Source organism: Viridibacterium curvum, from assembly GCF_039544165.1.
GTDB lineage: Bacteria > Pseudomonadota > Gammaproteobacteria > Burkholderiales > Rhodocyclaceae > Viridibacterium > Viridibacterium curvum.
This window is the reverse complement of the sequence record NZ_BAABLD010000017.1, coordinates 222953-279458: the sequence shown is the minus strand read 5'-3', so window position 1 is coordinate 279458 and position 56506 is coordinate 222953. Positions and strand designations below refer to the sequence as shown.

The following is a 56506-nucleotide window of genomic DNA, read 5'->3' as shown; positions in this document are numbered from 1 at the left end:
GGCTCGGTCAATTCTGCAATCACCCTGATTCATGCCAAGTGGCTGGCGGTCGGCTCGCCCACCGGTGCCACGGCAGTGGCTTATGAGGGGGGCACCCTGACAGCCAACGTCAATACCGAGATGGTCAATGGCTATCCTGCGGCCGATGCCTACCTCATCAGCGGCAAGAACCTGGCTGGTCTCGACGCGAACTTCACGACGACAGCGTCGGGCACGGCGGGTGCAAAGACGATGACCATCGCGGACGCTACCAAATCGGCGTGCAGTTTCACCGTCGTCGATTCGACGGCGTCGGGGACTCCTCCGGTCATTACCAGCACTGCTCTGACCACGACCAACTGCTGAGTTTTACCCGGAGAGCACGGGCGGCAAGCCCGTGCTTTTTGCCATGCAGTGCCTGCCGACGTGTCGTCACCCTTCTGCACAGAACCCCGTCCAGAGCCGCTCTGAACGGGGTTTCACGCTTCCTGAGCTGGTGACGGTGATGGTGGTGCTCAGCATTCTCGCCGCTGTGGCCATGCCGAAGTTCTTCACGCGCAGCGAATTCGACGTCTTCGGTTTCAAACAGGAAATCCAGCAGTCGCTGCGTTTCGCACAGAAGTCTGCCGTAGCCAAGCGGCGCATGGTGTGCGTGGCCGTTGCCAGCAATACGCTCACGCTGCAGTACGCCACGGCTTATGGTGCCGGCAGCTGCAACCAGAGTCTCATCGATCCTTCCAGCGGCAGCGCCTGGTCACAGGCAGCACCGAGTGGTGTCAGCATCACCGCGCTGAGCTTCACTTACGACGCGCTCGGCAAGCCCAGCTTCTCCAGTGCGCAGACGCTGGCCGTGACGGCCGGCAGCCTCACGCAGAACGTCGTTATCGAGGCGGAGACGGGTTATGTGCGTTGAGTGGCGCCACGAAACTCGATGCCGTCATTCCCGCGCTGGCGCGCTGCGCTTCGGGGAAAGTCTCGGTGAGGCTGAAGGCGGACCTTGCACGCTGAAGCCAGATGTCGTGGGTGCGGTTTCAACCGCACAAACCCGCGCCGCAAACCGCCAACACGGTGACGCGGAGACACCTGGCGGTTTGCGATGTGCGCTTGTGCGGTTGAAACCGCACCTATGGGCCTCCGGCCGTTGCGCAGCGAAGGTGGGCTTTTCTACCCAGGCAGGCCTCACCCTCATTGAGCTCATCGTCTTCATCGTCATCATTTCCATCGGCCTGCTGGGTGTGCTGGGGGCGATGAACTTCAGCGTACGCAACAGTACGAACCCCATGCTCCTCAAGCAACAGGTGGCAATCGCCGAGTCGTTGCTCGAAGAGATCAGCAAGAAGGCCTTCACCTGGTGCGACCCCGACGACGCAGCGGTGACGACGGCCAGCAGTTACGCAGGGTGCACGACGTCGCAGCAGACGCTGGGGCCGACGGCGGGCGAAGACCGTTACAGCCAGACCGTACCCTTCGACAACGTCGGGGACTATCACGGCTTCACGATGACGGGCATCCGCTCGCCAGTGAACAGCAGCAGCATCATCAGCGGTCTCGGTAGCTACTCGGCATCGGTGGCCATCACCAACGCCGGTACGGCGCTCGGGCTGGCCGACAACACAGCGGCGCTGCGCATTGACGTGACGGTGTCGCTGCCCGGCGAAACCAGCTTCACCCTGACCGGCTACAGGTTGCGCTATGCACCCAACGGCATCTGAGCGCAGCCGGTCGCAGGCAGGTTTCACCCTGATCGAGATGATCGTGGTGATTGTGATCACGGGCATCCTCGGCGCAGGTATTGCGATTTTCATCCGCCGACCCATGGAAGGCGTAATGGACGCCACCCGTCGCGTGGCGCTGGTCGATGCGGCCGACACGGCCTTGCGCCGCATGCGGCGTGACATACAGCGTGCGCTGCCCAACAGCGTGCGCGTCACGCAGAGCGGCAGCACCTGGTACATCGAGTTCCTGCCTGTGTTGACGGCCGGGCGTTACTGCAACGAGACGGATTGCGGCGCTTCTCCCCTCAATCTCTCCGCCGGCAACACCACGCTCAGCTTTGTCGGGCCAGCGCCATCGCTGAGTCCCATCCCCTCGGGCACAGAGCTGGCCATCTACAACCTCGGCACTACCGGGGCAGATGCCTACGCCAGCAACAACACCAGCGCGCTGTCGGCTATCGGTGCGAGCACGGTGACGATTGCGGCCAAGACTTTTCCCTATGCGTCACCGGGCAGTCGATTCCAGATCATCAGCACCCCGGTCAGCTACGCCTGTACCAGCGGTGGCAGCCTCACACGCATTCAGGGATACGCCAAGCAAGCCTCGCAGCCGACCAGTACGCCTGTCGGTGCGAGCACGGCTGTGCTCGCCAGCAACATCGGTGCCTGCAGCGTGGACTACACGCAGGCTGCCATCGACCAGAATGGCTTGCTCTACATCACGCTGTCGATTGCGCAGGATGGCGAGAGCGTCAATCTCACCCACGCCATGCAGGTGAGCAATGCGCCCTGATCGTCACGCACGCGGGTTCGTTTTGCCGGCGGCCATCTTTCTGCTGGTGGTTCTGGCGACGTTGGGGGCGTTCCTCGTGCACATCACGATGGCGAGTAACGTCGGTGCGGCGCAGGATATTCAAGGGGCACGTGCCGTGCAGGCCGCGCGGCTGGGTATCGCGACCGGACTGTATGCCGTACAGGTGAGCGGGACCTGCGCGGGGGGCACGCTGTCCGGTGTGTCGCAGCTGACGGGTTTCAAGATCACCTGGGCCTGCAGCAGCACGGCCTTCACCGAGGGCGGCACGGCGCGCACGATCTATCAGATCACCTCGACGGCTTGCACGACTACCGGGGCGAGCTGTCCGTCGAGCACGGTTAGCGAGCTGGGCAGCAGTGACTATGTGGAACGACAACTCGTGGTGGTGACCGAGCGATGAAGATCCTGCGAAACCTGATGTGTCTGGCGCTGGCCTGCGCGTGTGTAACCGCACAGGCAGCGATCACGTTCTATGGCGGCACGGTCAAGACCGGTACGGGCCCTGACACGCTGAATCTCAAGCCCAGTTCGTCAGGGGTGTCGGGTGACTTGCTGATCGCACAGATCATCGCCAAGTCCGATGCGACGATCACCGCGCCTGCCGGCTGGACCAAGATCACGGGGGCCAGCACGACTGCAAGTGGCTTGCAGCAGCAGATCTACTACAAAACGACCTGGGACGGCGATACCAGCGGAACGGAAACCTTCACCATTGCGGGAACCGGTGCCAGCAACGCCAGCAACGGCGTCATCATCAATGTGCGCGGTGCGAGCCTCAGCTCGCCGATCTGTGGCAGCAACCTGCAGGCGTCGGGGGGCGGCTCTGGCATGACAGCGCCCAATGTGCATGTCACGTGCGCCGCTGGGAGTGGCCGTTTGGCCTTCTTCGCTTCGAACGACGGCAGCTATACGGCAACACTCGGCCTTGAGAACAGTGCCAGCGCGGGGCCAAGCAACCGTGCCGGGTCAGGCAGTACCGGGGTCGGATTGTTTTCGAGCAACTTCGTGATGAGCGCGTCCGGCAATGGCGGCACGCAGTCGGGCAGCCTGTCTGGCAGTGCGGTGAGTATTGGCGCGACAGTCATCATCGGCGCCGGTAGCGCCTCGACGATCGACCACATCCAGCTCGAAATCAGCGGTTCACCACTGACTTGCACACCCAGCACGGTCACGGTGAAGGCCTGCACGGATGCGGCTTGCAGCGCCTTGTCCGGCAGCTCGGCGACGGTGACCCTCGGCGCTACCAGCGGCACCCTGGGCAGCACTTCGCTGACCTTCACCGGCAGTACGACAACCACGCTGACCAAGACCAGTGTCGGGACAACGACGCTGAGCGCAACGAGTTCACCAGCGGCAACCAACAGCACGGTCTGTCTGCTCAATGGGTCTACGGCGGCGAGTTGCCAATACAGCTTTGCCGATTCGGGTCTGCTGCTGACGATTCCGGGGCAGACGGCGGGTGTGACCTCGAGTGGCAGCACGCGCTTCTCGGTCGCTGCGGTACGGAAGTCCGACAACGGTTTGAACTGCACGCCGGCCTTCGCCAGCGTGACGCGCACCGTGAAGTTCTGGACCGGTTACACCAGTCCGGCATCGGGCACCAAGACCCTCGCCGTGCAGGGCACGACGGTGGGTACGGCCAGCCCGGGCACGAGCGTGTCATTGACATTCGACAGTACCGGCACAGCCAGCAACCTGACGCTCAACTACGCGGACGCCGGGCAGTTGACGCTTTACGCGCAGTACGACGGTAGTGCGGGCACGGGTGATTCGGGTTTGACCATGACCGGGAACGCCGCCTTTGTCACCGTACCCTATGCCCTGTGCGTTGACAGCCCTGATGCCAACTGGGGCTGCACGGCGGCGGACACGACCTGCACGAAGTTCACCAGTGCGGGTACGGCCTTCAACCTGCGCGTGACGGGCAAGGCCTATCAGGCCGCCACGGCGACCTGTTCGCTGCCGACCACGCCGAACTACATTCAGAGCAATCTGGCGCTCAGTTCCACGCTCGTTGCGCCGAGTGGTGGCGTGAATGCCACCCTGAGCCCGACGACGATCAGCGTCAGCAGTGGCGGCACGGCAACGCAGGCGACGCAGACCGTGTCGGAGGTCGGTGTGTTCACCATCACCGCGACGCCGCCCACTAATGGCTATTTCAGCAGCTACACCGTGCCTGCCGGCACCAGCAGCAACTCCGGCCGCTTCGTGCCTGCTGGCTTTACGGTGACGAGCAACACCATCAATGACCGTAGCGACATCAATACCACGACAACCATCGGTGGTGCCGAGAGCTGTTCCAGCAGTTTTACCTACCTCGGAGAGTCGCTGCGCAGCCTGTTCGTGCTGACGGCGGTGAATGCCAGTGGCACGACGACGCAGAACTATCGCGGCACGTTTGCGCGACTAAACATGGCGCCGGTGTCCAGTGCCGGCAGCAATGGGCTGGCATTTGGTGTGCAGAGCGGGGCGACCTTGCTCAATTCGCGCCTCACAGCGAGTTGCGCGAGTTGCGGTGCGTTCAGTGCCGGGGTGGCGAACATCGCGGCTGATCTGACCGTGCAGCGTTCTTCCGGCAGTACGGTAGATGGGCCCTACAGCGGCGCCAGCGTCGGTGTCGTGGCAACCGACCCGGACGGTGTGGGCATGCGCAACCCGAACTGGAACCACGATCTCGTGGGCGCCAACGACGGTCTCAGTCTGGGGACGACGAACCTGTATTTCGGCCGTTTCCGCATCGACAACGCCTACGGCTCGTCCCTGCAGGGGCTGACCGTGCCGGCATACGCGCAGTACTGGAACGGTAGCGTGTTCGTGAAGAACACGGCCGACAGCTGTTCGCGCATGACCGTACCGACGACAGTCTCGATGACCAGCACGACCACAGCAACGCTCTACTGCGGCGGGGGCGTTGGCCTTTATGGCAGTCTGACCGGTGTGGCGGCCACTTCAGGGGCTGTATCCGCCGGGGGCACGGCGACCCTGTCGGGCGGAAACCTGGCGTTGTCCTTGTCCAAACCGACGAATAGCGGGGGAGGTTATCTTGATCTCGCCTTATCGGTACCGGACTACCTGAAGTACAACGTAGATAACGTGGACCAGACCCTGCCTGCCTGCAGCGCAGTGGCTGACAGCTACCTCCATGATGACAACCCGCGCGCGCGTATCCGTTTTGGCGCTCGCACGAGTGACAAAGTGATCTATTTGCGTGAAGTGTACTGACTGACCGCCGCGAGGCAGGTCAGTCCCCGGAAGCCCTCGCCGCATGTTTTCTTTCAAGCGCCGCAGCGCATCGATGAGTGCCGTCAGTCTGGCTGTACAGCCAGGCTTCGTTGCGGCCGTGCAGCTTGTCGGCGTCGGCGAAGCACGGCCGCGACTGCGGCTGGCCCAATGCCTGGCCTCGACGGCTGCCAGCGTGCAGCAGAGGCTTGAAAGCATGGCGCGGCAGATTCGCCTGCGCAGCACGCAAGTGCGTGTGCTGCTCGAACGTAACGAATACCAGTTGCTGCAGATCGAGGCCCCTGCGGTGCCGCCCGAAGAGTTGAAGACAGCGGTGCGCTGGCAGGTCAAGGACATGCTCCGCCTGCCCGTGGATGAAGTGACGCTGGACGTGGCGCCGCCGCCTGAAGCACCTGCCGGAGGGCGGCGCGCCATGGCTTATGTGGCCGCAGCGAGCAACGATGTGGTGCGGGAGCGGATGCTGGGTTTCCGGATCTTCAATTCCGACGTGGACGTCATCGATATTCCCGAGATGGCCCAGCGCAACATGGCCGACCGCCTGGAAGAGCCGGAGCGCGCAACGGCCGTGCTGTCGATCTGCGGCAACAGCTGCCTGCTGACAGCCAGTCGCGCGGGCACCCTCTACTTCACGCGGCAGTTCGAGCTGCCCGGAGGCTTGGCGCTGGATGTGCAGGAGCGGCGCGAGCAACTGGATCGCCTTGTGCTGGATCTGCAGCGCTCGGTGGATGTGCTGGAGCACCAGTATTCGTGGCTGTCGGTGTCCACCCTGTGGCTGGCACCATTCGAGTACGCCGACGAGCTGCTGAGCCTGCTCATTGAACACCTCTACCTGCCAGCGCGTGCCATCGACCTCGCCACGCTGTTCGACTGCAGCGAGTGCCCTCTGCCAGCGTCGGCTGCCGAGCAGGGGGCGCTCTTTCATGCGCTGGGGCTGGCGCTGCGATCGCAGGAGACGGCGGCATGAGCCAGCAGATCAATCTCGTCAATCCTGCGCTGCTGCCACCCAAGCCCTTCTTCCAGTTCAACAGCATGATGTTGTCGCTGGTCGTCATGGCGGTTGTGCTGGCGGCGTTCTCGGTGCTGGTGCTTTCGCAGGTGGCGACTTATGAGCGGGAGGCCGTCATGTCGGCCCAGCGCGTGACGACCAAGCAGAACTTGCTGGGGCAGCTGGAGCAAGGCAGCAGCAAGCGTGTCGCCAGTCCGCAGATGCTGGCCGAGCAATCGGCAGCCGAGGGTGAATCGCACCGCCTGCAGCAGCTGGCTGGCCAGCTGGCTTTGCTCGGCACGCAGCAGCCGACACGCAGCCGTGCCGCCTTGTTTGCGGCATTGGCCGAGCGGCCGGCCAACGGCGTGTGGCTGACGGCGATTGATGTGACGGGCGAGCGCATCGCGCTGGATGGCATGACCATGTCGGCAGCGCACTTGCCGGTGTGGCTGGAACAGATCAAGCAGACCACGGCCTTTGCGGGCCAGCGCTTCGGCGGGCTGGAGCTGGGGCAGGCCACGGTGTCGGCCGATGGCGGCGCGACGGCCTATGCGTTCCGCCTGTCTGCAGTGCGCGCGCATGATGAGCCAAGGGGGGCGCCATGAAGAAGCAGTGGCTCCAGCTGGCAGATCGTTTCGATGCCCTGCAACCGCGGGAGCGCGTGACCGTGTTCGTCGGGGTTGTGGCGGTCCTGCTGGGGGCGTTCTGGGTCATGGTGCTGGACCCGGCCAGCCTGCGTCATACGCAGGCCAGGAAGGCCATGGAACAGAGCGAAAGCATCATGAAAGCCTTGCGCGAGCAGGAGCTGGCGCTCAGCCAGGCGAATGCGCTGTCGCCTGACGCTCAGGTGCAACAGCAGCTCGACAAGCTGCGCGCTGACAACCGTGCCCTGCGTGAGCGCATGACGGGCATGAGCATGCCCATCATGGGTCCGGAGAAGATGCGCGCGATGTTGCAGGACCTGATTGCGGCACAGAAGGGCGTGACGCTGTCGTCGATCCGTTCGCTGCCGACCGAAGATCTGCTCGCGGATACTTCCGCGTCAGGCCCCGCAGCGGGCGGGCCCAGTCTCTACCGGCAGGGGCTGGAGGTCACGGTGCAGGGGGATTACCGGGCGCTGACCGAGTACCTGCGCAAGGTCGAGGATCTGCCCTGGAGGGCGCAGCTCGATGGCGTCTCGCTGACCACGGTGGCGTGGCCGCAGTCGACGCTGAAGATCCGCCTTTACACCCTGAGTCTGGAGCGGCCATGGATTTCGCTCTGAGCCGCGCTGTCGTCAAGTCGTTTGTCATGACTGCGCTATGTCTGCCGTTGTGCCTCCCGTTGTGGTTGGGTGCGGCTGAGTTTCATGATCCGACGCGACCGGCACCCGCATTTCTGCGGGGGGCTTCGAGCGCGCCGCAGTCGGCCGAGGCTGCCGAAGCGCTGGTGCTGGAGGCGGTGCAGCGCTCGTCGCGCCGCGCCACCGCGCTGATCAATGGCCGCCGCCTGGCCGTGGGAGAACATATCGGGGCGTATCGACTGGAGAGTCTGGGCGCCGATTCGGCCGTACTGGTCAGTCCATCCGGACGCCGCGTGCTGCGCGTTGCCGCACCGGTCAAGAAACAAGAGAAAAGGCTGGAAGCCGCTTCCAGCAAACCCGTCGAGGGGGAACGCAAACCATGACACTCACCCGAATCCAGCTGGCGTTGCTGTGCGCGGGCCTCGCGGCCTGCTCCAGCAACCCCAAGGTGCACGACAAACCGCGCGAAGCGATCCGCGCCGAGATCGACAGCGCTGCGCGTCTGCCGGATGCATCGACCCGCACCTCCGGCGCCGTACGCGACGAAATCTACCCGTCGTTACGCATGAACATGCCGCCACAGCTCGACAAACTCGTCGAGCCGCGCTTCGACCTTGTCGTCAGCAATGCGCCGGTGCGTGAGGTCTTCCTCGGTATGGTCAGCGACACGCGTTATTCGATGCTGCTGCCGAATGACCTGACGGGCCGCATCACCGTGAATCTCAAGGACGTCACGGTGCCCGAAGCGCTGTCTGCCTTGCAGCAACTCTACGGCTACGAATACAAGATCGATGGTTCGCGCATCATGGTGCAGCCGCAGACATTGCAGACGCGCATCATGAAGGTGAATTACCTCAACGGTGTGCGTCGTGGCTCGTCGGACATCCGCGTCATCTCGGGCTCGGTGGGCGACGCAGGTGCGTCCGGCGGTGGTTCGGGCGGCTCAGGGGGGGCGCAGAACAATGCCGTGGTGACGAGCAAGATTTCCACGACGGGGCAGAGCGACTTCTGGGGCGACCTGACGACCTCGGTCAACACCATTGTCGGCAAGGACGAAGGGCGTCGCGTGGTGATCAGCCCGCAGAGTGGTGTGATCGTCGTTCGTGCGATGCCGGGCGAGTTGTCGCAGGTCGAGGCCTTCCTGCGCGCTTCGCAGGTGGCGCTGGAACGTCAGGTCGTGATCGAGGCCAAGATCCTTGAAGTGAGCCTCAATGACAATTTCCAGAGTGGCATCAACTGGGCGCTCTTCGGCGGAAACCGTGTCACGGCAGGACAACTGACGCCGGGCAGCAGCATGAGCCAGGGCGGTGCGATCACGACTTCGCCGATCACCAGCTCGGCGGCACGCGCAATTGGTAACGTCAGCAACGCGGCTGGCGCGATGTTCGGCATGGTGCTGCGCACGAGCAATTTCTCGGCGGTGCTCAATCTGCTGGAGGAGCAGGGCAGGGTGCATGTGCTGTCGAGCCCGCGCGTGGCGACGCTGAACAACCAGAAGGCCTTGCTCAAAGTGGGTAACGATGACTTCTTCGTCACCGAGGTCAGCACCAACACCTCGACGAGTGCCAGCGGGGCTTCGACTGTGTCGCCCAAGCTCACGCTGCAACCGTTCTTCTCCGGCATCTCGCTCGACGTGACGCCGCAGATCGACGAGGAGAACCAGATCACCCTGCATGTGCACCCCATGATCAGCAAGGTCACTTCGGTGACGCAGGAGATCGACCTTGGCGCGCTGGGCAACTTCCGCTTGCCACTGGCGTCCAGTCAGATCAGCGAGATGGATAGCGTCGTGAAAGCGCTCGATGGTCAGATGATCGCGCTCGGCGGCCTGATCCGTCAGGCCTCGAACAACAACGATTCCCAGGTGCCGGGTCTGGGCGAGATTCCCCTGCTGGGCAGCCTGTTCAAACAGAAAGGCCGCGAGACAGAACGTCGCGAACTGGTCATCCTGCTCAAGCCCACGGTAATCATGGCACCGTCCGACTGGGCCAACGATATCAGCCGCAGCCAGGTGCAGATCCGTCGGCTGACGGGTGAGAGCGGTTCGGACCGTAGCAATCTGCTGGGAGACCGGCCGTGATGCGCGGGCTGAAGCACGGCTTGCTGCTCGCGTTGATTTGCGCTTTGTCGCTGCCAGCCGGTGCGGCCAAGGTCGTTGCGAGCAAGACGAAGGAAGCGGCGGCGAAGCCCGCGCCGGTTGAGCGCAGCGCCTATGAGCAGGCTGTGCAGGCGGTACGCGAGGGGCGCATCGCCGAGGCCGTGCCGGCCTTGCATCGCCAGCTGACGGCAACACCCGGGCATATCAACGCGCGCATGCTGCTGGCGACTTTGCTCGTTGATGGCGGCAAACTCGACGAAGCTGAGACCGTGCTGGAGCCGGCGACCGACCTGGCTTCGCTCAAGGTGCTGGCACGCTTGCAGGCCATGCGTGGCAACCCGGCCATGGCGCTGGCCAGCCTCAAGCGGGGCGAGCTGGAGGGTGCGATGCAAGGCGAATACCTGGCATTCGCAGCCTTGCTGGCGCAGGAGGCCGGGCTGCATGACGAGGCGCTGGCTTACTTCGAGCGCGCCCTGCAACTGCCGGATGCCAAGCCGCAATTATGGCTGGCCGTGGCCGTGTCGCAGCAAGCGTTGGGCGCACCGGACCGGGCCAGCGGCAGCATTCGCCGTGCACTCAAGAGCCCGCAGCTGTCGCCGGATTCGCGCCGTGAGGGGGAGCGCATGTTGCGCGACCTCACTGCCCGCGCCGAGATCCGGGCGCGCGAAGCCGCACCCTAGCCAGCACAGGGCGGTAGGTGCGACTTCAGTCGCATGCCACACGAGGTTTGGCCGATGGAAGTCAGCCCAGCGAACCCGGCACGAACGGCCTTCGTAGGTGCGACTTCAGTCGCACAACATCACGCACGAAGAGCCCTCGTAGGTGCGACTTCAGTCGCACAACCCACCGGAACTAGTGCAGGAGGCGCGGGCCCGAGAGCATGAACTCAGGGATCTCGGCATCGAACAGCGTGCCGTCCTCTGCTTCCATGCGATAGCTGCCGCGCATCGTCCCCAGCGGCGTGGGGATGGAACAGCCGCTGCTGTACTCGTAGTGTTCTCCGGGCTGGATCAGCGGCTTCTCGCCGACCACGCCATCGCCTTTCACTTCCTGTTGCTGGCTGTCGGCATCGGTAATGATCCAGTGCCGTGACAGCAGGCGGGCAGGGGCTTGGCCTGCGTTCCGGATACGGATCCGGTAGGCGAAGACGTAACGTCCCTCATCCGGCTCAGACTGCGCCGCAACATATTCGGCAGAGGCCTCGATCTGGATGAGATACTTGGAGGGTGTTTTGCTGGGTGCGTCCATCCCGCTATTGGAACGCAGAGCAGCACGACGCACCCGGGAGCCTGTCACGCTTTGCTCGCATTTTTGTCAATTTCGTCACGCTCCGGTAGCCCGAACTACAGGAATCCTTCATGAGCCGCCCCCCTTTCCGCATTGCCCCCAGCCTGCTGTCCGCCGATTTCGCCCGCCTCGGGGAAGAAGTGATCAACGTCATCGCCAGTGGTGCCGACTGGCTGCACTTCGACGTGATGGACAACCATTACGTACCCAATCTCACCGTGGGCCCGCTGGTCTGTCAGGCCATCCGTCCTCACACCCAGGCGCCGATCGACGTGCACCTGATGGTTGAACCCGTCGATGCCCTCGTGCCCATGTTCGCCAAGGCGGGCGCCAACATCATCACCTTTCACCCTGAAGCCTCGCGCCACGTTGATCGCACCCTGCAGCTGATCCGTGACCAGGGCTGCCAGGCGGGTCTGGTCTTCAATCCGGCGACGCCGCTCGACTGGCTCGACCACGTCATGGATCGCATTGACCTCATCATGCTGATGTCGGTGAACCCGGGCTTCGGCGGCCAGAGCTTCATCCCCTCGACGCTCCCCAAGCTGCGTGCCGCACGTGCGCGCCTCGACGCCTACGAGAAGGAGACCGGCCGCCGCATCCTGCTGGAGATTGATGGTGGTGTGAAGATCGACAACATTGCCGAGATCGCCCGCGCTGGTGCTGACACCTTCGTAGCGGGCTCAGCCGTGTTCGGGGCGGCCAAGGCAGGGGACGCCAATCGCTACGACAGCGTGATCGCGGCGATGCGCGCGCAACTCGGCTCGCTCTGACCGTCATTCCCGCGAAGGCGGGAATCCAGCGACTTTGCACTCACTGCGATGCTGACCTCTTGCCGCGCCATACTCTTCGACCTCGACGGCACCCTTATCGACGCAGTGCCCGATCTGGCTGAAGCCGCGAACCGCATGCTCCGCGAACTCGGCGAGCCCCTGCGCAGCGAAGAGGAGGTCGGACGTTTCCTGGGTAAAGGGCTGGGTGTTCTCGTCGAGCGCCTGCTCAATGACGGCCGTTCGCCGCGCAACGCTGCGTATTGCGAGGCGGCTCTGGCCGTGTTCCGCCGTCATTACGCCGTCACCAATGGTCAGCGCGCAGTGGTCTATGCCGGTGTGCGCGAGACGCTGTCTGCGCTGCAGGCGACCGGCATGCCCTGTGCCGTGGTCACCAACAAGGCGGCCGAATTCACCGAGCCACTGCTGCGCCAGTTACGCCTGGATCAATTCTTCCAGTGTGTCGTCAGCGGCGACACCTTGCCGCAGAAGAAGCCCCGGCCAGAGCCCCTGCTGCACGCCTGTGCCGCTTTGGGCGTGGCACCACATGAAGCTTTGATGGTGGGTGACTCCGCCAACGATGCCGAAGCGGCGCGCCGGGCGGGCATTCCCGTGCTGTTGCTGACCGGTGGTTACAGCGAGGGAGTGGCGGTGGACACCCTCGATTGCGACGGGTTACTATCGAACCTCGCCGAGCTGCTTCCCATGCTTGGCTTGAGCCAACCAGCCCTCTCACCATGAACTTCCAGAGCTGCAACTTCGACAAGGAGAACTGCCCGCGCTGTGCTGCCGCAATCTGGCTGCGCAACGGGAGTTCGTGGCGGGCTCAGGCCTGAGCCCCCGCAGGGCTTTGCCCTGCACATGTTCGAAGCATTCCCCGCACTCTGGAGTCATCATGACCGAAGCCGAATTCCTGGCACTCGCCGCGCAGGGCTACAACCGTATTCCCCTGACGCTCGAGACCTTTGCCGACCTCGACACACCGCTGTCGATCTATCTCAAGCTCGCCAACGAAGCCAACACCTACCTGCTCGAATCCGTGCAGGGCGGTGAGCGTTTCGGGCGCTATTCCATCATCGGCCTCAAGGCCAACACGCGCATCGAAGTGCGCGGCCGCAACGTGCTGCTGCTGTCCAACGACCGCATCGTTGAGCGACGCGATTTCGGCGATCCGCTGGCCTATGTCGCCGAATACATGCAGCGCATCAAGGTGCCTCCGCGCTTCAACGCGCCGAAGTACTGCGGCGGCCTCGTCGGCTGTTTCGGCTACGACACCATCCGCTATATCGAGCCCAAGCTGGCAAAGCACACGCCGGCCGACCCGCTTGAAGTGCCCGACATCCTGCTGCTGCTGTCCGAAGAGATTGCGATTGTCGACAACCTCTCGGGCAAGCTGACCCTCGTGGTGTATGCCGAGCCCGAAGTACCCAATGCGTATCAGCACGCGCAGAAGCGCCTGAAAGAGCTGATCGCCAAGCTGCGTCAGCCCGTCGCGATTCCCGCTGACGTACGCGCTGTGCCGGCACCCGCTGTGTCCAGTTTCGGCGAAGAAGCATTCAAGGCTGCAGTGCTGCGCGCCAAGGAGTACATCGTCGAAGGCGACATCATGCAGGTCGTGCTGTCGCAGCGCATGAGCAAGCCTTTCGCAGCGAGCCCGCTGGCGCTCTACCGCAGTTTGCGCGCGCTCAACCCGTCGCCCTACATGTTCTATTTCAACTTCGAGGAATTCCAGGTCGTCGGCGCTTCGCCCGAAATCCTCGTCAAGCTTGAAGAAGATGGCGGCGAACAGATCGTCACCGTGCGCCCCATCGCCGGCACGCGCAAACGCGGTGCCACACACGAGGAAGACCTCGCGCTGGAGAAGGATCTGCTGTCCGACCAGAAGGAGCTTGCCGAACACCTGCAGCTGCTTGACCTCGGACGCAACGACGTCGGTCGTGTTGCCGCCACCGGTACCGTCAAGGTCACCGAACGCTTCACCATCGAACGCTATTCGCACGTGATGCACATCGTGTCCAACGTTGAAGGCGTGCTGCCCAAGGACACGGATCGTCGTAACGCTGCGCTCGCCGTGCTGCGCGCTACTTTCCCGGCCGGTACTGTGTCTGGCGCGCCGAAGGTGCGCGCGATGGAAATCATCGACGAGCTCGAACCCGTCAAGCGTGGCATCTACGCAGGCGCCGTGGGCTACGTCGGCTTCGACGGCGATGTGGATGTGGCCATCGCGATCCGTACCGCCGTCATCAAGAATGGTCAGCTACACGTGCAGGCCGGCGCCGGCATCGTCGCTGACTCCAACCCTGATTCCGAATGGCAAGAGACCCTCAGCAAGGCGCGCGCGGTGATCCGTGCGGCCGAGCTTGCAGAGTCCGGTCTTGATACCTCATTCGAATAAGGAGTTCGCCATGCTGCTGATGATCGACAACTACGACAGCTTTACCTACAACCTCGTGCAGTACTTCGGCGAACTTGGTGCCGATGTGCGCGTGTATCGCAACGACCAGATCACCCTGCAACAGATCGAAGCGCTCAACCCCGCCAAGATCGTGATCTCGCCCGGACCCTGTTCGCCGAACGAGGCGGGCATCTCTGTGCCGACGATCAAGCATTTCGCCGGCAAGCTGCCCATCCTCGGCGTGTGCCTTGGCCACCAGAGCATCGGTGCCGCTTTTGGCGGCAAGATCGTGCATGCCAAGAAACTCATGCACGGCAAGACCTCACAGATCCAGCACAGCAACGTGGGCGTCTTCCATGGCCTGCCACAGCCCTTCACGGCGACCCGTTATCACTCACTGGCCATCGAACGTGAAACCTGCCCGGACTGCCTGGAGGTGACTGCCTGGACTGACGACGGAGAAATCATGGGCGTGCGCCACAAGACGCTGCAGATCGAGGGCGTGCAGTTCCACCCGGAATCCATCCTCACCGAGGGCGGGCATCATATGCTGAAGAATTTTTTGGAGATATGAATGTTTTTTCGATCTGGAGCCGGGATACGTGACGCTGAAAAACAATCGCCGATCGGTAGAGCGACCTGGGTGGCGAGTAGCGCGGCTACAACAGGTTTCTGTCTATTTGTGTTGCTATCCGGATGCGCGCAATCCCCACTCAAGAAAGCGCCCCCTGACGCAGTCGCTTCTGATGCGATCGTCATTCAAGATGATTGGGCGACCGCTCTTTTAAGCCGCGAAAACTACTTTCAAGAGATGGGGCGGTGCTTTCGTCTTGGGGAAAAAGCGTCACAGTCGTTGACTTTCATGGATGACCTCAAGAAGTTCCCCGAGTCGACGAATGTATTGAAGGCTTTTAGCAGACCCGGATCCTCCAGTGTTTTTCTTGTGCGCGGCGACTCCGGTGTTTGTGTGGCATACACCCAGGGTGGATTCCCCATTATCCCGCTTAGTGCATTCGCCAAGACTATCGAGTTGAAGGGCTTGCCTCAGGACGTATCAAATGACTGGAATAAGCAGATAGCTCTTGCTCTGGCCCGGAATGGAAAAGTCACGGTCAAGTATGTTTTTCCAAATAATTGGAGCGCATTTGTCGATTATTGGTTTGAGCAAAATTCACCAAGACTCTTTTATAAATTACAAGACAACTTTGCTATCGATAACAAGAATCAACGCTTTGACTTGCAGTTCACCAACGGCTTGATGACCTCTGTGATTTCAAGTCAGTATGGTGGGCCAAAGAACAGCAAGACTTATTTTTGAGGGGCCCGCGTGTTGCAAGGGCACAGTGGCGGTGGTCGGTTTGATGCCCCGGAGTTTTTGCAGCAAGCAGTGTGAACCTTAGTTACAACTGTCCCGGATTCCACTTCGCAGCATTCGGGGCTACACAATACGGAGTGCTGGACATGGGCCCTCAGGCCGCATTGCAACGCGTAATTGAACATCGCGAAATCTTCCATGATGAAATGGTCTCGCTGATGCGACAGATCATGTCGGGTGAGGTGTCGCCTGTCATGATCGCCGCCATCCTCACCGGCCTGCGTGTGAAGAAGGAAACCATCGGCGAGATCGCCGCAGCGGCCAGCGTGATGCGCGAGCTGTCGACCAAGGTGCCGGTGAAGGATCCGCTGAACGTGGTCGACACCTGTGGCACGGGTGGTGATGGTTCGCATACTTTCAACATCTCGACAGCGTCGATGTTCGTCGCCGCCGCAGCAGGCGCCAAGGTCGCCAAGCATGGCGGTCGTGCTTCCTCTTCGCTGTCGGGTTCAGCAGATGTGCTCGAAGCGCTGGGCGCGAAGATCACGCTGACGCCGGAGCAGGTAGGCGCCAGTGTTGATGAGGTTGGCATCGGCTTCATGTTCGCGCCGAATCACCACAGTTCGATGAAGCACGCAGCACCCGTGCGTCGCGAGCTGGGCGTGCGCACCATGTTCAACATCCTCGGCCCCCTGACCAATCCGGCCGGTGCGGCGAATCAGTTGATGGGCGTATTCCATCCCGATCTGGTTGGCATCCAGGTGCGCGTTCTGCAGCGTCTGGGTAGCCGCAACGTGATGATCGTGCACGGCATGGACGGGCTCGACGAGCTGTCGATTTCGGCACCGACGCTGGTGGGTGAATTGCGTGGCGGCGAAGTGCGCGAGTACCGCATCAGCCCCGAAGACGTGGGCCTGCCGATGCATGGCATTTCCGCCCTCAAGGTAAACAGTGTCGAAGCCTCGCGCGACATGCTGATAGCCGCTATCGAAGGCAAGAACCTGGCTGCGCGCGACATCGTGGCTTTCAACGCTGGCGCAACCCTCTATGTGGGTGGCGTTGCAGACAGCCTCGCCAATGGTGTGGAGCGTGCCCTCGCAGCGATTGCTGATGGTGCTGCGCGACGCAAACTCGATGAATTTCTCGCGCGCAGCGCGGCAGCCTGAGCGGAACACGCATGTCGGACATTCTCCAGAAAATCCTCGCCACCAAGCGCGTGGAAATCGAAGCCGCCGAGGCGCAACTCTCTCGCGAGGACATCGTCGAAGAGGCGCGTGACGGTGTGCCCACGCGCGACTTCGTTGGCGCCATCCGCAACAGGATCGCAGCAGGCAATGCGGCAGTGATCGCCGAAGTGAAGAAAGCCAGCCCGTCTAAAGGTGTGCTGCGCGAACACTTTGTGCCCGCCGAGATTGCGCAGTCGTACGAGCGCGGAGGCGCAGCCTGCCTGTCCGTGCTGACGGATCGCGATTATTTCCAGGGCTCGCCCGAGTACCTGCAGCAGGCACGCGAAGCCTGTTCGCTTCCCGTGCTGCGCAAGGATTTCATCATCGACACCTATCAGGTGTTCGAAGCCCGCGCGATGGGGGCGGACTGCATCCTGCTGATCGTGGCAGCCTTCCTGCCGCCCGATGGCACGGTGAACAGTGCGACGACGCGTGCTGCGCTATCCCACTTGCTGGAGCTGGAGCAACTGGCGCACGACCTCGGCATGGCCGTGCTGGTGGAAGTGCATGGCGCCGAAGAGCTCGACATCGCACTGCAGATGACGACGCCGTTGCTGGGCATCAACAACCGCAATCTGCGCACCTTCGAGGTCTCGCTCGACGTGACCTTGTCCCAGTTGTCGCGCATCCCCTCCGACCGCATTGTCGTGACCGAGAGCGGCATCCTCGGTGCGGCAGATGTTCAGCGCATGCGCAGTGCCGACGTGCACGCCTTCCTTGTGGGCGAGGCGTTCATGCGTGCCGACGAACCGGGCACGCAGCTGGCAGCGTTGTTTGCCTGAAAGTTGTGTCGTCCTACGTTGCGGCCAGTCGCCCAGTATTGCCGGGGGAAGCTTTACTGGGTGTCGAGGAACATGGACTCGCCGCCGGCCGGCGCAAGCTGGCTGCGTGCCTTGATGCGGCGGGCAGGGTTGGTGTCCCACACGACGGTGTCGTCCACGGCATATAGCCAGCACTGCTCACTCTGGCGCTCACACCAGGTCAGCGCGTATTCCAGTGAGCCCGGGCCGATCCAGTAGCGCGCACGACCTTCCTGGGTGATCACGATTGCACGGGGCGCAGGCTTTTCGAGGAAGGCCTGGTAAGCAGAAATGTTCCCCGGGGAGAGTGGCACGGCTGCGAGATCGCTGATGGTGGCATAACCGCTCGCTTTCGGCGCGCGGAGATTCTGCAGTTTGCCTTGTGCCGCGGCTGCCTGAGGCGCTTCGGCTGCCGTCGCAACGTTCCAGACGACGCGTTCATCGACCGCGTACAGATAGCAGATTTCCCCTTTGGCAAGCAGCGAGCAGTGCGTCAACGCGTCATTCGCTGCGGAAGCACCCGTTTTGTAAGACCACGCCCCGGTTGGCGCAATGGCAAAGGCACGTGGTCGAACCGGCGTGTTCAGGAAGCGCTGATAGCCGACGACACCGCTGTTGCTGATAAAGGGAATACGTGTGACATCGGTAAGCAACGCCTCTTCGGTGCTGGGGGCGTTGCGCTCGCTTGAGGGCGCAGGTGTCGCTTGTGCGGAGGCAGCTTTCAGCTCACCTGCTGTGACCCAGGCAATATCCGGAAAGACGGGCTTGCGAGCAGTTTGTTTGCGCTGGATCTCTTTCGCCGTGCGCTGCAGATTGGCGAGGCGCTGTACGCTGATTTTGTGCTCTGGCATCAGATCACGCAGTTCTGATGCATCGGATGCCGTGGCCAGATGGAGCCAGATACGCGTAGCACGTGGCAGATCATAGCCAGCTCTTACGAGTACATAGCCGGCAAGGTAGTCCGCTTCAAGGCGTGCTGATGCAGCATCGCGTTGCAGGTGAGCGGGCAGGAGCTTATAGGCCAGACTGGTGGCGAGAAGCAGGGCCACTTCATCGTCGTTCCGGGCGTAACGTAGCAGGCCTGTGCTGAGCACCAAGCGGTCCGCTTCCGCGCGAGCGATCAAACCTGGTTGCGGCAGCAGGGTGATGGGCATGTTGCACATCATTTGTGGGCGTGCCGCAATCTGCATTTCCGCTCCGTCTCGCAGAATACTCAGGTTGAGTTCATCGTTGACGACCTCGGTTGCTGCGGAGCGTTTCAGGCCCCAACCTGGCTCGATTGGCGTGTTGCTCAGTTTCTCGGAGATGCCCAGCAGTCGATCCTGTGGCGTGATGTCCCCACTACCCCAGAGTGGGCTGCCTGGCGGAATGGTCAAAAAACGGAGTTGATCAGCCTGAGGCGCAAAGTATTCGCTGAGGGCGGGTTGCAGCGACGCCGGCATGTCTCGCAAGCGTCGCGGAATGGCGCCCAGGCTATACATACGGTTACTGCTGCAATACGGGCTGGCTGCCAGCAGCAGCCGATAGCCCAAGGTATCCGCGCGCCGCAGGTCGGCGAGATGACTTTCTGCTGTGAAACTGCGCAAGCTGCTGCGAGCTTGCTCCAGCTCGCTGGCGGAAACCCCCTCAAGTGCGAAAGCCTCCGCAGCAAGCAGGGAGGCCGCAACCGCCAGAGCAACCGCAAAAAACGGCAGCCGGTGAGCACGAAAAATTTCTGATCTGAGCACGGAACCGGGCGAGCAGAGTCGCTCGCAGCTTCTTCAAAGGGCTCAGAGTATGCGCGTCAGGGCGTGGCCGGCGCAACCGCGGCCCGCCCATTCCAGCTGGAAACGTGCCGTATGGCGCATAGACTGCGCCACTTGCTCAGGAGTCGCCGCCGCCGTCGCCGCCGCCATCGCCGCCGCCGCCGCCGTCGCCACCATCTCCACCATCTCCACCGCCGTCGCCGCCTCCATCACCACCGCCGCCACCGTCACCACCATCAGTCATGATGCGGGATCCCTTTGCGTTCAAGCGGGCTTGCCGGGCACTCCTTACGCTCAACATGAGGTTCCAGTTATGACTGGCAACTTCTTGTTCTTGCGTTTCTGCTGTGACTTCGCTGGTCATGCTCTTGTTCATTGTTTCTCCCGTTTAGGTTTCATTGCATGCTGGGTGCGGAAACCCAGAGCCTGTCTTACGTTACGCCAAATAAATATGCCATGCAAAAATCGTATTGGTGGCGCTACTTTTGTAGAAAGTCTTGTTCGCTAGCTCTCATGGGCAATTGATCCCTTCGTGAAATCCGTTGCGATGCTTCTTTGCTCCAGACCACAACGTCATCAACGGCGTAAAGCCAGCAGCCGATTGGACTTGCCTCACAGTATCTCAAGGCGTTTTCCATTGCCGATGTGCCAACCCAGTACTTCGACGTACCGCCATCCAGCACTACGAACGTTCGGGGCGCAGGTTTTGCGAGGAATGCGCGATAGGCTCCCAGCTCGCTCTCAACGATTGGCACCGCCTCAATATTCTGGATGTTGGCGTATTGACTAGAGATCGGTTTTTCTCTTGCGGGCTCTACAGGTGATGTCCTGATGCTTGGTTCCGGCATGCGCTGGGATTGCGCTGGTACCCATACGACCTCTTCGTCCAGGGCATAGAGCTGGCAGAACGGCCCACCCAGGCGTTTTTCGCAGTCCACGATTGCATCGACGGCGGCATTAGGTCCAAACCGGAGCGACCAGCCCCATTTCCCATTGCTCGAATGACGGCCAATGACGAAGGCTCGCGGGCGCAGAGGCGTGTCGAGGAATCGTTGGTAGCCCGCTATTCCTTGAGCATCCACAAAAGGAATGCTGGCTAGGTCATAGAGTCGAGCGTCTCCCCCGGCTGGTGTGGCTGAGTTCTCCATGGTGCTGTCTGGCGCGCTGCCTGCGTTTTTCGGGATGAGGCGTGAGTCAGCCGGCATTCTCAAGTGAGCATGTGCGGGCACGACCCTCTTGGCTGCCAGTTGCATCTGTTTGATTTCGTCTTGGGCGCGTTTTAGCGTAGCGCTATGGAGTGCCGAATCATTGAAAGCAGGTTTTTGCGAGCCAATCAGGGTTTCAGCCAGATTCAGTTTGTGCCATGCGTTCTGAGCACGTATCAAATTGAATCCTGCCCCATGCAGTAGGAATGCCGACAGATAGTCAGCGTTGCGTTCTCGTGCCGCCCCAGTCATCTGGCTTGGAGAGAGCCAGTGTCCGATTCTTTGTGCCACAACGAGAGCGAGTTCGTCGTCCAGTTGCAACTCTCGGAGTACCCGGAGCGAAACCCTGAGTTCGTTACGCTCGACTGACGCACTCAGTGTGTTGGACGAAACCAGGGCGGGCGTCAGCTTGCAGATGACATCCGGTTCCACCGAGCGCTTGTGTGCTTCTCGGCCGTGCACAAAGGTAATTTGGATCGGGTTGCTGACCTGAAGGGTCATGGCTTGTACGCTACGATCGAGGAACCAGCCAAACCGGCTGGATCTCTTGACATCCCTATCCTGGATGGTGATCTCCTGCAATAGATCCCCCTCCGCCACGCCAATATTGGCGAGTGGGCTACCGCCGAGCACATGATGGAAGCGTGGAAGCGTGGAAAGTGGCCCACTTTCTATGAATGCGGGCCGCAGGTCTGCGGGTAAATCGCTTGCGACAACGGGAGGAATGCCGATGGATTCCACTTGGGCGTCGCGGCAATAGGGGGCTGCAGTTCTGAGGAGCCGGTAAGTTACGCGCTCCAGGCGTTTCAGGTCGTTCAGGTAGTTGGTCAGTGCGAATGCACGGGCGTCGAGCTCTGCCTGTCTCAACTCCTGCGCGCTCGGGGCTTCCGCTGCGAGCGCCAACCTTGGGATTGCCAAGCCTGCGACCGCCCAGATCAGGGCTGTGCGACACATTGTTGGAATGAGCGCTGACAGCAGTTGGCCTCGCAACACGTCTTCTCCCGAACGAAAGGCGCTCCATGCGCCAGAATTGCCCGCGATGGTGGCATGCGGGCAATTTCGGAGCAAGCTGCCTGCTGGGGCAGCTTTCTGCGTTCAGGCGCCTGCGGTTTCGCCGCGGGCGTGCAGAACGCTCTGGACGAGTTCGGCGAGGGAGTCGGCCTGCATCTTTTCCATGACGCGCGCGCGGTGGACTTCGACAGTCTTGATCGAAATACCCAGTTCGTCGGCAATCTGCTTGTTGAGGCGGCCGGCGACGATGAGGTCGAGCACTTCGTGTTCACGCGGGGTGAGCTGTTCGATGCGGCGTTGGGCTTCGGCGCCAGCGCGGCGGTTGGCGTTCTCCAGGCGGTCGCGCTCAAGGCATTGCTCGATGAGGTTGAGCATGTCCTGATCATGGAAGGGCTTTTCGATGAAGTCGAAGGCGCCTTTCTTGAGGGCGGTGACGGCCATGGGCACGTCGCCGTGGCCCGTAATGAAGATGACGGGCAGGGTGGAGTGCATGGCGTTGAGCTTTTCGTGCAGCTCAAGTCCGCTCATGCCGGGCATGCGGATGTCGAGGACGAGGCAGCCGGAGAGCTGAGGCGTCCAGATTTCTAGGAAGGCTTCGGCCGAGGGATAGGAGGCGACCTTGAGTCCCGTGGACTCGAGCAGCCAGACCAGGGAGTCGCGCAGGGCGTCGTCGTCGTCGATGATATGGACGAGTTGCGAGCGGGCGGCTTCAGCTGTCTGCGAGGGATTGTGGTTGGGATTCAGGCTCAAGATGGGTCTCCAGAGGCAAGGTGAACTTGAAGATACTCCCGCCGGCGGGGTTTGGGTCAACCCAGAGTCTGCCGTTGTGGAATTCGATGATGGAGCGGCAAATGCTGAGTCCCATGCCCATGCCTTCGGCCTTGGTGGTGTAAAAGGCGGCAAACAATCGTTCGCGGTCGGCTTCGGCAACGCCGTGGCCGAGGTCGGTGACACGCACTTCGACCATGCCATCGTGCTGATCGGCCTGCACCGTGACGACGCGGCGTTCGGGTGGCTGGTTGATCTCGGCTTCGGCGGCGTTCTTGACGAGGTTGAGCAGAACCTGCTCGATCATGATGCGGTCAGCAAACACTGGCGGCAGGTCGTCGTCGATCCAGGATTCGATGCGTACGCCCAGGCGCTGGGCTTCGATCTCGGCAATGCCCAGGGCGTCCTCCGCGATGTCGGTCAGGGCGACGGCGGCGCGGCGTGGCTCGCTCTTGCGGACGAAGTCACGTACGCGACGGATGATGTGGCCGGCGCGAGCCGCTTGGGCATTGGCTTTTTCCATCGCGCCGAGGATGTCTTCGTGGCGGTACTCGCCGCTCTTCATGCGATTGACGCAGCCGCGGGCGTAGTTGGCGATGGCGGACAGCGGCTGGTTGAGCTCGTGGGCGAGGGTGGAGGCCATCTCGCCCATCGTGATGAGGCGCGAAGTGCTGGCCAGACGCGCTTCCTGCTCGCGGTTGAGCTCTTCGATCTGTTTGATCTGGCTGATGTCGGTCGCGACGGCGAGGCGCACGACGCGGCCGTCGACCCAGAGGGTGGCGCGCTCGCGGACGTGGAACCAGTGACCGGTGACGGGATGCTGCAGCTCGCCGTCGAAGAGTTCGCGAGGGAGGTCACTGGTTTGGAGGTGGCGCGGATCAATGCTGTAGTCGCCAAGCTCGGGGCGCGGGATGGCGAGGCCGTCGTGGCCAAGCAGGGCGCTGTCGTCGTCGCGGCGAAGGAAGGCCCGGTTGGCGTAGAGCACTTCGTCGTTGCTGACGTCGACGACGTAAACCGCGGCGTCGAGGCCATCCAGCACGGCCGTGAAACGCTCGTAAGCGCCTTCCAGCTCGCCGCGGATGCGACGGGACTCAGTGATGTCGGTCATGGCGGTCATCCAGCCGGTTTGCACGCCATCGGCGTTGACCAGTGGAGACTCCAGCAGGCGTACGTCCAGCACGCTGCCGTCCGGGCGCTGGATGCGGCTGTCGAAGCCTTCGCGTGGCGCCTTGCCGGAAAGGCACAGGGCCAGGTTGTGCCAGTTTTCGCGATGGGCGTCTGGCGGCCAATATACAAAGGGCGGCTCGGAGCCAACCAGCTCCTCAGCGCGGCGGCCGGTGATCTCGCAGAAGGCACGATTGACGTAGATGGTGCGGCCCTTGAGGTCGATGGCGCGCAGGCCCGTCGAGACCGATTCTTCCATGGCCTTGCGGAATACCGTTTCGGCGCGCAAGGCGTCTTCGGTGGCCCGGCGTTGCGAGACATCGTGCGCAACCGCGTAGATCATGCCATCCGTGTCGCCCGGGTTGGCGCTCCAGGACAGCCACTTGTAACTGCCGTCCCCGCAGCGGCAGCGCACCTCGAAGCTGGCCGCCCGGCCTTCACTCAGAGCGGTCATGGCATCGCGCACGCCGGAGAGGTCGTCCGGATGGACGAGTGACACAATCGGCTTCTCCGGCAGCACATCGGGCCGCTGCCCGAGCACGTTCAGGAAGGCCGGATTGGCACGCTTGATGCGCCCATCCTTGCCGAAGATGCAGAGCAGGTCGAGCGATAGCGCAAAGATCTGGTCGAGCTCGCGCGCAACGGCCTCCATACGCAATTGCTGGTCGCGCGCCATCCACAGCCCCCAGCTGGCGACGCCGAGCAGGGCCAGGATCAGCAGACCGGACATGGCGTCGACGTTCGGGTCACCCGGCCGGGCCAGAGATCGGTTGGCGATCCAGACCAGACCGATCAGCACGGCGATCGCGATGATGATCAGCGCCAGCGAGGGCGCGCGATGTTCGATCCCCGGCGACCTGTCCAGCAGGGTGTCAGGCTGAGGCCGCTTCGATTTATCGGTGAGGACGGAGGACTGAGGGCGCATGGCGCAGGACCGCGCGGTATGTCTCGGGCATGGGGCAGGGCGTCATTCTGCGGGATGGGCGCCGCGACGGCGCAAATTTGTGCCGGGCATGATGCACTCGCTTAAGCCATTCGGAGCTTGTTGCAGCGCAACATATTGTTTTTAAAAAGAAAAGTTGATGGCGCCATTGATATTTCTTGTTGCGCCCTATGGATGCGTGTTTTATATTGTGAAATTGCTCGTGGTGCCAGCGTGATCCGCAGCACCGCCAATAACTGAGCGGGCCGAGATACCCCCATCCGGCTGGCCGTTTAACACCCATAAGAGGAGAAGCAAGATGGCAGAGATGCCTCACGTGCTCCTGCAATCCGATCCGGATTCGCGAGAGACCCAGGAGTGGCTGGAAGCGCTCGACGCAGTGATTGCCCAGGAAGGTCCTGAGCGTGCCCATTATCTCATCGAGCGCCTCATCGACGCCGCCCGTGAAGACGGCATTGATCTGCCCTACAGCGCCACGACGGCTTATCTGAACACCATCCCCGCTGACAAACAGCCCAAGTATCCGGGCGATGTTGCGCTGGAGGAGCGTATCCAGGCCTACCTGCGCTGGAACGCCATGGCCATGGTGGTGCGCGCCAACAAGCACACCAACGTTGGCGGCCACATTGCTTCGTACGCTTCGTCTGCGTCGCTCTATGACGTGGGCTTCAACTGGTTCTGGAATGCCCCGCACAACGATCACGGCGGCGACCTCATTTTCTTCCAGGGTCACTCCATTCCCGGCGTCTATGCGCGCGCCTTCCTGCTCGGTCGCCTGACCGAAGAGCAGCTCGACAATTTCCGTCAGGAAGTCGGCGGCAAGGGCCTCTCGTCCTACCCGCACCCCTGGCTGATGCCGGACTTCTGGCAGTTCCCGACCGTGTCGATGGGTCTGGCGCCGCTGCAAGCCATCTATCAAGCGCGCTTCATGAAGTACCTCGAAGCACGCGGCCTCACCAAGACGGCGAACCGCAAGGTCTGGGCCTTCATGGGCGACGGCGAAATGGACGAAGTCGAATCGCTCGGCGCCATCGGCGTGGCCGGTCGCGAGAACCTCGACAACCTCGTCTTCATCATCAACTGTAACCTGCAGCGTCTCGACGGTCCGGTGCGCGGCAATGGCAAGATCATCCAGGAACTCGAAGGCGAGTTCCGCGGTGCTGGCTGGAACGTCATCAAGCTCGTCTGGGGCACGCACTGGGATGCGCTGCTCGCACGCGACACCAAGGGCATCCTCAAGCGCCGCATGATGGAAGCCATCGACGGCGACTACCAGACCTTCAAGGCCAAGGATGGCGCCTACGTTCGCGAGCACTTCTTCAATACGCCCGAATTGAAGGCACTGGTTGCCGACTGGACGGACGACGATATCTGGCGCCTCAACCGCGGCGGCCACGATCTGTTCAAGATCTTCTCGGCCTACAAGGCTGCAACCGAACACAAGGGTCAGCCGACCCTGATCCTTGCCAAGACCATCAAGGGTTATGGCATGGGTGATTCGGGCGAAGCGCAGAACACCAGCCACCAGCAGAAGAAGATGTCGCTGGAATCGCTCAAGGCGATGCGTGACCGCTTCAGCATCCCGGTGTCGGACGAGAACATCGAGTCCATGCCCTACATCAAGTTCGAGGAAGGTTCGCCCGAACTCGAATACATGCGCAAGCGCCGCATGGACCTTGGTGGTTACCTGCCGGCACGTCGTACGAAGGGCGATTCGCTGACGGTGCCCGAGCTGTCCGCATTCGACGCGCTGTTGAAGGCATCGGGCGAAGGCCGCGAGATCTCCTCGACGCAAGCCATCGCTCGTATCTTCAACGTCATCCTCAAGGACAAGAACATCGGCAAGTACGTTGTGCCGATCGTCGTGGATGAGTCGCGCACCTTCGGTATCGAAGGCATGTTCCGCCAGTACGGCATCTGGAACCAGAAGGGTCAGCAATACGTTCCGCAAGACCATGACCAGCTCATGTTCTACAAGGAAACGACCAACGGCCAGATCATGCAGGACGGCATCAACGAAGCCGGTGCCATGGCTGACTGGATCGCTGCCGCCACGGCTTACTCGGTGCATGGCGTGCCGATGATCCCGTTCTACATCTTCTACTCGATGTTCGGCCTGCAGCGCACGATGGACCTGTGCTGGGCAGCGGGCGACTCGCGCGCACGCGGCTTCCTCATCGGCGGCACCGCCGGCCGCACGACGCTCAACGGCGAAGGCCTGCAGCACGAAGACGGTCACTCGCACGTGCTCGCACACACCATCCCGAACTGCGTCTCGTACGATCCGACCTTCGCGTATGAAGTCGCGGTGATCTTCCAGGACGGCCTGCGTCGCATGTACCAGGAACAGGAAGATGTGTACTACTACATCACCGTCATGAACGAGAACTACGAGCACCCGGACATGCCGGCTGGCGCCGAAGCCGACATTCTCAAGGGTCTCTACAAGTTCAAGGATGGTGCCAAGAGCAAGGGCCCGCGCGTGCAGCTCATGGGTTCGGGCACGATCTTCCGCGAAGTCATCGCGGCAGCCGAACTGCTCAGGAACGACTGGGGTGTCGAGTCCGACATATGGGGCGCACCGAGCTTCAACGAGCTGGCCCGCAACGGTCAGGACGTCGCGCGCTGGAACATGCTGCACCCATTGGAAGAAAAGCGCGTCTCGCACGTCGAAACCAAGCTCAAGGGTACGCAAGGTCCGGTCGTGGTCGCCACGGACTACATCCGCCTGTATGCCGAGCAGATCCGCCCCTACGTGCCGAACAAGTACGTGGTGCTGGGTTGCGACGGCTATGGCCGTTCGGACACGCGTGAGAAGCTGCGTCACCACTTCGAAGTCAACCGCTACTGGGTCACCGTGGCGGCGCTCTCGGCACTGGCCGAAGAAGGCAAGGTCGACCGCGAGAAGGTTGCGGCAGCACTGGTCAAGTATTCGCTTGACCCGAACAAGCCCAACCCCATGTCGGTCTGATAGCGGCCCACCGAGAGGAAACGAGACAAATGAGCCAACTCATCGAAGTGAAAGTCCCCGATATCGGTGACTTCAAGGATGTGCCGGTCATCGAAGTGTTCGTCAAGGCTGGCGACAGCATCAATGTTGACGACGCACTGATCACGCTGGAAACCGACAAGGCCACCATGGACGTGCCCAGCACGGCTGCTGGTGTCATCAAGGAGCTGCGCGTCAAGGTCGGCGACAAGCTCACCGAAGGCAGCGTGATCCTGATCCTGGAAGCGGCTGGTGCTGCGGCAGCGGCGCCCGCCCCGGCATCTGCCCCTGCCGCAGTTGCATCGGCGCCTGCGCCCGCTGCAGCGTCCGCACCCGCACCCGCACCGGCTCCCGCAGCGGCTGCTGGCCCGGTCGGCCTCGTCGAACTGAAGGTGCCGGATATCGGTGACTTCAAGGACGTGCCCGTCATCGAAGTGTTCGTGAAGGTCGGCGACGTCATCAAGGCGGACGAATCGCTCGTCACGCTGGAGTCCGACAAGGCCACGATGGAGGTGCCCGCTTCGGTGGGTGGGGTGGTCAAGGAAGTGCGCGTCAAGGTCGGTGACCGCATCGGCGAAGGTGGCGTGGTCGCTGTGGTGGAGGCTGCAGGTGCTGCCGCTACCGCGCCGGCCCCTGCAGCCGCAGCTCCCGCCCCGGTGGCCGCACCGACGCCTGCGCCGGCTCCTGCCGCAGCACCGGTTGCCGCAGCATCCGCGGCTGTTGCCACGGCCCCGGCTGGCAAGGCCCACGCAAGCCCCTCCGTGCGTCGTTTTGCACGCGAACTGGGTGTCGATGTCAGCCTCGTGCCCGGCACGGGTCCGAAGGGCCGAATCCTTCAGGAAGACGTGCAGAACTTCATCAAGGGTGTCATGGCGCAAGTCGCTTCCGGCGGCCTGCAACAGACCCCGGCTGGTACCACGGCGGGTGGCAACCTCGGTGGCCTCACCGTGTTGCCCTGGCCCAAGGTCGACTTCAGCAAGTTCGGCGCAGTCGAATCGCAACCGCTGTCGCGCATCAAGAAGATCAGCGGCGCCAACCTGCATCGCAACTGGGTCGTCATCCCGCACGTCACCAACCATGACGACGCGGACATCACCGACCTCGAAGCCTTCCGCGTGCAGATGAACAAGGAGCTGGAGAAGAGTGGCGCCAAGCTCACCATGCTTGCGTTCATGATCAAGGCTGCAGTGGCTGCGCTGAAGAAGTTCCCGAACTTCAATGCTTCGCTCGACGGCGACAACCTGGTGCTGAAGAAGTACTACCACATCGGTTTCGCTGCCGACACGCCTAACGGCCTGGTTGTGCCGGTGATCCGCGATGCGGACAAGAAGGGTGTCATCGAGATCGCCAAGGAAATGGGCGACCTCGCCAAGCTCGCACGCGACGGCAAGCTCAAGCCCGACCAGATGCAGGGTGGATGCTTCTCGATCTCGTCGCTCGGTGGTATCGGCGGTACGTATTTCACGCCGATCATCAACGCGCCCGAAGTTGCGATCATGGGTGTCTGCAAGTCCGCCACCAAACCGGTGTGGGACGGCAAGGCCTTCGTGCCGCGCCTGATCCTGCCGCTGTCGCTGTCCTGGGATCACCGTGTGATCGACGGTGCTGAAGCCGCGCGCTTCAACACCTACTTTGCCGGCGTGCTGCAGGACTTCCGTCGCGTACTGCTCTAAAGGCAGCGAGGAGTAAGGAGAGAGGAGTGATGAGTTAAAGCATGCGGGTTGCACAGCAACCCGGAAATTTTCCTCCTCACTCTTAACTCCTCTCTCCTCACTTGAAGCTATGACCACACTCGCCGTTGCCCGCAAGGATGGATTTGTCGCCATCGCCGCTGACAGTCAGACGACTTTCGGCGACATGCGCCTGTCGTCCGCCTACAAGCGTGACCACGACAAGCTCCTGCAGGTGGGTGAGTCGTGGATCGGTGTGTGCGGCAGTTCAGCGCATCATCTTGTGCTGATCAGTGCGTTCCAGGAGCTGGGTGAGGCGGACCTGTCGAGCCGCGAAGCGGTGTTCGATACCTTCCGCCGCCTGCACCCCGTGCTCAAGGAACACGCCTACCTCAACCCCAAGGAAGACGACGACGATCCTTACGAGTCCTCACAACTCAGTTGCCTGATTGCCAATGCATCGGGCATCTACGCGGTGTACTCGTATCGTGAAGTCTTCGCCTTCGACCGCTTCTGGGCGGCCGGGTCGGGGCGAGCTTATGCACTGGGCGCGATGTACGCTGCCTACAACGCGCAGGTGTCGGCTGAAGAGATTGCAAAGCTCGGCGTTCGCGCCGGGATGGAATTCGATACAGCCAGCGGTGGACCCATCGTGTCGTATGCGATGGCGCTGGACGTGAATATTGGTGCTTGATCAGAAATCTGGCCCACGGAGAACACAATGAGCCAACTCGTAGAAGTGAAAGTCCCGGATATCGGTGATTACAAGGGCGTGCCCGTCATCGAGGTGTTCGTCAAACCCGGCGACACCATCGGCATCGACGACCCGATTGCCTCGCTGGAATCGGACAAGGCCACCATGGAAGTACCTTCCACCGCTGCCGGTGTGATCAAGCAGGTGCTGGTCAAGGTCGGCGACCGCGTCAGCGAAGGCTCAGTGCTGATCAATGTTGAAGCCGTCGTTGGCGGCGCTGCCGAGGCTCCCAAGCCCGCAGCCGCCCCGGCGCCTGCACCCGCACCGGCTGCACCCGTCAGCGCCCCTGTTGCGGCAGGCAGCTACGCAGGCAAGGTGGATATCGAAACCGAAATGCTGGTGCTCGGCGCCGGCCCCGGCGGTTACTCCGCTGCCTTCCGCTCTGCCGACCTCGGCATGAAGACCGTGATGGTCGAGCGTTACGCCACCCTGGGCGGTGTCTGTCTCAACGTCGGTTGCATCCCGTCCAAGGCGCTGCTGCACGTGGCCGCCGTGATGGAAGAGGCCTCGCACTTCGCAGACGTGGGCGTGGCTTTTGCCGCCCCCAAGGTTGATCTCGACCGCCTGCGTGCGCACAAGGAAAAGGTCATCAGCAAGCTCACAACGGGCCTTGCCGGCATGGCCAAGGCACGCAAGGTCGAGCTGGTGCGCGGCTATGGCAACTTCCTCGATGCCAACCACCTCGAAGTTGAAATGACGGGCGGTGCCGGCCAGGACCGCACGGGCGAGAAGAAGGTCGTCAAGTTCCAGAAGTGCATCATCGCGGCTGGCTCGTCCGTCGTGAAGCTGCCCTTCATCCCCGAAGACCCGCGCATCGTCGACTCGACCGGCGCGCTCGAACTGCGCCAGATCCCCAAGCGCATGCTTGTGATCGGCGGCGGCATCATCGGTCTCGAAATGGCGACGGTGTATTCCACGCTGGGTGCGCGCATCGATGTCGTCGAAATGGCCGATGGCCTGATGGCCGGCCCGGATCGCGATCTGGTGAAGGTGTGGGAGAAGCAGAACCTGCATCGTTTCGACAAGATCATGCTGAAGACGCGCACCGTCGGTGTCACGGTTCGTCCTGACGGCATCCTCGTCAAGTTTGAAGGCGAACAGGCTCCTGCTGACGAGCAGAAGTACGACATGGTGCTGGTGGCCGTCGGCCGCAGCCCCAATGGCAAGAAGATCAGCGCCGAGAAGGCTGGCGTGGCAGTGACCGACCGCGGCTTCATCAACGTTGACAAGCAGCAGCGCACCAATGTCCCGCACATCTTCGCCATCGGCGACATCGTCGGCCAGCCCATGCTGGCGCACAAGGGCGTGCATGAAGCCCACGTTGCGGCTGAAGTCGCTGCGGGCGAAAAGCGCTACTTCGACGCATCGGTGATTCCGGGCGTCGCCTACACCGAGCCGGAAGTGGCCTGGGTCGGTGTCACCGAAGCCGAAGCCAAGGCTGCCGGTCGCAAGATCGGTGTTGGCAAGTTCCCGTGGGCCGCGTCGGGTCGCGCGATTGCCAACGGCTGCGACTACGGCTTCACCAAGCTGATCTTCGACGAAGAGACGCACCGCATCATCGGTGGCGGCATTGTCGGCCCCAACGCCGGCGACATGATTGGCGAGATCGCGCTGGGCATCGAGATGGGTGCTGACCCTGTCGACATCGCCAAGACCATTCACCCGCACCCGACGCTGGGCGAATCGATTGGTATGGCGGCTGAGGTGTTTGAAGGCACGTGTACTGACCTGCCTCCGATGAAGAAGAAGTAAGCAGTAACTGCTTCAACGAAAAGGGCTGCCAGCGGGCAGCCCTTTTTTTGCGTCGTTCACTTTCGCCGTCATTCCCGCGAACGCGGGAATCCACAGGCACGCCGCAGGCGTGTGGTTGTGCAGTTGGTTGTGGTGCGGGGTTGAAGAACCGCCTTTGCTGGCGCAAAGGTCCTCTGGATTCCGCGATTACCCTCTCCCCCAACCCCTCTCCCGCAAGCTGGAGAGGGGAGCGTCAAGCAGCTTCGCTTGTTGTAAAGCTGGCGGGAATGACGAGAGAGGGGGCTCAGCCGGAAGCTAGCTCTCCACGCGACGCCGCACGCAGCACCGATTCAAATTCACCAATCACCGCATCCCAGGTGATGGGCTCGACACGGCTGCGAGCGCGGCTGCGCACATGCTGGCGCAGTACGCTCTCGTCGGCCATGCGGCGGGCGGCTGCAATGAAGGCCTCTTCGTCGCGTACCGGAGCTGTGAGCCCGTGTTCGTTTTGCGTGATGAGCTCTGCTGCTGCAGCATCGTGGTAAGCGACAACAGCAAGGCCGCTGGCCATGGCTTCGGGCACGACGTTGCCATAGGTCTCGGTGAGGCTGGGGAACAGGAAGATGTCGGCGCTGGCGTAGTGCGCCGCTAGTTCCTCGCCACGTTTGGCGCCGGTAAAGACGTGATCAGGGTGCTGCTGCGCGAGCTTGCTGCGTGACGGTCCATCGCCGACCCAGACCATCTTTGCGTCCGGATGTTTTGCCTTGATGGCAGCGAAAGCGCGAGCAGCAAGATCGAGATTCTTCTCGGGCGCCAGGCGGCCCACGTTGAGCACGACCAGCGCGTCGTCGTCCGCTCCCCAGCTGCTGCGCAGTTCGGCGCTGCGCTTTGCAGGATCGAACAGGCGGGCGTCGACGCCACGTCCCAGCACGCGTGCTCCCGGCACTTTGTTGCGCGTCAGGCTGTCGACCAGCACGCGCGTGGGTGCCATGGTCGATACCGTGCGGCGGTGGAAGCGACGCAGTACGGCGCTGACGATGGGGCCGACAATCCCCGCGCCATAGTGTTTGCTGTAGCCGTCAAAATGCGTGTGGTAGCTCGATGTGACCGGCAGGCCCAGCTTGCGCGCCTGATTGAGCGCTGACCAGCCTAGCGGGCCTTCAGTCACTGCATGCACGACATCGGGACGCTGGTGCTCCCACAGTCGGCGCAGCGTGCCATCGGCGGGCAGGCCGAACTGCAGCCCCTTGTAGCCGGGGATCGGCAGCCCCTTCACGAGCACGTCGTTGTGTGACGCGTCCTTTGTGTCGTGCCCCTGGCGGGGACGCACGACCTGTACGCTGTGGCCTCGACTGCGCAGCCCCTCGACAAGGCGCGACACCGTCATCGCAACGCCATTCACTTCAGGTGGCCAGGTTTCCGTGACGAGGGTGACGCGCAACCTGTCGTTCATGTGAGCAGTTCTCCAGTGATGACACAGGTCCAGATGGCGACGACATTGACTAGGGAGATCAGTACCGCAGCACTGCCGATGTCCTTGGCGCGCTTGGAGAGGTTGTGCTTCTCCAGGCCGACACGATCCACGGTGGCCTCGACTGCCGAGTTGAGCAGTTCGACGATCAGCACCAGCAACACACTGCCGATCATCAGCGCGTGCCCGAGGCCCGAAACGGGAAGGAAGATGGCGACCGGTAGCAGGATGGCAGCCAGCAACACCTCTTGCCGGAAGGCATCCTCCAGTCGGTAGCACTCGCGAAGACCATCGATCGAGTAGCCGAAAGCGTTCAACAACCGTGTGATGCCTGTCTTGCCTTTGAAGGGGCTTTCCATTTTTTCTCCGTCTGCCGGGGCGGACACTTGCTGGGGTGAGCGGGTAGGCGGTGCCATGGTGATGACTCAGGGCTGCGTGATCGCGACGGTACTGCCTGAACTGGCGGAGCGGCGCGTGCTCAGCAGCGAGCGGTAAAGCTCGGCGAGACGTCCCGTCAGCGCGCTGTCGGACCACTGCCCGGCCCAGGCCAGGCCCTTGCTGCGCATCTCTTCGCGCAGTTGGGGGTTGCGCATCACACGCACCAACTCTTTGGCGAAGGTCTCAAGGTGCATCGGCGGCGCAATCGCGCCGGATTCCGGCGTCAGGATGTCGCACGTCCCCATCTCGGCGATGGCGATGACGGGCAGGCCCGCAGCCATGGCTTCGAGCAGCACAAGCCCCTGGGTCTCAGTGCGCGAGGCGAAGACGAACGCATCGGCCGCGGCGTAGCAATCCGGCAGTTCGGTGTGGCGATCGAGATAGCCGACGAAGCGCGCCGAATTGTTGAGCCCGAGGCTGTGCACGCGATCCTTGAGGTGATCGAGTGCGGGGCCCTCACCGGCAATCAGCAGCAGCAGGTCAGGCACGCTTGTCAGTGATTCGCGCAGTACGTCGATCAGGAAGTCGATGTTTTTTTCATGCGCGGCGCGCCCTACGTAGAGCGCCACAGGGCGATCATCTGCAATGTCGTAGTGGGCACGGAAGCGGCTGCGTTGTCCGGCATGAAAGCGGCTCAGCGGAATGCCCGTCGGCAGCACATGCATGGGTCGTGTCACACCGTACTCGCGCAAGCGTTCCGCCATGGGCGAGGAGGGCACGATCACTGCATCCAGCCCATTGCACTGCGAACGTGAGATGCGACGCGCCAGGCCCTTCAGCCAGGACGAGGGCACGCCCTTGGCATAGTGGTGCAGGTATTCCTCGAACAGCGTGTGATAGCTCGCCGTGACCGGCAGGCCGAAAGCCCGCGCGGCGGCCATGCCCGCGCCATGGGCACAGAAGGGCGTCTGGATGTGCACCACGTCGCAATCGCGTGCAGCCTCAAGCGCCGCCTTGCGAAAGCGCGAGGGCAGCACAAAGCGGTCTTCCGGGTCCATAGGCACCCGCCACGAAGGTAGCCGTGTGAAGCCCGGCTCGCTCGCCTCGCCGTCGTATTGCGGTGCAATCAGCACACTGTCGATGCCGATGTGCGATAGCTGCTGCCGGTAAGTCTGGATCGCCGTCGACACCCCGTTGACGCGGGGAAAGTAGACATCGGACAGCATGAGCACGCGCATCAGGTTTCTCCTGCCAGCAGTTCTTCTTCGGTTTTGGAATCAGTCGCCAGGGCTTCGCGCCAGGCAACGAGCTCAAGCCGTCCGTCCAGGTGCTCGACGATGCCGGTGCAGCTGTCGACCCAGTCACCGCAGTTCACATAGGTCAGCCCCTCCACCTCGCGGATCGCCGCCCAGTGGATGTGGCCACAGATCACGCCATCCAGTCCGCGCGACTGGGCGCTGTGAATCACGCTCTCTTCAAAGTCGAAGATGAACTGCAGCGCCGTCTTCACTTTGCGTTTGGCATAGGCTGCCAGCGACCAGTAACCCACCATGCCCAGTTGGCGCCGCACCCAGGACAGCCAGACGTTCAAGCGCACCAGCAGGTTGTAGGAGATGTCGCCCAGCACGGCGACCCACTTGTGGTAGCGCGTCACCTGATCGAACTCGTCGCCATGCACGAGCAGATAGCGCTTGCCATCGGCTGCGGTGTGCACCCATTCACGTTCGAGGCGAATGCCGCCGAAATCCGTGCCGCAGTAGTCGCGCAGCGCTTCGTCGTGATTGCCGGGGATGAAGATGATCTCTTCGCCATGCCGCGCACGGCGCAACATTTTCTGCACCACCGTGTTCTGGGCCGGGCTCCAGTTGATCGAGCGCTTCATCGCCCAGAAGTCGATGATGTCGCCGATCAGGAACACCTTGTCGGCCGGGTGTTCACGCAGGAAGTCGAGAAGTCGTTCAGCCTGGCAAGCACGCGTGCCGAGGTGAATGTCCGAGAGAAAGAGAGACCGTACGCGGGGCATGCGGCGCATTCTCGCGAGCAATTGTTGCGTTTTGATGATGGTTCAAAGAGCGTCGCAACATTCCACACTGTCCGGCCAGGAGACGCCTGCGTGAACAGAAGCTCGTCAGACCCCAATGCCGGTGCATTCGAACGCATCGACACACGCATCGCTGAACTCGGCGACTGTCGTGGCGAAAAGCTGGCTGCCTTGTGCGCCATCATTCTCGATGCGGCGCCAGGCGTTGATGAAGAATGCAAGTGGAGCGCCCCGTGTGGTCGCACCACGGCATCCTCTGCACGGGCGAGACCTACAATGCTGCCGTCAAGCTCACTTTCCCCAAGGGTGATTCGCTTGCCGATCCGGCAGGCCTCTTCAACTCCAGCCTCGAAGGCAAGGTGCGGCGCGCAATTGAATGCAGTGACGGTAAGAAGCTGGACAAGAGGACACTGAAGGCACTCTTCAAGACAGCGGCAAAGTTGAACGACAGCGCTACCTGAGCGCTCCGCGCAAAGTCTCACGCTGGGCATGTGTCAGCGCTTCCTTGCTCAGCACAAATTCCGCGCTGCCGTCGGGCCTGCAATCTGACCGATGACTTCGCCTGCGAGTACGGCAAGCAGATCCAGCAGCGAATCATTTGTGCAGAAGCTGGGCGGTACCGGCCAGTCCTGCACGCTGTCGCCAAGCTTCATGTGCCAGGGAACGAGGCGTCCGTTGTCGGGATTGCGGAACACGCTGCAGCGATGCCCCCTTGAGCGCGTGAGAAGTTTGCGGCACTCCAAGTTTTCGCAGACAGGGCGGCGCCGCGCAGGTGATCAGCTGCATGGTGAACAGGCGCCGCGCGATGAGTCCCTCCTGAGGTGAGGCGCCGAGGCGGAAGCCCACGTCTAAGCGATCCTTGACCCAGTTGCCGATGCTGTCGTCGAGCTGAATATCGGTCTGCATTTCGGGATACAGACGGCAGCGCTCCTCCAGTACCGAGCTGATCACGGAGTGCAGCACCGAACGCGGGCCGACGATGCGCGGCAGCCCGGAGCTGTCTTCGCGCGTTTGCCGCGCGCTCAGCATTACCCTGCGATTCCAAAGCCAAATCAACGTCACTGGATTTCCGCGCCCGCGGGATTGACGGCATTTACAGGCTGTGATGGTGAGTTGGTGCGGGTGTGCGGCATTTCCCCCTATCCCGCCCCTGACGGAGCACCCCGCTGCGGGGCCCACGTCTGGCATTGCACTGCCAGACGGCTACGCAAGCGTACGGCATACCGCACGAAACCCATACTTCGCCCCTCAGTGCGAGGGAACTGCAGCGACCGGGCCTGGTTCGCTTTAGTGCGTCACCAGCGGCAGCCCGACGTAGTTTTCGGCGAGGGTGCGCTGGGCGGCGGGGGAGTCGAAGAGGTAGGCGAGTTCGGCTTCCTGCATGCGCTCCCCGAAGCCGCCGCCCTCGGGGAAGCGGTGCATGAGGCTGGTGAACCACCAGGAGAAGCGTTCGGCTTTCCAGACGCGGGCGAGGGCGTGCTGGGAGTAGTGGTCTAGGCCGGCATCCGATCGTTCGGTGTAATGCTCGATGAGTGCGCTGGAGAGGTATTGCACGTCTGACGCGGCGAGGTTGAGGCCTTTGGCGCCGGTGGGGGGCACGATGTGGGCGGCATCGCCGGCGAGGAAGAGGCGGCCGAAGCGCATGGGTTCGGCGACGAAGCTGCGAAGGGGGGCAACGCTTTTTTCGATGGAAGGGCCGGTGACGAGGTGGGCGGCGGTCTCGGGGTCGAGGCGGCGGCGCAGTTCGGCCCAGAAAGCTTCGTCGCTCCAGTGCTCAGACCCGTCGCCAAGCGAGCATTGCAGGTAGTAGCGGCTACGGGTGGGGGAACGCATGCTGCAGAGGGCGAAGCCGCGCGGGCTGCGCACATAGATGAGTTCGTGCGAGACGGGTGGCACGTCGGCGAGCAGCCCGAGCCAGCCGAAAGGGTAGACCTTTTCGAAGGTCTGGATGGCGCCGGGGGGTACGCTGGCTCGGCAGACGCCGTGGTAGCCGTCGCAGCCGGCGATGAAGTCGCAGTGGATGCGTTGCTCGACGCCGTTGCGCGTGAAGCTGACCCAGGGGCGTGGGCCGTCGAAGTCGTGGATGGCGGTGCTCTGTGCTTCGTAGAGGGTGCTGAGGCCGGCGGCGTCGCGTGCGGCCATGAGGTCGCGGGTGATTTCGGTCTGGCCGTAGACGGTGACGTGTTTGCCGCCGGTGAGGGTGCTGAGGTCGATGCGGTGGCGGTGGCCGGCGACGCTGAGGTCGAAGCCGTCGTGCTGAAGGCCTTCGCGGTGCATGCGTTCGCCGACGCCTGCGGCGTCGAGCGCGTCGGCGGTGGTCTGTTCGATGACGCCGGCACGGATGCGGCCCAGCACGTGTTCGGCACTCTGGCGTTCGATGATGATGTTGTCGACACCCGCGCGGTGCAGGATCTGCCCAAGCAGCAGGCCCGAGGGGCCGGCGCCGATGATGGCCACCTGTGCGCGCATGGTGCTGGCAGTGCTATGGGCGCTCATTAGGCGAACTCCTCGGTGTCGACTTCGGCCTGGCTGGCGGTGTTGTAGCGGCCGCCTTGTATCGAGAGCGGAGCGAGCACGCCTTCGATCTGCAGGAGCAGCGCGGCGTCGGGTTTGATGTGCTGAGCGGAGATGTTCTCTTCGAGGTGGGCGATCTGCGTGGTGCCGGGGATGGGCAGCACGTTGTCGCCGCGCGTGAGCAGCCAGGCCAGCGCCAACTGGGCGAGGCTGTAGCCCGAGGCTTGGGTGAATGCCTGCACCTGGTCAAGCAGGGCGAGGTTGCGGGTGTAGCGCTCGGGCGCGAAGCGCGGCATGGTGGCGCGGATGTCTTTGGCATTGAGCGTCGATGGATCGCGCAGCTTGCCGGCGAGAAAACCGCGCCCCATGGGACTGAAGGCGACGAAGGCAACGCCCAGCTCGCGGCAAGCCTGCAGGGCGCCGAGCTCGGGGTTGCGCGTCCACAGCGAGTATTCGGATTGCAGTGCGGCTATCGGGTGCACGGCATGCGCACGGCGCAGCGTGGCGGCGGAGACTTCGGAGAGGCCGATGGCGCCGATCTTGCCGTCGCGCACGAGGTCGGCGAGTGCGCCGACGCTCTCTTCGATGGGCAGGGATTTGTCCCAGCGGTGCAGGGTGTAGAGGTCGATGTGGTCGGTGCGCAGGCGACGCAGGCTGTCTTCGCAAGTGGCCTTGATGGTGGCAGCTCGGCCGTCGATGACGCGTGTGCCATTCACGCCCTGCATGCCGCATTTGCTGGCGAGGAAGATCTGCTGGCGATGAGGGGAGAGCACTTTGCCGACGAGCTCTTCGTTGGCGCCAAAGCCATACAGCGCGGCGGTGTCGAAGTGGGTGACGCCGAGGTCTAGCGCGCGCAGCAGCAGGCGCTCGGCTTCTTCAAAGGGCGGTGGTGTGCCGTAGGCGTGGCTGAGATTCATGCAGCCCAGCCCGATGGCGGAGACGGCGTGGCCTGCGAGGTGTCGGGCGGTGGGCATGATTGTTTGCGTCATTCCGTGGAAAGGGTTTGGCTGCGCCGCGAACGTTGCAGTTCCCTCTTCTTGAGGAGAGGGTGGCGCGGTGCGCCGGGAGAGGTGAGATCGCACGCATCCTGAAACGGGAGGTTTGTAAGCGTGTGGAACATTTCCCCTCTCCCGCCCCTCACGGGGCACCCTCTCCCCAAGGGAGAGGGAACTGCAACGTGCTGGCCCGCTTTACTTGGCTGCCGCGTGCTTGGCGATCAGTGCTTTTGCGGTGTCGAGCATCTTCTGCCCGTCAGCGCCCTTGCCCTTCATCTCTTCAACCCAGTCAGCAGCGAGCTTGTTGCCGAGTGCCTTCCACGATGCCAGCTCGCTGGCGGAAATCGTGTTGTGCGTGTTCTTCAGCGTGAGCTTCTTGCCTTCGGCATCGGCCGCAAGGAAGGCCTTGCCGGCGTTGCCGGAAGGCGTAATGCCGCTGTTGTTATCGATGACCTTCTTGAGGTCAGCGGGCAGCGAGTCGTATTTCGCTTTGTTCATGGCGAGCACGAAGGTGGAGGTGTAGAAGGAGGCTTCGGCGGGGTCGGTCTCGGAGTGGAACTTCACGAGTTCCTGGATCTTGACCGAGGGCACGACTTCGTACGGCACCACGGCGCCGTCGATGACGCCCTTCGACAGCGCATCGCCCACCTGCGGTACGGGCATGCTGACCGGCGTGGCACCGAGCATGGCGATGAACTTGTTGGTCATGCGCGTGGGTGCGCGCAGCTTGAGGCCGCGCAGGTCGGCCATGGTCTTCACGGGTTTGCTGGTCATGTGGAACACACCGTCACCGTGCACGTGGAAGGCGATGGGCTTCACGTCCTTGAACTCGGTCATGGAAAATTGCTGCGTGTATTCCCACAGGGCTTTGGAGGTGGCTTCCGGGTTCTGCATCATGAAGGGCAGTTCGAAGGCTTCGAGCGAGGGGAAGCGGCCGGCGGTGTAGCCGGGCAGGGTCCACACGAGGTCGACTACGCCATCGCGCACTTGCTCGATGAGCTGGGGTGGCGTGCCACCGAGCTGCATCGACGAGAAGATCTGACACTTCATGCGGTTGTTCGATTCGGCGGCGATCTTGTCGCACCAGGGTTGCAGCAGCATGGTTTGCGCGTAGGAGCTGGCGGGCAGGAAGTGGTGCAGCTTGAGCACGACGGCCTCTTGCGCCATTGACGATAAGGGCAGCAGGGCGGCCGCGATGCTGGCCAGGGCGAAACGGATGGTGGTGTTCATGTCTGTCTCCTCTGTGGGCGTTGGGTGGAGTTGGGCGGCGGCGGTCTGGAGTGACCTCTACGTGAGCCGATGCACGAGCCACAGCGAGAGCGCCGGGAACATGATCAGCAGGGAAAGGCGGATGGCGTCGGTGGCGAGGAAGGGCACCACGCCTTTGTAGGTCTCGGCCATGGGTACGTCCTTGGCGAGCCCGTTCATGATGTAGACGTTGAGGCCCACGGGCGGGAAGATCATGCCGATCTCGCACACGGTGAGGATGAGGATGCCGAACCACAGCGCCTTGTCGGCAGGCATGAGGCCAAAGAAGTCCATGCCCATGATGACGGGGAACAGCGTGGGCACCGTGAGCAGGATCATCGACATCTCGTCCATCACGCAGCCGAGCAGGATGTAGAAAATCATGATGCCGGCCATGACGATGACGGGCGATATCTGCATGTGGGCAACGAGGTCGGAGAGCTGCATCGGCAACTGCGACAGCGCGAGCGCGGCGTTGATCATGTCCGCACCGATGAAGATCATGAAGATCATGCCGCTGGTTTGCGCAGCAGTGCGCACGGCATTGACGAAGCGGGAGCGATCCATGTCGCCACGCAGCAGCGTGATGGCGAAGGTGAGAATGTTGCCGATGGCGGCGCCTTCAGTTGCCGTGAACAGCCCGCCGTAGATGCCGCCGAACACCACGAAGAAGATGGCGAGGATGGGCCACACCCTGGCTCCGGAGGCGAGCACTTCGCTGAGCGGGGCGGCCTTGGCTGGTGGTGCCTGGTCGGGGTGCAGGCGCACCATGATGGCAATCGCGGCGAGGTAGCCGATGGCAGCAAGCAGCGCGGGGATGTAGGCCGCGAGGAACATCTTGGTGATGTTCTGCTCGGTGAGGATGGCGTAGACCATCAGCGTGACCGAGGGCGGCAGCAGCACACCCATGGTGCCGCCGGTGGCGAGTACGGCAGTAGCGAGGCGCCCGGTGTAACCGATGCGGCGCATCTCGGGATACGCGACCTGCGCGATGGTGGCCGTGGTGGCGACCGTGCTGCCCGAGATAGAGCCGAAGGCCGCACAGGCGAGGATGCCGGCCATGGCCATGCCGCCCTTGAAGCGGCCGAGCAGGGCGTTGGCAAAATCGAACAGCGCTTTTGACAACCCGCCCTGCACGGCGAATGCGCCCATGAGCATGAAGAGCGGAATAACCGAGAGGTCGTACACCGACACGCGGCCATACACAGCGCCCTTGAGGTGAGCGAGCAGCGGATGCCAGCCGGATAGCATGAGGTAGCCGATGGCGCCGGGCACGAACATGGAGATGGCGATGGGGACGCGGATCCCCATCAGTACGAGCATGAGGGCGAAGACGGAGAGGCCGATTTGCATCGAAGTCATGCCGCGTCTCCGGTCGTTGTGGCTTGACGGCAGAGGCGTTCCCATTGCCACTGAAGCTGACGGATGCCGACCACGATGCTTAGCAGCAGGCCCGGCAGCATCAGCGTGTAGGGCCACCACAAGGGGATGTCCATGAGCATGGAGCGCTCGCCCGCGGCCTTGATGTCGATGCCACCGACAGCGACGCGCCACAGGATCAGCGCCATCACCACGGTGTAGAGCAGGGTGCCGAAGGCATCCATGAAGCCCTGCGTGCGCGGCGATGCGTTGGTGGTGAAGAAGTCCACCATGATGTTGGCGCGGCGGTGCTGTGTGTAGGGCAGGAAGGAGGCGACGACGACGGCGCAGCCGAGCTGTACGAGTTCGATATCACCCAGGATGGGGTGCGAGAAGAAGGCGCGGCCGACGACGCTGACCACCGTCATGCAGGCAATTGCGACGAGTACTGCGCCGCCGATTGCCGCGCTGATGTCGCAGAGGCGATCTATCACGCGGTCGGGCGTGGCGTCGCTGAGTGGGGTGTTCAAGTGTGTCTCCCTGTTGTTGTCATGACCGGGGCTTCAGCCTTTGAGCTGTTGCTCCAGTTTGTGCAGCACTTCGTAGCAGGGCAGTACCTGCGCGACGCTGGCGTTGGGCTCGCGACCTTCGATGATCGCTGCGAAGAATTCGCGGTCCTGCAGTTCGATGCCGTTCATGGAGACGTCGACCTGCGACAGGTCGACCTTCTCTTCCTTGCCGTTGAAGAGGTCGTCGTAGCGCGCGAGGTACGTGCCGCTGTCGCCGATGTAGCGGAAGAAGGTGCCGAGCGGTCCGTCGTTGTTGAACGACAGCGACAGCGTGCAGATCGCGCCGTTGGCGGCCTTGAGCTGGATCGACATGTCCATGGCGATGCCCAGCGTGGGGTGGATCGGGCCCTGGATGGCGTTGGCCTGCACGATGGGGCTGCGCGTCTGGTAGGCGAAGAGGTCGACGGTGTGCGCGGCGTGGTGCCACAGCAGGTGGTCGGTCCAGCTGCGCGGCTGGCCCAGTGCGTTCATGTTGGTGCGGCGGAAGAAGTAGGTCTGCACATCCATCTGCTGGATCTTGAATTCGCCCGACACGATGCGGCTGCGCACCCACTGGTGGCTGGGGTTGAAGCGGCGCGTGTGGCCGCACATGGCCACGAGTTTTTTCTCTTGCTGCAGGGCGACGACGGCCTGCGCATCGGCGAGTGAATCGGCGAGCGGGATCTCGACCTGCACATGCTTGCCGGCCTTGAGGCACTGGATGGCTTGCGCGGCGTGCATCTGCGTCGGGGTGCAGAGGATCACGGCGTCAAGGCCGGGCAGGGCGAGGCTTTCGGAAAGCTCGGTCGTGCAGTGTCCGATGCCGTACTTCGCGGCGATCTCGCGCGTCTTGTCGAGCTCGCGGCTGACGAGGGAAACGACCTGTACGTCAGAGATGTTGCGGATGGCGTCGAGATGCTTGATGCCGAATGCGCCGGCACCGGCGAGGGCAACCTTGATGGTGGATGACATGTCAGTTCTCCCCTACGCCGTCATTCCCGCGAAGGCGGGAATCCAGCGACTTGCTGCATGCGATGCAAACGACACTGGATTCCCGCCTTCGCGGGAATGACGGAAGTGTGGTTGGCTGGATGCTCACTTGGCTTCCTCCAGAATCAGATGTCCCACCGCTGTATTCGATGCTGGCACGTGGTAGAAGCGGTGCTTCACCCTGGGCGCCTTGCCACCGGCCACGTCGGCCATCGCGCCGCGTGCAATGAGCCACATGACGAGTTCGATGCCTTCACTGCCGGCTTCGCGCACGTATTCGATGTGCGGGACTTGCGACAGGCCGGCGGGGTCTTCGATGAGGCGGTCGAGGAAGCGGTTGTCCCACTCGCGGTTGATGAGGCCGGCGCGCGGGCCTTGCAGCTGGTGCGTCATGCCGCCCGTGCCCCAGATGTGCACGTTGATGTCTTCATCCCAGGACTCGATGGCGCGGCGGATGGCCTGGCCGATCTGGAAGCAGCGATTGCCCGAGGGAACCGGGTACTGCACGACGTTGACGGCGAAGGGGATGACACGGAAAGGCCAGCGGCCATCTTTGGGCACTTCGCCGCACATCAGCGACAGCGGCACGGTGAAGCCGTGGTCGATGGGCAGGCGATTGACGAGGGTGAGGTCGAAGTCTTCCTGGATGACGCTCTGTGCGATGTGTGCAGCCAACTCGGCATGACCTTCGGCGGCGGGCACGGGGCGCGGACCCCAGCCTTCATCGGCCACGGGGTAGTGAGCGGCTGTGCCCAGCGCGAAGGTGGGAATGAAGTCGAGGCTGAAGGCGTTAGCGTGATCGTTGTAGACGAGGAAGACGACGTCGGGCGTGTTGTCCTTCATCCACTGGCGGCTGAATTCGTAACCGGCGAACAGGGGCTGCCAGTAGGGTTCGTGCGTCTTGCCCAGGTCCATGGCCGCGCCGATGGCGGGCACGTGCGAGGTGAAGACGCTTGCTGTGATGCGTGCCATCAGTTGTTCTCCTTTTGCTTCTTTGCATCCCACTCGTGCTGATAGCGATTGCCTTCGATGGGACGCCCACCCGAGATCATCATCGCGCGGTAGTCCTCTTCGCTCATACCGGTCATGCTGCCCGCCATTTGCTGGAAGCTCTTGCCGTCGGTGGCGCCGATCTTGGCGAGGAAGTAGATGTTGCCGCCGTTGGCAATGCAGCGATTCAGATCGCGAGCGAGCACGGCCAGCTTCTGCTCTTCGGTCATTGCCCATTCGTCGAGATAGGCGCGTTCATTGGCTTTGAAGCGCTCGCGGTTCTCGGGTTGCATGAGCGACATGCAGAACTGGTTGAGCCAGTAACCCTTGCGCGATTCTTCTGCGTCGAAGATGGTTGTGCCGGGGATGTCTTTGTAGGGTTTATCGAGCGGCATCAGCAAGCCTCCGGGTTCTTTGCCGTCATTCCCGCGGACGCGGGAATCCAAAGGGCCATTGCGTCAGCAATGGCGGTTTTTTTTGCTGTCTGTTGTTGTGTGGGTAAGGAAACTCGCCTGCGGCGAGGCTGTGGATTCCCGCCTTCGCGGGAATGACGGGATGAGAGGTAGGGTGGGCTCGGTGAGCCCACGCGTAGTCGACGCACCTTGCAGAACCGCGTGGGCACACCGTGCCCACCCTACGAGTGTGTGATGGCTCATCGCACCTCCTCCGGCCAGTACAAACGCATCGGGTTGTCCACCAGCAACTTCCGTTGCAGCTCAGCCGTCACCGCAATGTGCGGGATGAAGTCGACCAGCAGCCCATCGTCCGGCATGTGATCCTTGAGATTGGGGTGCGGCCAGTCGGCGCCCCACAGCACGCGATCCGGGAACTGTTCGACGACGCGGCGTGCAAAGGGGATCACATCGCGATAAGCGTTTCGCTCGCCGTCCAGCGCTGGCGGGCCAGACTTTGACAGGCGCTCGGGGCAGCTGACCTTGCTCCACACATTGGGGTGCTCGGCCATGAAGCGCATGAACAGGCCGAACTCGGGGCCGTCGATGGGCTTGCTGACATCGGGTCGGCCCATGTGATCGACGACCACGATGGTGGGCAGGGCGGTGAAGAAGTCCCACAGCTCGGGCAGGTCTTGCGCTTCGAAGTAGATGACGACGTGCCAGCCGAGCAAGGCGATGCGACTGGCGATCTCCATGAGCTCGTCGCGCGGCGTGAAGTCGACGAGGCGCTTGACGAAGTTGAAGCGCACGCCGCGCACGCCGGCTGCGTGCAGCTCTTCGAGCTCCTTGTCGCTGATGCTGCGGCGTACTGTCGCGACACCACGAGCCTTGCCCTGTGAAGCGATGCAGGCATCGACCATGGCGCGGTTGTCGGCACCGTGACAGGTGGCCTGCACGATGACGTTGCGTGCGAAACCCAGGTGATCGCGCAGCGCGAAGAGCTGGGCTTTCGATGCATCGCAGGGAGTGTATTTGCGTTCCGACGCGAAGGGGAATTCCGCGCCGGGGCCGAAGACGTGGCAATGCGCATCCACTGCGCCCGGTGGCGGCGTGAAGTGCGGCTTGCTGGGGCCGGCGTACCAGTCGAGCCAGCCCGGTGTTTTTTCAAAAGTGCTCATGTTTGTCATTGCTTTGTGAATGGCGCCCGCGCGCGGATTCCGTCATTCCCGCGCAGGCGGGAATCCAGTGTCTTTCCCGTGGCGTGCCAATGGCGGCAAGTCGCTGGATCCCCGCTTTCGCGGGGATGACGATGGGGGAGTGTTGGGTTTGTTCGCCATGGCATCAGTCGATGTACTTGAGGCCGGCTTTTTCAAGCGGCTCGCGCATCTTGTAGAGGTCCAGGCCCAGCACGCCAGCGGCGAACTTGGCGCGCTTCTCGCCTTCTAGGTTTTCGCGCGCTTCGGCAGCATCAGCGACCTGTTGCGCCATCGCGGCAGGCACGACGACCACACCGTCACTGTCCGCAATCACCACATCGCCCGGTGTGACGAGTGCACCGGCGCAGACCACGGGGATGTTCACCGAGCCCAGCGTGGCCTTGATCGTGCCCTTGGCGTTGATGGCTTTCGAGAAGACGGGGAAGTCCATCTTCTGCAGCTCGTCGACATCGCGCACACCGCCATCGATGATCAGCCCGCGTGCGCCGCGTGCCTTGAACGAGGTGGCGAGCAGGTCGCCGAAGAAGCCGTCGCTGTTGTCGGTGGTGCAGGCGGCCACTGCGACATCGCCGGGCTGCAGCTGTTCGGCGGCGACGTGCATCATCCAGTTGTCGCCGGGTTGCAGCAGGATGGTGATGGCCGTGCCGCAGATCTTCGCGCCGGGCCAGACGGGACGCATGTAGGGCTGCATGAGGCCGGTGCGGCCCATGGCTTCGTGGATGGTGGCGACGCCGAAGCGCGAGAGCTTTTCGACGGCGGCAGCATCGGTGCGCACGATCTTGCGTTTGACGATGCCGAGCTGGTTCATGAGTGGGGCCATGCCGGTTTCCTTATTTGCCACGTGCTTTGAGCGCTGCATCGAGACGCGGATAGACGCGTCGCGCGTTGCCCTCGTAGATCTTGTAGCGCGCTTCGGGTTCGATGCTGGTGGCGTCGATGTAGCGTTTGGTGTCGTCGTAGTTGTGGCCTGTTTCCGGGTCGATGCCGCGCACGGCGCCGATCATCTCGCTGGCGAACAGGATGTTGTTGATGGGGATCACCCGCGTCAGCAGGTCGATGCCGGGTTGGTGATACACGCAGGTGTCGAAGAAGATGTTGTTCAGCAGGTGCTCGGTGAGGAGTGGTTTCTTGAGCTCTTGCGCGAGGCCGCGATAGCGACCCCAGTGGTAGGGCACGGCGCCGCCGCCGTGCGGGATGACGAACTTGAGTGTCGGAAAATCCTTGAATAGGTCGCCCGTCAGGCACTGCATGAAGGCCGTGGTGTCGGCGTTGATGTAGTGCGCGCCGGTGGTGTGGAAACAGGCGTTGCAACTGGTGCTGACATGCACCATCGCCGGGATGTCGTACTCGACCATCTTTTCGTAGAGGGGGTACCAGTGGCGGTCAGTCAGCGGCGGCGAGGTCCAGTGACCGCCGGAAGGGTCGGGGTTGAGGTTGATGCCGACGAAGCCATAGGCCTTGATGCAGCGCTCCAGCTCGGGAATGCAGGTCGCGGGATCGACGCCCGGTGATTGCGGCAGCATCGCGGCGCCAATGAAGTTGTCGGGGAAGAGTTGCGCGACACGGTGGCACAGCTCGTTGCAGATCGCCGCCCAGGTGGCAGAGACCTGGAAGTCGCCGATGTGGTGCGCCATGAAGCTGGCGCGCGGCGAGAAGATGGTTAGGTCGGAGCCGCGCTGCCTCATCAGCTTGAGCTGATTTGCCTCGATGGATTCGCGCAATTCGTCGTCGCTGATTTTCAGCTCGGACACGCGTGGCATGACACCGGAGTCCGTGATGCCGGCGATCTGGCGGTTGCGCCACTCTTCGAGTGACTTTGGCGCCGTTGTGTAATGACCATGACAGTCGATAATCATTATGAGAGCCCCGATTTCGTAACGCCGTGTTGTTTCACGGGCGACATGCCGTGCCGGTTCACGATCTCTGCCGCATCCGCTGAATGCATGAAGCGTATGAACTCCTGCACTTCTCGCTGTCGTGTGGTGGTCGCGCCGATGGCGGTGGAAAAGGTCGAGTTGATCTCGCAACCGGGCGGCAGCAGGCCCAGTACGCGCACACCAGGTACGTTTTTCAGTTCGCTGAGCTGCTGGATGCCGATGCCTACCCGCCCATCAGCGACGAGGTGGGCAACCGAGACGCCAGCGGGGGCCTGTGTGAGTTGTGTGCGCATCTGGTCCTGAATGCCCCAGCGCTCGAAGAGCTTCAGCAAGGCAGTGCCGCTCGGGCCAGTGGAGTAGCCCACGCGATGCGCCAGTACGGCCTCGCGAAAACTGTGTTCGCTTTCGACGTCCACATTCGCTGCGTCTTCGCGCATTGCAATCGCTACGCTGGAGTGCACCCAGTCCTCGTCGCTGCCGGCGACGACATGACCAGAAGCCGCGAGAATGTCGATGGCATCGCGAGCGAGTACTACGATGTCGAAGCAAGCGCCCGCCTGCAACTTCTTGACGGCATCCACCCCACCCATCGAAGTGATCTGCACGTCGAAGTTGGCTCGCGATGAGAACGCCTGCGTCACATCGGTGAGCAGCAAGCGCGTAGCCATGGATGAAACGCCTGTCACTGTCATTCGGATTGCCCGTGTCTCTCTCGTTGTACTTCCGTCGTTGCCGGGAAGATCTCTGCGTCGTGAGGGAAGCGACTTACTCCTCACGCGCCAAAGGCTGAGCGCATTGTGGGAGCCGCGAGGTTCCTGCGTAAGCGTTGTGGCTCGCTAACTGATATAGCAAGGTGATATAACTATGCCTCTGATATGCGGGTTTCCCCGGGTGCGAGCATGGATCTGAAGCAGCTCGAATACTTCGTGCGTGTGGCCGAGTTAGGCAGTTTTACGCGAGCGGCGCAGGCCCTGGATGTGGCCCAGCCAGCGCTCAGTCGCCAGGTGCGCCTGCTGGAGGTGGAGCTGCGCCAGACCCTGCTTTTGCGCAATGGCCGTGGAGCCACGCCGACCGAGGCCGGGCAACTGCTGCTGGAGCACGGGCGCGGCATCCTGCACCAGTTGGCGCGGCTGCGCGAGGAACTGGGGCGTGCGCGTGGTGGGCTGGCGGGCCACGTGGCGCTGGGCTTGCCGCCCAGCGTAGCGCGCGTGCTGGCGGTGCCGTTCACACGGGCTTTCCGGCAGCGTTTTCCGCAGGCACGCGTATCGATCAGCGAGGGACTGACAGTGGGCTTGCAGGATGCCTTGCTGATGGGGCATGCGGACATTGTCGTGCTCTACAACCCGACGCCGCGGCAGGGGGTCGAGACGAGTTATCTCGCCGAAGAAGAGCTGGTCTTCGTCGAGGCGCGCCCTCCGGGCTTGCAGGAGGACCCGCCGCCCGAGCCACTGAGCATGCAGGAGCTGGCCGGGCGGGCGTTGGTGATTCCGCGCCAGCCGAATGCCATCCGCAAGCTGGTGGAGGCGAGTATGGTCGAGGCGGGCGTGCTGCCGCGCATTGCACTGGAAATTGACGGCGTGGCGGCGATTCTCGATCTGGTGGAGGACGGCGCGGGCGGGGCCGTACTGTCGCGCCACGCCGTGCAGCGCTCTGGTAAGCCGTCTGCTTTTGCGATCCGTCCCATCCGTCTGGCGGGCGGGGGGGTGATGAAGATTTCGCTGGCTGTGGGCGTCAGCGCGCAGCGCCCGGCAACCGAGCTACAGCGGCAGACGGTGGCCTTGTTGCAGGAGATCACTCAGTTCCTGTTGGCGAGCTGAAGCGTCGCGAATGTCGCGCGAAGCGATTCGCAGCGTAAAATGCTGCTAAGCAGTAAATCCCCCTCAACTGGAGCAAGTCATGGAAAACATCGTGATCGTGGGTGCCGTGCGTACGGCAGTGGGCAAGTTTGGTGGCGCGCTGGCCAAAGTGCCCGCGGCAGAACTGGGTGCAACAGTCATTCGCGGCCTGCTGGCCAAGACAGGCGTGTCCGGTGACCAGATCAGTGACGTGCTCCTCGGTCAGGTGCTGACCGCAGGCGTTGGCCAGAACCCGGCGCGCCAGGCTGTGATCCGCGCTGGCCTGCCGGAAGGCGTGCCGGGCATGACGATCAACATGGTTTGTGGCTCCGGCCTGCGCGCCGTGATGCTGGCTGCGCAAGCCATCAAGAGTGGCGACGCAGAGATCGTCATCGCCGGGGGGCAGGAAAACATGTCGGCCAGCCCGCACGTGCTGAACGGCTCGCGCGACGGTTTCCGCATGGGCGACGCCAAGCTCGTCGATACCATGATCAACGATGGCCTGTGGGACGTGTACAACCAGTACCACATGGGTGTCACGGCCGAGAATCTGGCCAAGAAATACAGCATCAGCCGCGAAGAGCAGGACGCTTTCGCCGCCGCTTCGCAACAGAAGGCGGAAGCCGCGCAGAAGGCCGGCAAGTTCAAGGACGAAATCGTGCCCGTGGTGATCGCGTCGAAGAAGGGTGACGTGATTGTCGACGCCGACGAATACATCAAGTACGGCACCACGGTGGAATCGCTGGCCGGCCTCAAGCCCGCCTTTGACAAGGCCGGCACGGTGACCGCTGGCAATGCCTCCGGCATCAACGACGGCGCGGCTGCCGTGATGGTGATGACGGAGAGCAAGGCCAAGGCACTGGGCCTGCCCATCCTCGCCGTGATCGCTTCCTACGCCACTGCTGGTGTCGACCCCGCCATCATGGGCATCGGCCCGGCACCGGCATCGCGCCGCGCGCTGCAGAAGGCTGGCTGGACCATCGACACGCCCGACGTGATGGAAATCAACGAAGCCTTTGCCGCCCAGGCCATAGCCGTGAACAAGGAGATGGAGTGGGACACCTCTAAGATCAACCTGAATGGCGGCGCAATCGCCATCGGCCACCCGATCGGTGCATCGGGCTGTCGCATCCTCGTGAGCCTGCTGCACGAGATGCAGCGTAGCGACAAGAAGAAGGGTTTTGCCTCGCTGTGTATCGGCGGTGGCATGGGTGTGGCGCTGGCGGTTGAGCGCTGAGCTCCACGGCCCGCCTTGGCGAGAAGCCCTCCGGAGTCCGGAGGGCTTTTTGTTTTCCGACTGGCAAAATTCTTCAGAGGGTTCGGACGGCGAGCGGTCGTAGGCCTTGTCATTCCCGCGAAGGCGCGAATCCAGCGACTTTTAAGAGGGCAGCTCACGACACTGGATTCCCGCCTTCGCGGGAATGACGGAGTGCGGAGTCAGTCGCTGTTCAGCGGATTGAGCTGGAACTGGCTCTCGAATACATGTTCCCGCTGTGTTATCGGATCCTTGAACGCCAGCGAGTGGGCCAGCAACTGCAGCGGCCGCTCAAGATCATCCTGGCCATGCGGCTGCAGCGTCGGATAGATCAGGTCATTGAGAATTGGCATGCCCAGCGCGGCGCAATGCACGCGTAGTTGATGCTTTTTCCCGGTGAGTAATTGCAGGGCGAGGCGAGCCTTGTTGCCATCTGTCTCGATGAGTTGCATCAGCGTCTCGCTGGTGGCTTCGCCGGGCACTTCGCGCATCTGCATGAAGTGATCAGATTCTTCGAGCCGACTGCGGTGTTGCAGCGGAAAATCGAGAGCGGAGTTGAAGCGCACGACGGCTTCGTAGTGCTTCTCCACGGCGCGCTCGCGGAACAGGGCCTGGTAGGTGCCGCGCGTTTCGGGCTTTACGCTGAACAGTACGAGCCCGGCGGTTTCGCGATCCAGCCTGTGTACGGGCGCCAGCGAGTCGATACCCAGCCGGCGCTTGAGGCGCGCGACAAGGCATTCCTCGATGTAGCGCCCACCTGGAGTGACGGGCAGGAAGTGGGGCTTGTCGGCGACGACGATCCAGTCGTCCTGGTAGAGCACGCGCTCTTCGAAAGGCACGCGCGCTTCATCGGCGAGCTGGCGGTAGTACCAGATGCGTGCGTTGGTGCGGTAGCGGCTGTGCCAGTCGATGACAGCGCCGCCATCTTCACGCACTTCTCCGCGCTGCATGCGCTGCGCCCATTCTTCGGGCGACACTTTCGGGAAGCGCTCGATGAGGAACGCGGCTACCGTGAGCCATTTGCCCGGGGGCAGTGCCACGCAGCTTGGCCCCACGCCATTGCGATGTGGCAGGGGCGCATTCATTGACTACTCGCTGTCGTTGAGTCGCTCGGCGCGCTGCAGGCGCCAGACCTCGTCGGGGTGATCGCCATAGACGTCAGCCGCCGTGGTGTCGGTCTCGCGCAGCTTCGTGTCGAGCGCGATGCGGTTGTCGAATACGAAGCACTCGCCCTCCCAATCGCGTTCGGCGTCGGGCAGCTTTTCGAAGAAGTTGAGGATGCCGCCCTTGAGCTGGTAGACGGGCATGCCGAGGTCGAGCATCCAGGCGCTGGTTTTTTCGCAGCGGATGCCGCCGGTGCAATACATGGCGACTTTCTTGCCGCTGCTTTTCCACTCGTCGAGGTGTTCTTCGACATAGCGCGAGAAGTCGCGGAAGTTGGTGACGCCGGGATCGATGGCGTTGCGGAAGCGCCCAAGGCGGAATTCGAAGCTGTTGCGGTTGTCGAGCAGGACGACGTCATCCTGCGCGATGAGTTCGCGCCACTGCTCGGGGTCGAGGTCGATGCCGGTCTTGCTGGTGGCATCCACGTCGGGAATACCCAGCGGCACGATCTCCGGTTTGTGCTTGATCTTCAGGCGCCCGAAGGGCTGCGTACGGCATTCGCTGCGCTTGAAGTGGATGCCGGTGAAGCGTGATTCGAAGCGCGGATCTTCGCTGAGACTTTTCTCGAACTGGTCGAGCGCTTCGCCCGAGGCGGCGAGCATGCCGTTGATGCCTTCGTGTGCCACGAGGATGCTGCCGAGCAGACCCTGCGTGATCTTGTGCAGCAGCGCGCAGCATGCGTCTGGGTCCGGGATCTGCACGAACTTGTAGAACGAGATGAATTGCAGCGGCGTGGTGATGGCGGGGGGATGCATGGTACGGAGACGCGGTTGTAACGCCCGCGATGATACGCGCGACAGCGCGCAAACAAAAAGGGCAGACCTCGCGGTCTGCCCCAGGTACAGCTAATGCTGCAGTGGCGCCCCTCGCGGGGCGTCCTGGTGAATTACTTCAGCTTGCCTGCACCGGCGTTAGCCACAACCGAAGCCTTGGCGGCGGTCGCGGTTTGCAGCGTGTAGGTGTAAGGCGGGGTCCAGACGTTGGCACCCGTCGGCACAGCATAGCCGCACTGACCGTCCCAGGCGATCGGGGTGGTGTTGCCACCCTTGTTCGACAGGAGTTGGTGGCCCGAGGAGCGGAAGCCGATCGGGTTGGTGCCGTTGCCGCCGTCAATGGCCTTCTTGCAGAAGCTGTCGGTGGCCAGAGCGGTGATCTCGAAGTACATGTTCTCCAGCAGCATGTTCGACTTGTAGCGCGGATCCACGCCGCTGCCGAACTTGAGGTCAGCCGACACACCGCTGTCGGTCAGGCCGTAGATGTAGTTGTTGAACATGTGCACCTGGCCGTAACGGTTCAGTGGCAGACGCGACTCAAGACGGTCGTAGAAGTTGTTCGACAGCGTGACATGCAGGCGGCCGTCATCGCTCCAGGCACGACCCGAGTCACCGTTGCCGATGAGCGTGGTCTTGTGGTGCTTGAAGAAATAGCTGCCATTGACGGTGACGTAGTCCGAACCGCGAACGATGTCGAGCAGGCCATCGTGACGGGTGTCGGAGGCCAGCGAATCCGGCGTGTCACCGTCGCCCATCGACACGTGGTCGATCCAGATGTTCTGGGCGCGCGACAGGGTCATGGCGTCAGCGTAGGCGTTGGCCGAGTCTTCCGGGTTCACGTCCCACGGTGCGTCGATCACCAGGTTGCGGATGATGATGTTGCGCGTCCAGGTCGGATAGTCTTCCGAGTCCTTGCCCGCAGCGATCCAGGCCTTGTAGCCCGTTTCTGCATCGACCGCGCCGTTGGCCAGTTCGCTGCCGATCAGGATCGTTGTACCCGTGATGCGGGCCGGGCGACCTTGTGCGTCATTGATGCCGACGAGAGTGGTGTTGGACGGCAGCATGATCGAGCCACCCATCTTCTGGTCGGAATAGCTGGTGTATTCCTTGAAGACGGTGTTGTTGCTGCTCCAGCGCAGATCGATGTGACCGACGACGCGGATGATCTTCGGATCGTTCTGCGCTTCGTTGATTGCGGCGACGAGCTGTTGGCCGTTGAACACCGTGTAGACGCGGCTGGCCGTAGCGCCCGAACCACCTGTGACGGTGACCTTGCCCTTGCGCGACCAGGTATGCCAACCGTTGGCGGGCGCGACTTCGCGTTCGAAGGTCAGCTTGCCGCCGGTGGGGTCGCTGGTGGCGAACTGCCAAGTGGGCAGCACGGGGGCAGCTTTGTAGTTGGCTGGATCATGGCCATTGCTGTCCTTGACCGGGGCGGAGTAGTTACGTACGCCGTAGTTGGCACTCTGGAACGGGGTGCTGGCGCCGGTCAGGGTCTTGGCGTCAACGGTGCCGCTGGCGACGGAACTCGCAACCGAGGAGGCCACGCTGGAGCTGGCGACCGACGAAGCGACGCTGGATGACGCTACGCTGGAGGCAACGCTCGAGCTCGACTTGGAGGACGAGGAACTGGAGGCAACGCTAGACGCGACGCTGGAGCTGGCCACCGAGGAGGCGACGCTGCTGGAGCTGCTGCTGGTCGTGGTGTTGCTGTACGAACACCATGCCGACGACGGGTAGGTGTTTGTAGGGTAGTTGGCGCTGGAGCAGACGAAGCTGCCGGTCTTGACGGCATAAACGAACACGTCGTTCTTGCCGAGCGCGGTGGAGCGGGTGCCGGTCATGGTGCAGGTGGCGCCGGTGTTCTGGACGCACTTGGTGTAACCGGAGGGGTAGTCGGCGGCGAAGGCGCTGGTGCTGACCAGTGCCAGAGCCGCAACGACGAGGGCGTTGCGATTCATCATCATGTCTCCTGTGCCTGTTTCTTGGCGTTATCTGGATCCTTGGCACAGGCAGGCCACCTTCTGTGTGTGGCTGACTCGTCCGAGGACGGGGCTGATCATATGCCTACAAAATCGTCAAAGCAACGAAAGTTCTAAAATTCAATTAATTGTTTGGCCGCCCGGAACGCCCGTCGTTGCTTGCGCTGCGCTCTGTATTAATGCCTTTGGCATGCTGCAGTGCAACCGTAAATGACTCCATGATTTTTGCCAATACCGGCAAATCAAGTGCGCACGCCGGGATGCACTGATTTCGAATTCCTGTTGTGCTGCGCCATGGCCGCACGCCAGGATTGAGTGGGGCTGCGTGATAAGATCGAAACCCTTGTGTGGCTTGAGGTTTGGCATGTTTGCGATCATTGGCGGCAGTGGGCTCAGCAAGTTATCGAGTCTGGATGAAGAGCGCCGTGAGGTTGTCCGTACGCCCTATGGCGAGCCTTCTGGTCCCTTGCTCTTCGGCCAGGTTGGCGGCAAACAGGTGGTCTTCCTTGCGCGCCATGGATATGGGCACTCCATTCCGCCGCATGCCGTGAATTACCGCGCAAACATCTGGGCGCTCAAGCAGGCAGGGGCCGAGGGCATCGTGTCGGTCGCTTCGGTGGGGGGCATCCGCGCTGATCTGGGGCCTGGCATGCTGGCAGTCCCGAGTCAGGTGCTGGACTACACATGGGGCCGCAAGGCGACTTATTTCGACGGCTCGGACTCGAAAGTCGTGCACATCGACTTCACTGAGCCCTATGACGCAGCTTTGCGCACCCGTATTCTGCGAGCCGCGCAGGCTGCCGGGCAGCCGGTTCTTGATGGCGGGGTTTATGCGACGACACAAGGGCCGCGACTGGAGAGTGCGGCTGAGATCAATCGCCTGGAGCGGGATGGCGCCGACATGGTCGGTATGACCGGCATGCCTGAAGCCGCGCTGGCGCGGGAGCTGGACATCCCTTACGCCGCCATCGCCGTTGTGGCCAATCATGCGGCAGGTCGTGCCAGCAGTGCTGGCGGCATTGCCATGAGCGACATCGAGGCGACCTTGCAAGAAGCGATGGTCCGAGTGCGCCTGGTGCTTGAGCAACTCTGCGCTTTGCCGGAATAATGATTCGCCCGGTTCTACGCATGGGGGACGCCCGGTTGCTTCAACGGGCCCGGGAGGTCGCGGCTTTCGATACGCCGGAACTGCATGCGTTGATCGCCGATATGTTTGACACCATGCGTCACGAACGGGGTGTCGGCTTGGCCGCGCCGCAGATCGGCGTGGATCTGCGCCTTGTGATCTTCGGCTTTGGTAGCAACCCGCGTTACCCCGATGCGGCGGCTGTCCCTGAGACGGTGCTGCTCAACCCGGTACTGGAAGCGCTCTCTGACGAAGAAGAGGAGGGCTGGGAGGGTTGCTTGTCCGTGCCCGGCATGCGCGGTCTGGTGCCGCGTTACGTCCAGTTGCGTTACAGCGGATTCGACCAGTTCGGTGCACCGATCCGGCGCGAAGTGAGCGGTTTTCATGCCCGCGTCGTCCAGCATGAATGCGATCACCTGGACGGCATTCTCTATCCGCGACGTATCCGCGACCTGCGCCAGT

At 62.6% G+C, this 56506-nt stretch carries 54 protein-coding genes (2 of these 54 cut by a window edge); 28 read left to right on the top strand and 26 right to left on the bottom strand.

Annotated elements, in window-relative coordinates; genetic code table 11:
- The 12 genes from ABEA02_RS17750 to ABEA02_RS17695 form a co-directional block, all read left to right on the top strand.
- Window positions 1-345, top strand: partial view of a prepilin-type N-terminal cleavage/methylation domain-containing protein gene (locus tag ABEA02_RS17750; RefSeq protein WP_345534437.1) — the 3' portion only. The gene continues 141 nt to the left of window position 1, outside the view; only the last 345 of its 486 coding nucleotides appear in the window; the start codon falls outside the window, past its left edge; its stop codon occupies window positions 343-345.
- A 43-nt stretch (window positions 346-388) separates the two neighbouring features.
- Complete coding sequence (locus ABEA02_RS17745) at window positions 389-892, top strand: pilus assembly FimT family protein (RefSeq protein ID WP_345534873.1); 504 nt, start codon at window positions 389-391, stop codon at window positions 890-892.
- Window positions 893-1133: 241 nt separating this feature from the next.
- Window positions 1134-1691 (top strand): type IV pilus modification PilV family protein, encoded by a 558-nt coding sequence (locus ABEA02_RS17740; protein ID WP_345534436.1) that lies wholly within the window; start codon window positions 1134-1136, stop codon window positions 1689-1691.
- Window positions 1672-2487: a type II secretion system protein gene (locus ABEA02_RS17735; RefSeq protein ID WP_345534435.1), complete on the top strand. Its 816-nt coding sequence runs from the start codon at window positions 1672-1674 to the stop codon at window positions 2485-2487. Before ABEA02_RS17740 ends, ABEA02_RS17735 begins: the two co-directional genes overlap by 20 nt.
- A complete protein-coding gene (locus tag ABEA02_RS17730; RefSeq protein WP_345534434.1) occupies window positions 2477-2908 on the top strand; it encodes a hypothetical protein in 432 nt (143 codons plus the stop codon). The genes ABEA02_RS17735 and ABEA02_RS17730 overlap by 11 nt, the downstream gene beginning before the upstream one ends.
- Entirely contained in the window at window positions 2905-5730 is a 2826-nt protein-coding gene (locus ABEA02_RS17725; RefSeq protein WP_345534433.1) for a DUF6701 domain-containing protein, read from the top strand. The genes ABEA02_RS17730 and ABEA02_RS17725 overlap by 4 nt, the downstream gene beginning before the upstream one ends.
- A 43-nt stretch (window positions 5731-5773) precedes the next feature.
- Window positions 5774-6712: a hypothetical protein gene (locus ABEA02_RS17720; RefSeq protein WP_345534432.1), complete on the top strand. Its 939-nt coding sequence runs from the start codon at window positions 5774-5776 to the stop codon at window positions 6710-6712.
- Window positions 6709-7338, top strand: coding sequence for a PilN domain-containing protein (locus ABEA02_RS17715; protein ID WP_345534431.1), 630 nt, complete (start codon window positions 6709-6711; stop codon window positions 7336-7338). Before ABEA02_RS17720 ends, ABEA02_RS17715 begins: the two co-directional genes overlap by 4 nt.
- Window positions 7335-7997 (top strand): type II secretion system protein GspM, encoded by a 663-nt coding sequence (gspM, locus tag ABEA02_RS17710; RefSeq protein WP_345534430.1) that lies wholly within the window; start codon window positions 7335-7337, stop codon window positions 7995-7997. The genes ABEA02_RS17715 and gspM overlap by 4 nt, the downstream gene beginning before the upstream one ends.
- Complete coding sequence (locus ABEA02_RS17705) at window positions 7982-8398, top strand: hypothetical protein (protein ID WP_345534429.1); 417 nt, start codon at window positions 7982-7984, stop codon at window positions 8396-8398. The genes gspM and ABEA02_RS17705 overlap by 16 nt, the downstream gene beginning before the upstream one ends.
- A complete protein-coding gene (mshL, locus tag ABEA02_RS17700; protein WP_345534428.1) occupies window positions 8395-10095 on the top strand; it encodes a pilus (MSHA type) biogenesis protein MshL in 1701 nt (566 codons plus the stop codon). The genes ABEA02_RS17705 and mshL overlap by 4 nt, the downstream gene beginning before the upstream one ends.
- Entirely contained in the window at window positions 10095-10793 is a 699-nt protein-coding gene (locus ABEA02_RS17695; RefSeq protein WP_345534872.1) for a tetratricopeptide repeat protein, read from the top strand. Before mshL ends, ABEA02_RS17695 begins: the two co-directional genes overlap by 1 nt.
- A 172-nt stretch (window positions 10794-10965) precedes the next feature.
- Here the strand turns inward: ABEA02_RS17695 and apaG are convergent, their stop codons facing one another.
- Window positions 10966-11361 carry a Co2+/Mg2+ efflux protein ApaG gene (gene apaG, locus ABEA02_RS17690; RefSeq protein WP_345534427.1) on the bottom strand — a complete coding sequence of 132 codons (396 nt, stop codon included), beginning with the start codon at window positions 11359-11361 and terminating at the stop codon, window positions 10966-10968.
- A 110-nt stretch (window positions 11362-11471) separates the two neighbouring features.
- Between apaG and rpe the strand changes: the two genes are divergently transcribed.
- The 7 genes from rpe to trpC all read left to right on the top strand — a co-directional run bounded on the left by rpe (window position 11472) and on the right by trpC (window position 17888).
- Entirely contained in the window at window positions 11472-12173 is a 702-nt protein-coding gene (gene rpe / locus ABEA02_RS17685; protein WP_345534426.1) for a ribulose-phosphate 3-epimerase, read from the top strand.
- Window positions 12174-12221: 48 nt separating this feature from the next.
- Entirely contained in the window at window positions 12222-12911 is a 690-nt protein-coding gene (locus tag ABEA02_RS17680) for a phosphoglycolate phosphatase (protein ID WP_345534425.1), read from the top strand.
- Window positions 12912-13065: 154 nt separating this feature from the next.
- On the top strand, window positions 13066-14565 hold the full coding sequence (gene trpE / locus ABEA02_RS17675) for an anthranilate synthase component I (protein WP_345534424.1): 1500 nt from the start codon (window positions 13066-13068) through the stop codon (window positions 14563-14565).
- Window positions 14566-14575: 10 nt separating this feature from the next.
- Window positions 14576-15139, top strand: a complete 564-nt coding sequence (locus ABEA02_RS17670) for an anthranilate synthase component II (RefSeq protein ID WP_345534423.1) — start codon at window positions 14576-14578, stop codon at window positions 15137-15139.
- A complete protein-coding gene (locus tag ABEA02_RS17665; protein WP_345534422.1) occupies window positions 15140-15883 on the top strand; it encodes a hypothetical protein in 744 nt (247 codons plus the stop codon). It begins immediately after the preceding gene.
- 143 nt (window positions 15884-16026) lie between these two features.
- The gene (gene trpD / locus ABEA02_RS17660) at window positions 16027-17046 is read left to right on the top strand and encodes an anthranilate phosphoribosyltransferase (protein WP_345534421.1); all 1020 of its coding nucleotides are present in this window, start codon (window positions 16027-16029) and stop codon (window positions 17044-17046) included.
- An 11-nt stretch (window positions 17047-17057) separates the two neighbouring features.
- Window positions 17058-17888 (top strand): indole-3-glycerol phosphate synthase TrpC, encoded by an 831-nt coding sequence (gene trpC / locus ABEA02_RS17655; RefSeq protein ID WP_345534420.1) that lies wholly within the window; start codon window positions 17058-17060, stop codon window positions 17886-17888.
- A 53-nt stretch (window positions 17889-17941) separates the two neighbouring features.
- On the opposite strand, the gene ABEA02_RS17650 is transcribed toward trpC, so the two are convergent.
- The 5 genes from ABEA02_RS17650 to ABEA02_RS17630 form a co-directional block, all read right to left on the bottom strand.
- Window positions 17942-19387, bottom strand: a complete 1446-nt coding sequence (locus ABEA02_RS17650) for a M48 family metalloprotease (protein ID WP_345534419.1) — start codon at window positions 19385-19387, stop codon at window positions 17942-17944.
- Between the two features lie 288 nt (window positions 19388-19675).
- The gene (locus ABEA02_RS17645) at window positions 19676-19888 is read right to left on the bottom strand and encodes a hypothetical protein (RefSeq protein WP_345534418.1); all 213 of its coding nucleotides are present in this window, start codon (window positions 19886-19888) and stop codon (window positions 19676-19678) included.
- A gap of 242 nt (window positions 19889-20130) precedes the next feature.
- Window positions 20131-21849: a M48 family metalloprotease gene (locus tag ABEA02_RS17640; protein WP_345534417.1), complete on the bottom strand. Its 1719-nt coding sequence runs from the start codon at window positions 21847-21849 to the stop codon at window positions 20131-20133.
- A 102-nt stretch (window positions 21850-21951) separates the two neighbouring features.
- Window positions 21952-22617 carry a response regulator transcription factor gene (locus ABEA02_RS17635; RefSeq protein WP_345534416.1) on the bottom strand — a complete coding sequence of 222 codons (666 nt, stop codon included), beginning with the start codon at window positions 22615-22617 and terminating at the stop codon, window positions 21952-21954.
- On the bottom strand, window positions 22577-24724 hold the full coding sequence (locus tag ABEA02_RS17630; RefSeq protein WP_345534415.1) for a PAS domain-containing sensor histidine kinase: 2148 nt from the start codon (window positions 24722-24724) through the stop codon (window positions 22577-22579). Before ABEA02_RS17630 ends, ABEA02_RS17635 begins: the two co-directional genes overlap by 41 nt.
- Before the next feature lie 316 nt (window positions 24725-25040).
- Between ABEA02_RS17630 and aceE the strand changes: the two genes are divergently transcribed.
- The 4 genes from aceE to lpdA all read left to right on the top strand — a co-directional run bounded on the left by aceE (window position 25041) and on the right by lpdA (window position 31907).
- A complete protein-coding gene (gene aceE, locus ABEA02_RS17625) occupies window positions 25041-27713 on the top strand; it encodes a pyruvate dehydrogenase (acetyl-transferring), homodimeric type (RefSeq protein WP_345534414.1) in 2673 nt (890 codons plus the stop codon).
- Window positions 27714-27742: 29 nt separating this feature from the next.
- Window positions 27743-29404: a dihydrolipoyllysine-residue acetyltransferase gene (gene aceF / locus ABEA02_RS17620; RefSeq protein WP_345534413.1), complete on the top strand. Its 1662-nt coding sequence runs from the start codon at window positions 27743-27745 to the stop codon at window positions 29402-29404.
- A 109-nt stretch (window positions 29405-29513) separates the two neighbouring features.
- Entirely contained in the window at window positions 29514-30095 is a 582-nt protein-coding gene (locus tag ABEA02_RS17615) for an Ntn hydrolase family protein (protein WP_345534412.1), read from the top strand.
- Window positions 30096-30122: 27 nt separating this feature from the next.
- Window positions 30123-31907: a dihydrolipoyl dehydrogenase gene (gene lpdA / locus ABEA02_RS17610; RefSeq protein ID WP_345534411.1), complete on the top strand. Its 1785-nt coding sequence runs from the start codon at window positions 30123-30125 to the stop codon at window positions 31905-31907.
- A 283-nt stretch (window positions 31908-32190) separates the two neighbouring features.
- Here lpdA and ABEA02_RS17605 read toward each other — a convergent pair whose 3' ends face one another.
- The 4 genes from ABEA02_RS17605 to ABEA02_RS17590 all read right to left on the bottom strand — a co-directional run bounded on the left by ABEA02_RS17605 (window position 32191) and on the right by ABEA02_RS17590 (window position 35758).
- Entirely contained in the window at window positions 32191-33339 is a 1149-nt protein-coding gene (locus ABEA02_RS17605; protein ID WP_345534410.1) for a glycosyltransferase family 4 protein, read from the bottom strand.
- Complete coding sequence (locus ABEA02_RS17600) at window positions 33336-33716, bottom strand: diacylglycerol kinase (RefSeq protein WP_345534409.1); 381 nt, start codon at window positions 33714-33716, stop codon at window positions 33336-33338. Before ABEA02_RS17600 ends, ABEA02_RS17605 begins: the two co-directional genes overlap by 4 nt.
- Window positions 33717-33782: 66 nt before the next feature.
- Window positions 33783-34973: a glycosyltransferase gene (locus ABEA02_RS17595; RefSeq protein WP_345534408.1), complete on the bottom strand. Its 1191-nt coding sequence runs from the start codon at window positions 34971-34973 to the stop codon at window positions 33783-33785.
- Window positions 34973-35758 (bottom strand): UDP-2,3-diacylglucosamine diphosphatase, encoded by a 786-nt coding sequence (locus ABEA02_RS17590; RefSeq protein ID WP_345534407.1) that lies wholly within the window; start codon window positions 35756-35758, stop codon window positions 34973-34975. Before ABEA02_RS17590 ends, ABEA02_RS17595 begins: the two co-directional genes overlap by 1 nt.
- A 233-nt stretch (window positions 35759-35991) precedes the next feature.
- On the opposite strand from ABEA02_RS17590, the gene ABEA02_RS17585 reads away from it, so the two are divergent.
- Window positions 35992-36237 (top strand): DUF1801 domain-containing protein, encoded by a 246-nt coding sequence (locus ABEA02_RS17585; RefSeq protein WP_345534406.1) that lies wholly within the window; start codon window positions 35992-35994, stop codon window positions 36235-36237.
- A 133-nt stretch (window positions 36238-36370) separates the two neighbouring features.
- On the opposite strand, the gene ABEA02_RS17580 is transcribed toward ABEA02_RS17585, so the two are convergent.
- The 13 genes from ABEA02_RS17580 to ABEA02_RS17520 form a co-directional block, all read right to left on the bottom strand.
- Window positions 36371-36805 (bottom strand): LysR substrate-binding domain-containing protein, encoded by a 435-nt coding sequence (locus tag ABEA02_RS17580; protein ID WP_345534405.1) that lies wholly within the window; start codon window positions 36803-36805, stop codon window positions 36371-36373.
- 258 nt (window positions 36806-37063) lie between these two features.
- Entirely contained in the window at window positions 37064-38272 is a 1209-nt protein-coding gene (gene pobA / locus ABEA02_RS17575; protein WP_345534404.1) for a 4-hydroxybenzoate 3-monooxygenase, read from the bottom strand.
- Window positions 38272-39264 (bottom strand): aldo/keto reductase, encoded by a 993-nt coding sequence (locus ABEA02_RS17570; protein WP_345534403.1) that lies wholly within the window; start codon window positions 39262-39264, stop codon window positions 38272-38274. The genes pobA and ABEA02_RS17570 overlap by 1 nt, the downstream gene beginning before the upstream one ends.
- A 216-nt stretch (window positions 39265-39480) precedes the next feature.
- Window positions 39481-40515: a TRAP transporter substrate-binding protein gene (locus ABEA02_RS17565; RefSeq protein ID WP_345534402.1), complete on the bottom strand. Its 1035-nt coding sequence runs from the start codon at window positions 40513-40515 to the stop codon at window positions 39481-39483.
- A 57-nt stretch (window positions 40516-40572) separates the two neighbouring features.
- Entirely contained in the window at window positions 40573-41895 is a 1323-nt protein-coding gene (locus tag ABEA02_RS17560; RefSeq protein ID WP_345534401.1) for a TRAP transporter large permease, read from the bottom strand.
- The gene (locus ABEA02_RS17555; RefSeq protein WP_345534400.1) at window positions 41892-42422 is read right to left on the bottom strand and encodes a TRAP transporter small permease; all 531 of its coding nucleotides are present in this window, start codon (window positions 42420-42422) and stop codon (window positions 41892-41894) included. Before ABEA02_RS17555 ends, ABEA02_RS17560 begins: the two co-directional genes overlap by 4 nt.
- 33 nt (window positions 42423-42455) lie before the next feature.
- Window positions 42456-43412 (bottom strand): Gfo/Idh/MocA family oxidoreductase, encoded by a 957-nt coding sequence (locus ABEA02_RS17550; protein WP_345534399.1) that lies wholly within the window; start codon window positions 43410-43412, stop codon window positions 42456-42458.
- Window positions 43413-43535: 123 nt separating this feature from the next.
- Window positions 43536-44402, bottom strand: a complete 867-nt coding sequence (locus ABEA02_RS17545) for a class III extradiol dioxygenase subunit beta (protein ID WP_345534398.1) — start codon at window positions 44400-44402, stop codon at window positions 43536-43538.
- On the bottom strand, window positions 44402-44815 hold the full coding sequence (gene ligA, locus ABEA02_RS17540) for a protocatechuate 4,5-dioxygenase subunit alpha (RefSeq protein WP_345534397.1): 414 nt from the start codon (window positions 44813-44815) through the stop codon (window positions 44402-44404). The genes ABEA02_RS17545 and ligA overlap by 1 nt, the downstream gene beginning before the upstream one ends.
- Window positions 44816-45072: 257 nt before the next feature.
- On the bottom strand, window positions 45073-45993 hold the full coding sequence (locus ABEA02_RS17535; protein ID WP_345534396.1) for an amidohydrolase family protein: 921 nt from the start codon (window positions 45991-45993) through the stop codon (window positions 45073-45075).
- A 163-nt stretch (window positions 45994-46156) separates the two neighbouring features.
- A complete protein-coding gene (ligK, locus tag ABEA02_RS17530; RefSeq protein WP_345534395.1) occupies window positions 46157-46852 on the bottom strand; it encodes a 4-carboxy-4-hydroxy-2-oxoadipate aldolase/oxaloacetate decarboxylase in 696 nt (231 codons plus the stop codon).
- 10 nt (window positions 46853-46862) lie between these two features.
- Window positions 46863-47888, bottom strand: coding sequence for an amidohydrolase family protein (locus tag ABEA02_RS17525; protein ID WP_345534394.1), 1026 nt, complete (start codon window positions 47886-47888; stop codon window positions 46863-46865).
- Window positions 47888-48577: a substrate-binding domain-containing protein gene (locus ABEA02_RS17520; protein ID WP_345534393.1), complete on the bottom strand. Its 690-nt coding sequence runs from the start codon at window positions 48575-48577 to the stop codon at window positions 47888-47890. Before ABEA02_RS17520 ends, ABEA02_RS17525 begins: the two co-directional genes overlap by 1 nt.
- 231 nt (window positions 48578-48808) lie before the next feature.
- Here ABEA02_RS17520 and ABEA02_RS17515 point away from each other — a divergent pair, with 231 nt between their 5' ends.
- Window positions 48809-49726, top strand: a complete 918-nt coding sequence (locus ABEA02_RS17515; protein WP_345534392.1) for a LysR substrate-binding domain-containing protein — start codon at window positions 48809-48811, stop codon at window positions 49724-49726.
- A 79-nt stretch (window positions 49727-49805) separates the two neighbouring features.
- Window positions 49806-50981: an acetyl-CoA C-acetyltransferase gene (locus ABEA02_RS17510; RefSeq protein WP_345534391.1), complete on the top strand. Its 1176-nt coding sequence runs from the start codon at window positions 49806-49808 to the stop codon at window positions 50979-50981.
- Between the two features lie 200 nt (window positions 50982-51181).
- On the opposite strand, the gene ABEA02_RS17505 is transcribed toward ABEA02_RS17510, so the two are convergent.
- From ABEA02_RS17505 to ABEA02_RS17495, 3 genes are all read right to left on the bottom strand, one after another.
- Window positions 51182-52084, bottom strand: a complete 903-nt coding sequence (locus ABEA02_RS17505; RefSeq protein ID WP_345534390.1) for a pseudouridine synthase — start codon at window positions 52082-52084, stop codon at window positions 51182-51184.
- A 3-nt stretch (window positions 52085-52087) separates the two neighbouring features.
- On the bottom strand, window positions 52088-52918 hold the full coding sequence (trhO, locus tag ABEA02_RS17500) for an oxygen-dependent tRNA uridine(34) hydroxylase TrhO (RefSeq protein WP_345534389.1): 831 nt from the start codon (window positions 52916-52918) through the stop codon (window positions 52088-52090).
- A 131-nt stretch (window positions 52919-53049) separates the two neighbouring features.
- Window positions 53050-54897, bottom strand: a complete 1848-nt coding sequence (locus ABEA02_RS17495) for a pectate lyase family protein (RefSeq protein ID WP_345534388.1) — start codon at window positions 54895-54897, stop codon at window positions 53050-53052.
- Window positions 54898-55282: 385 nt separating this feature from the next.
- Between ABEA02_RS17495 and ABEA02_RS17490 the strand changes: the two genes are divergently transcribed.
- Both ABEA02_RS17490 and def read left to right on the top strand, forming a co-directional pair.
- Entirely contained in the window at window positions 55283-56026 is a 744-nt protein-coding gene (locus tag ABEA02_RS17490) for an S-methyl-5'-thioinosine phosphorylase (RefSeq protein ID WP_345534387.1), read from the top strand.
- Window positions 56026-56506, top strand: the 5' portion of a protein-coding gene (def, locus tag ABEA02_RS17485; RefSeq protein ID WP_345534386.1) for a peptide deformylase. 53 nt of this gene lie beyond the right edge of the window; only the first 481 of its 534 coding nucleotides appear in the window; the start codon lies at window positions 56026-56028; its stop codon lies beyond the right edge, outside the window. The genes ABEA02_RS17490 and def overlap by 1 nt, the downstream gene beginning before the upstream one ends.

Coding starts and splice junctions, on each gene's coding strand:
- ABEA02_RS17745 (WP_345534873.1), top strand. CDS start 389: ATGCAGTGCCTGCCGACGTGTCGTCACCCTTCTGCACAGAACCCCGTC.
- ABEA02_RS17735 (WP_345534435.1), top strand. CDS start 1,672: ATGCACCCAACGGCATCTGAGCGCAGCCGGTCGCAGGCAGGTTTCACC.
- ABEA02_RS17730 (WP_345534434.1), top strand. CDS start 2,477: ATGCGCCCTGATCGTCACGCACGCGGGTTCGTTTTGCCGGCGGCCATC.
- ABEA02_RS17725 (WP_345534433.1), top strand. CDS start 2,905: ATGAAGATCCTGCGAAACCTGATGTGTCTGGCGCTGGCCTGCGCGTGT.
- ABEA02_RS17720 (WP_345534432.1), top strand. CDS start 5,774: ATGTTTTCTTTCAAGCGCCGCAGCGCATCGATGAGTGCCGTCAGTCTG.
- ABEA02_RS17715 (WP_345534431.1), top strand. CDS start 6,709: ATGAGCCAGCAGATCAATCTCGTCAATCCTGCGCTGCTGCCACCCAAG.
- gspM (WP_345534430.1), top strand. CDS start 7,335: ATGAAGAAGCAGTGGCTCCAGCTGGCAGATCGTTTCGATGCCCTGCAA.
- ABEA02_RS17705 (WP_345534429.1), top strand. CDS start 7,982: ATGGATTTCGCTCTGAGCCGCGCTGTCGTCAAGTCGTTTGTCATGACT.
- mshL (WP_345534428.1), top strand. CDS start 8,395: ATGACACTCACCCGAATCCAGCTGGCGTTGCTGTGCGCGGGCCTCGCG.
- ABEA02_RS17695 (WP_345534872.1), top strand. CDS start 10,095: ATGCGCGGGCTGAAGCACGGCTTGCTGCTCGCGTTGATTTGCGCTTTG.
- apaG (WP_345534427.1), bottom strand. CDS start 11,361: ATGGACGCACCCAGCAAAACACCCTCCAAGTATCTCATCCAGATCGAG.
- rpe (WP_345534426.1), top strand. CDS start 11,472: ATGAGCCGCCCCCCTTTCCGCATTGCCCCCAGCCTGCTGTCCGCCGAT.
- ABEA02_RS17680 (WP_345534425.1), top strand. CDS start 12,222: ATGCTGACCTCTTGCCGCGCCATACTCTTCGACCTCGACGGCACCCTT.
- trpE (WP_345534424.1), top strand. CDS start 13,066: ATGACCGAAGCCGAATTCCTGGCACTCGCCGCGCAGGGCTACAACCGT.
- ABEA02_RS17670 (WP_345534423.1), top strand. CDS start 14,576: ATGCTGCTGATGATCGACAACTACGACAGCTTTACCTACAACCTCGTG.
- ABEA02_RS17665 (WP_345534422.1), top strand. CDS start 15,140: ATGTTTTTTCGATCTGGAGCCGGGATACGTGACGCTGAAAAACAATCG.
- trpD (WP_345534421.1), top strand. CDS start 16,027: ATGGGCCCTCAGGCCGCATTGCAACGCGTAATTGAACATCGCGAAATC.
- trpC (WP_345534420.1), top strand. CDS start 17,058: ATGTCGGACATTCTCCAGAAAATCCTCGCCACCAAGCGCGTGGAAATC.
- ABEA02_RS17650 (WP_345534419.1), bottom strand. CDS start 19,387: ATGTATAGCCTGGGCGCCATTCCGCGACGCTTGCGAGACATGCCGGCG.
- ABEA02_RS17645 (WP_345534418.1), bottom strand. CDS start 19,888: ATGGTGGTGACGGTGGCGGCGGTGGTGATGGAGGCGGCGACGGCGGTG.
- ABEA02_RS17630 (WP_345534415.1), bottom strand. CDS start 24,724: ATGCGCCCTCAGTCCTCCGTCCTCACCGATAAATCGAAGCGGCCTCAG.
- aceE (WP_345534414.1), top strand. CDS start 25,041: ATGGCAGAGATGCCTCACGTGCTCCTGCAATCCGATCCGGATTCGCGA.
- aceF (WP_345534413.1), top strand. CDS start 27,743: ATGAGCCAACTCATCGAAGTGAAAGTCCCCGATATCGGTGACTTCAAG.
- ABEA02_RS17615 (WP_345534412.1), top strand. CDS start 29,514: ATGACCACACTCGCCGTTGCCCGCAAGGATGGATTTGTCGCCATCGCC.
- lpdA (WP_345534411.1), top strand. CDS start 30,123: ATGAGCCAACTCGTAGAAGTGAAAGTCCCGGATATCGGTGATTACAAG.
- ABEA02_RS17605 (WP_345534410.1), bottom strand. CDS start 33,339: ATGAACGACAGGTTGCGCGTCACCCTCGTCACGGAAACCTGGCCACCT.
- ABEA02_RS17600 (WP_345534409.1), bottom strand. CDS start 33,716: ATGGAAAGCCCCTTCAAAGGCAAGACAGGCATCACACGGTTGTTGAAC.
- ABEA02_RS17595 (WP_345534408.1), bottom strand. CDS start 34,973: ATGCGCGTGCTCATGCTGTCCGATGTCTACTTTCCCCGCGTCAACGGG.
- ABEA02_RS17590 (WP_345534407.1), bottom strand. CDS start 35,758: ATGCCCCGCGTACGGTCTCTCTTTCTCTCGGACATTCACCTCGGCACG.
- ABEA02_RS17585 (WP_345534406.1), top strand. CDS start 35,992: ATGCAAGTGGAGCGCCCCGTGTGGTCGCACCACGGCATCCTCTGCACG.
- ABEA02_RS17580 (WP_345534405.1), bottom strand. CDS start 36,805: ATGCTGAGCGCGCGGCAAACGCGCGAAGACAGCTCCGGGCTGCCGCGC.
- pobA (WP_345534404.1), bottom strand. CDS start 38,272: ATGAGCGCCCATAGCACTGCCAGCACCATGCGCGCACAGGTGGCCATC.
- ABEA02_RS17570 (WP_345534403.1), bottom strand. CDS start 39,264: ATGCCCACCGCCCGACACCTCGCAGGCCACGCCGTCTCCGCCATCGGG.
- ABEA02_RS17565 (WP_345534402.1), bottom strand. CDS start 40,515: ATGAACACCACCATCCGTTTCGCCCTGGCCAGCATCGCGGCCGCCCTG.
- ABEA02_RS17560 (WP_345534401.1), bottom strand. CDS start 41,895: ATGACTTCGATGCAAATCGGCCTCTCCGTCTTCGCCCTCATGCTCGTA.
- ABEA02_RS17550 (WP_345534399.1), bottom strand. CDS start 43,412: ATGTCATCCACCATCAAGGTTGCCCTCGCCGGTGCCGGCGCATTCGGC.
- ABEA02_RS17545 (WP_345534398.1), bottom strand. CDS start 44,402: ATGGCACGCATCACAGCAAGCGTCTTCACCTCGCACGTGCCCGCCATC.
- ligA (WP_345534397.1), bottom strand. CDS start 44,815: ATGCCGCTCGATAAACCCTACAAAGACATCCCCGGCACAACCATCTTC.
- ABEA02_RS17535 (WP_345534396.1), bottom strand. CDS start 45,993: ATGAGCACTTTTGAAAAAACACCGGGCTGGCTCGACTGGTACGCCGGC.
- ligK (WP_345534395.1), bottom strand. CDS start 46,852: ATGGCCCCACTCATGAACCAGCTCGGCATCGTCAAACGCAAGATCGTG.
- ABEA02_RS17525 (WP_345534394.1), bottom strand. CDS start 47,888: ATGATTATCGACTGTCATGGTCATTACACAACGGCGCCAAAGTCACTC.
- ABEA02_RS17520 (WP_345534393.1), bottom strand. CDS start 48,577: ATGGCTACGCGCTTGCTGCTCACCGATGTGACGCAGGCGTTCTCATCG.
- ABEA02_RS17515 (WP_345534392.1), top strand. CDS start 48,809: ATGGATCTGAAGCAGCTCGAATACTTCGTGCGTGTGGCCGAGTTAGGC.
- ABEA02_RS17510 (WP_345534391.1), top strand. CDS start 49,806: ATGGAAAACATCGTGATCGTGGGTGCCGTGCGTACGGCAGTGGGCAAG.
- ABEA02_RS17505 (WP_345534390.1), bottom strand. CDS start 52,084: ATGAATGCGCCCCTGCCACATCGCAATGGCGTGGGGCCAAGCTGCGTG.
- trhO (WP_345534389.1), bottom strand. CDS start 52,918: ATGCATCCCCCCGCCATCACCACGCCGCTGCAATTCATCTCGTTCTAC.
- ABEA02_RS17495 (WP_345534388.1), bottom strand. CDS start 54,897: ATGAATCGCAACGCCCTCGTCGTTGCGGCTCTGGCACTGGTCAGCACC.
- ABEA02_RS17490 (WP_345534387.1), top strand. CDS start 55,283: ATGTTTGCGATCATTGGCGGCAGTGGGCTCAGCAAGTTATCGAGTCTG.